Genomic DNA, 53,564 nt, shown 5'->3' on the forward strand with positions numbered 1-53,564 from the left:
AGCGGTTTGCTTTTCTGAACATCTTTTTCAATGTGCTGTACGCATTATTCAGCACGCTGTCGTTCGTAGCACTCATTCCAATGTTGCAGGTTTTGTTCGATCAAACCAAACAACTCCGCGACAAACCCGTCTATACTAGTATTTACGAAATAAAGTCGTATTTGCAGGACAGTTTGAGTTACTATATTACGCATACGACCGACACGTACGGTGAAGAACGAACATTAGCCGTGATGATTGCAGGGATTATCAGCATTTTTTTGCTGAAAAACCTTTCAGACTATTTCGCAATGTTTTTCATCACCTTTTTGAGAAACGGACTTCTCCAGGATATTCGAAACGCCATGTATGAAAAAATCGTAGAGTTGCCACTCTCGTATTTCTCTGAAAAGCGAAAAGGAGATGTTATTGCGCGTATCTCGAACGATGTCAACGAAGTCCAAAATTCGTATCTGATTATATTAGAAATGGCTGTAAAAGAACCTCTTACAATCATTTTCACTATCTTGATGATGTTTGGGATCAGTGTGAAATTAACGCTTTTTGTTTTCATCTTTATTCCCATTTCGGGTTATGTGATCAGCCTTATCGGAAAGCAACTTAAAAAGCAGTCGGGCCGCGCACAGGTCGAACAAGGCATCTTTCTGTCGACTATCGAGGAAACTTTAGGCGGATTGAAAGTAGTGAAGAGCTTTAATGCTGAAAAACGATTTATCAACACCTTTAAAAAATCGACCAGTAAATTTTTTCATTTATCTAACGCAATTTCGCACCGTCAGAATTTAGCATCTCCTGTTAGCGAGTTTATGGGAATTGTAACCATTGCGGTGTTATTGTGGTACGGCGGACACATGGTTTTGATTGAGCAATCGTTACAAGGCGCACAATTTATTGCCTATATGGGTTTGGCATATAATATTTTAACGCCTGCAAAAGCCATTTCTAAAGCGAGTTATGCGGTGAAACGCGGAAATGCCGCTGCCGATCGGATATTAGATATCTTGGAAACCGAAAATCCGATTGTCGATGAAAAAGACAGCGTAGTAAAAACGAGTTTTGAAACCTCGGTTCGATTAGAGAAAGTCACTTTTGCTTACGAAGATGATGCCGTTTTAAAGAACTTTTCACTCGAAATCCCGAAAGGAAAAACCGTTGCTTTAGTTGGACAAAGTGGTTCTGGAAAATCGACGATTGCCAATTTACTCACACGTTTTTACGACGTACAACAAGGTAGCATTGCCATAGACGGAGCACCAATAAAGAAAATGACTTTGGAGTCGTTGCGCAATTTGGTTGGTATGGTTACCCAAGACAGTATTTTGTTTAATGCCAGTATTCGCGAAAATTTGCTGTTGGGAAAACCCGACGCCACCGACGAAGAATTGCAAGCCGCTTTGGATATTGCAAATGCTACCGAATTCATACGACTTCTGCCCAACGGTATTGAAACAAATATTGGCGACAGTGGGAATAAGTTATCGGGTGGTCAGAAACAGCGTTTATCGATTGCACGAGCGGTTTTGAAAAATCCACCGATTATGATTTTGGATGAAGCGACCTCAGCTTTAGATACCGAAAGTGAAAAATTCGTGCAAGTGGCTTTGGAAAATATGATGCAAAACCGAACGTCGGTTGTCATTGCGCACCGTTTATCGACCATTCAAAATGCCGATTTGATTGTAGTTTTGAATCAAGGTGAAATTGTAGAACAAGGCACGCACGACAGTTTACTAGCGAAAAAAGGAACGTATTTTAAGTTAGTAAACATGCAATCGTTTGAACGATAAGACATAACTTTAGCAATCAATAAATGGTTTATACATGTTTGTTGAAAATGCTGAAATTGCGCTGACATCCGACCCAAATATGATTATTTGGAAATATCTCGATTTATCCAAATTCGTTGACTTGCTGCTGTACAGAAAGTTGTTTATGTCGCGGTCGGATAAATTCGAAGATCAATACGAAGGTACTTTCAGCGAACCGACCTACGAAGAGATTAAAAAACTAGCCGAATACAAACCCGGATTTCTCGATTACTACAAAGCGCAGCGCAAAAAAGTGGTGATTAGTAGTTGGCACATCAACGAATACGAATCGTTTGCCATGTGGCAAATTTTCACACAACGCAACGAAGGTTTGGCTATTCAAACTACATTAGGACGCTTACAACAGGCACTCGTTGCAAACGAAGAATATGTGCAACACATCGGAGAAGTTAATTACATCGACTACAAAAAGGAGCACATACCGTTTGAGAATCCGTATTTTCCCTTCTTATTTAAACGAAAGAGTTTTCAGTACGAGCGCGAAATCCGCGTGATTACTGATGTTTCGCCTTACGGTTTGGAAATCGACAACGGCTTGAAGATAGAAATCGACATTGATACTTTGATCGACTGCATTTACATTCATCCCAAGTCCGAAAATTGGTATAAGAATTTGGTTATAGAGCTGGTACGTCGCTTGGGATTTGATTTCCGTATTGAAAAATCAGATTTGGAGAGTGATATTTTGATTTAGATTTTTTTAACTTTTTTAAAAAATCGAGTACATTCACGGACGAACTTACGAGTCTAAATCTCAAACAAATTAACTATGGAAGCTGTGCTAACTTGCAAGAATTGTGAAAGCGAAACCTCAGGAAAATACTGCTCGAACTGCGGACAAAAAACCGCAACTGTTAGACTAGATCGACAATACCTAATAGACGAGAGTAAATACACGTTTCTACACCTTAACAAAGGACTCAGCTTTACCATAAAAGAATTATTTACTCGACCCGGACATACCGTTAGAGAGTTTTTGGAAGGAAAACGAATAAACCACTACAAACCTGTTTTATTGGTTTTCGTTTTGGGAGGTATTGCGGGTTTAACCATGCATTATTTTGATTACGTAGAGCAAAATTTAACAATAGTTGGCGGCTCCAAAAAACAAGTAAACAGTGTAAAATCGGCTATTCAATGGATGATCGATCATTACGCCATTTTCAATATTTTACTGATTCCGATTTTTGCCTTTTGTTCTTGGCTTTCCTTCAAAAAATACGGATATAATTACATTGAAAATATCGTAATTAATTGCTTTATTGGCGCTCAAATACTCGTTTACACCATCGTATTAACACCAGTTAAATACGCATTAATTATCAATGGCGTATCGCCCTTACTCGCTACGCTACTTGATTTCCCATCCTATTTTTTACCAGCTTGGTTATATATTCAATTGTACAATAAACAGAAGCTTAGCTTTGTAATTTTAAGAATGCTATTATTACTGTTCTTGTTCTTTGTGTTTTTTGTGATTTTAACCTTGGCCATCTCCCTAATCGGCTATTTTAGCGGTTTTATCACGGCGAAGTAACTACTGTATTTTGTAGTTTTTAACGTCGGCAGCTTTTCCTGGAAGTTTCAGCGAATTGTAATGAATTTTGTCTTCAACATCAAACTTGCCGTTTTTGTTAGAATCTTCAGCAGTTCTGAAATAGATCGTATTTGTTTCTTCGATGAGTTTCCAATCGATTAATTCGTGAAATGGAGCGGTGAGTTTCTCGAAATTAGAACCATCAGAATTACTGATATACAACGCCTTGATGTCTTTTTCATTCAACTGACCGTCGCGATTGGTATCTTCATCTTCCAAGGTGTAAACCAAAAATTGCTGCTTGGCTTTGTCGGCAACCGATTTTAAAAAAGTTGCCGTCTGTATGTAAACAGGCTTTTCACTCAGTGCATAAATACTGTCTTGACCTACTTTTTGAAACTTCAAATTGCTGAGCATACCCGTAATTTCAAAATCTCTGTAATTAGAGATGTTGCTCGGAGCGTTAGATCCAACTTCTCCAGAATACATATTGGAAGATTTATAGTCGCTGCGCAAACTCAATTTCCCAACCGGATGAATCAAGTACTGCGTACCCGGTATGTGTACAGGTAAGTCGGCAACTTCAATAGAAACAGTGTCAATTTTGGGAACTTCTGAACCTTTTTGTGTACTCGCATCGTAAATAACCTTAGGCGTTTCTTCCTCTTTTTTACAAGAAATTGCTACAGTCGCTACAAGAGCAAATAAAATAAATGCTTTAAGTTTCATACAAAGGCTTTTATCAAAAATACGAGATTATTTCGATGTCTGCCTAAATACGAGCTGTAAATTTCAAGTTAAAAACGCGTGTTGTCAGGTAGTTCGGCACCCCAAACTGTCGGCTGGTAAAAGTATCTCTCACCCAAGTATTGGTGATCGAGTTTTGGTTGTTGAACAAATTAAAAATCTCTAAGCCCGCAGATAAATCTTTAAATCGTTTCAACCAATGACCATCCGGACGATTTTGATTTCCTTCTGTGAAAACGTACGAAAATCCAACATCGGCACGACGATAATCGTTAAGTCGGTTTTGAAACACGTAAGGATCAGCGTACGACGGACTTCCACCTGGCAATCCTGTACTGTAAACCAAATTGATGTAAACTTTTACGTTGGGAATCTTTTCCATATAATCCTGAAACAGAATTCCAAACTTCAATCGTTGATCGGTCGGACGCGCAATAAATCCGCGATTATCAATATTTTCTTCCGTTTTCAAATAGCCAAAAGTAAACCAGCTTTCGGTGCCGGGAACAAATTCGCCATTCAAACGCATATCGAAGCCTTTGGCATACGCCTCAGCATTATTATTTGCGGCGTAGCGAATACGAACATTATCAACAGTAAACGTATTGACATCCGAAATCCATTTGTAAAACACTTCCGATGTTAGTCGAAACGGTCGTTGCCACATTTTAAAGCTATAATCGTGACTGGCCACTAAATGGATGGATTCTTGCGCCTTTACGTCGGGATTTACCTGACCGTTTGGTGCACGCATTTCGCGATAAAAAGGCGGTTGGTGGTAAAAACCTCCTGAAAGTCGAAACAACATATCGCGTTTCCAAGCGGGTTTAAAGGAAAACTGGGCACGTGGACTAACCGTTTGCTGTGTTGACGAATTGATGTTCTCTCCAGAAACGCTCCACTGATGAAAGCGTGCTCCTGTATTAAACGTAACGTCGGTACTTCCCCACTTCATGCGATTACCGTATTGAAGATACCCCGAATACCGATCTACTTGAACGAAATTGGTAGCTCGTACGCTTTGAAACGGAACTAGAGGTCCTTCAAAACTGGTGTACGGCTGGTCGTTGCGAATAATATCTAAATTCGGCGGCGCCATCGAAAAACCTGCGGAATCAATCACCTCGTATTCCACTAAACGATCTCGAAAATCTTCTCGTGTGTATTTAATCCCAAAATCAAAAAGGTGCTTATTTCCTTTACCTTCCTTGTCGAGAATTCGATAAGTCGCTTTTGTTTCGAAGTTAACAATCAAACCATCTAAATCGTTGCGCGCATGTGTTAATTGGTTTCCGATACGCGTTACATATTCTACTTCGCCTAAGTTGTTGCTTCCGATATTCGTGTTTACATCGCCGTAACCGTATCCTGCCAAAATATCGAAATACTCTTGTTCTACAGCATGATACGCCGAAGCAATGAAGCGGAAATTCAAATTTTCTGTTGGCTTGAAAATCGATTTAAAAGCGCCAAACGTGGTGTTGTACTGCACATTTTCATTTCCTTCATAGTCGATCACGAGAGCAATGGGATCATCGATGGTTCCAAAGTTGGTTTGCCTAAAAATCGGTTCGTTTCGGTATTGGTTTTGCGCAATATTTCCGAGAAAGCTGTGTTCCCATTTTGAAGACGGGCGAAAAACAACATACGTTTGAACATCTGCAAATGTCGGACGGAAATTGGTTTCAGTTTCCTGGGAATTCACGAACAAACTGTTGTCGCGATACCGAACTCCTGTTAAAAACGACCATTTTTGATTCGGAGAAACAGCTTCAACTGAAGCACTTCCACCTAGAAAACTACCTTCTGCGGAAGCGCCAAATTTCGTTGGTGTACGATAGGTAATATCCAACACCGACGACATTTTATCACCGTATTTGCTTTGAAAACCTCCTGCATAAAACTCGACATTTTGTACCATGTCGCTGTTTGTAAACGACAAACCTTCTTGCTGGCCCGATCTCACAAGGAACGGTCGATACACCTCGATTTCATTTACATAAACCAAATTCTCGTCGTAACTACCACCACGCACCGAATATTGCGTACTTAATTCGTTATTCGAAGAAACGCTACCAAACGATTTTATAATGTTTTCGACACCGGCATTTGCACCCGGAATTTTTCGAATAACCACCGGATCAATAGCAATAGCACCTTCGAGTCGTTTTCGAGATCTCGAATTAAGAATTACTTCCGAAAGCTGCTCTTCGTCGGATTTTAAAACCGGATTAAACTCAAAAACCTCATTGGGACTTAACTTTACTTTTATCTGATATACTTTTTTGGTAATGTGCGTAAATCGGACTGTAATTTCCTGATTCGCGGGTATTTTCAACAAATAATAGCCGTTGGAATTTGAACTTGTTTTGTCGGTATCGGCAACAACGGTCACTCCTTCTATCGGCTCATTATTGTCATTAAGAATAATACCTTGAATACGTGCTGTTTGTGAAAAAACTTGTGCCGTAAAACACAATAAAAAGGCAATGGTTAATCGTGAAAAAGTTATCAATGGTACCCGTTTAATTTAATTTCCTGTGGAAGAATGTTTCAAATATAGCAGAATTTCCGAGCTCATCGGTAACAATTACGCGCAAGTCGTTCTTACCGTCAACTAATTGGGAGTCGTCAATGAAGTAAGTAAGCGACTTGTCTTTGGGTTCATACTCAAACAAGACCCACTTTCCATTGATATATCCTTCGTATTTTGAAATTCCGCTTCCGTTATCTGAAACGATAAAAATGATGGTTTGTTGTTTAGAAATCCATTTTCCTTCTTTGATGTTGAAAGCTTTGATGCTTGGAGCGATGGTATCCAAACCAATTCGGAACTGTCCTAAATTTCGCGTGTAAGCAATTAACTTATTGTTTTGCTTTTTGGTGGGAATGAATTTTAAGCGATTCCCGTCGACGGAACCAATAAAACTCTTTTCAAAAATTTCGGGAGTCAAATGATCGGCTTCGTATGAAATGGTAACGTTTTGATGTGCCGGAATGTCATCTGCTGCGAATTCGAGTTCGTTTTCAGTAGCTTTAAAAAGTATTGGAAAGTTTGCATAAAATGTGAGTGGCTTTACCGAAACTGCAAAACGACCTTCTTCATACAAATTTTCGATGTCGTATTTTAAGATTGGAAGTTCACTTTTAGGCTTTGCTGCTGTTATCACTTCTTTAGGATCGTAGGTAATTGGAATATCAACTGCTGTTTTGTTTCCGGCGTAGTCGGCAACTTCGATGCGATAAGTGGCAGCAAGATTTGTCTGTACATCAACTATTCCAGCCTGAATATCGGTTTGAAGATTGCGCAAAGGATACGGCGGATTCATAAACAATCTTTGATAGCGCACGCCTGTTTTTTTGAGTCGCGAATAATCAACGTAAGCATTAATGTATCTCACTTCATCGAAAGAGAACTTATCAGCGGTGAACATAAAGTTCCGATTGCCGTTTACGCACGTTTCAATAGTGTACGGACCGTTTTTACCGTAAGCGTAGTCGAAAGCATCGGTAGCCGCGATTGAGAAACCAATTTTTCCTTTCGCTTTTATGGGATCGGCGATGTAATTTCCGTTTTCTTGCAAACTCAAATTCACGCTAATCGCCTCGCGTGTTCCATTAACACAAGCGTTTTCACTCACGGGATGCACCAAAATACTTGAAATAGCCGGACGCTTCGTATCGGCAATAAGTTTATCAAATCCGAAAAAAAGTGGATTCACGCTCAATTCGGAAACCGTTTCACGAATTTCGAAATGCAAATGCGGACCCGACGAACTTCCCGAATTACCCGAAAAAGCAATTTGTTGACCTCGCGAAACGGGTAATTCATTAGGTTTTGGGAATAACTCAATTTCAAATAATTGCGCTTGATACTGCGCTTGTTTCACATAGGCTGCAATGGCAGAGTCGAACTTTTGAAGATGTGCGTAAACCGTAGTGTAACCGTTGGGATGATCAACGTAAATGGTTTTGCCGTTTCCAGTCGTAGAAACTTTTATTCGAGACACGTATCCTTCTGCGCAAGCGAAAATGGGTAAACCTTCCTTTTGCTGTGTTCGAAAATCGATTCCGGTATGAAAATGATTGCTGCGAAGTTCGCCGAAAGAACCCGAAAGTTGAAGAGGAATTCCGAGTGGCGATTGAAAATAATCCTTTGGATATGCGGATTGTGCAACTATTTGTAAAGAAAAAAAGAGGCAGAGAAATGCTAATATTTTACTCATAACTGGCGTATAGGTACAAAGTTGCATAAACAGATTGAATTGCTGTTACGGAAAAACCGTAAAAATAACGTTATTCAAAAGTCAACAAATATATTGCCACAACGAAAACTAATTTTAACTTTGTGAAATAAGTAAGGAACGGAGCATTTATGAGTGAAATAGCTGCCATAGTAACGACGCTTGAGAATCGGATAAACGCGTTATTGGCTCGTTTGCAGCAAGTTGAGCTACATAACAGTCAGTTAACAACGGCGTTAACCGACTCAAAAGCACGAGAAGAGCAGTTAAATTTGAAGATTCAAGAACTTGCGCAGGCGCTAGAAGCTCAGAAAATGGCCAATTCTTTACTTGGCAGTGACGAATATAAAAGAGATACGAAGCTTAAAATAAATTCATTAATTCGAGAAATTGACTATTGCATAGCGCAATTAGCAGACTAGATGGACGACAAATTAAAGATCAAAATATCAATTGCAGACCGAGTGTATCCGCTCACTGTAGATTTTTCGCAAGAGGAAGCGTTACGACTTGCCTCTAAGAAAATTGATGCCATGATCAAGCAATTTGAAGAAAACTATGCCGTTAGAGATAAGCAAGATGTTTTGGCCATGTGCGCCTTACAGTTTGCCTCTCAGTTGGAGCAACAGCAAATTGATAAACAAAATATTGATGTGCAAACGCTCGAAAAGCTCAAGAATATGAATGCTATTTTAGGACAAGTGCTCGAAAAATAACGTTCTTAACATACATCGATACTGCCTGCATTAATTCATTATTGGTAAACTCAACACTAACAATTTAGAATGAGCAAATCGGTATTACTACAGCATGCTGCCTTTGTCGCAGATCCTGGAACAATACGCTAGCTCAAAACTTGTCTTTACGAGTTTATTCACAGATTAATGCAGGCTTTTTTTTAAACTTAACCCAAAATATGAACACAATTGCAATTATTGCAGCGATTATCGGAATTGTAGGCGGATTTCTAATCGCTAAATTCTTGGAAAAGAAAAACGTCTCAAACCTGATAAAGAACGCAAAAAAGGAAGCCGCATCGATCTTAAAAGATGCAGCCTTAGAAGCTGAAAACATAAAAAAAGACAAGATTCTTCAAGCTAAAGAGAAGTTTCTTGAAATGAAAGCCGAGCACGAGCAAGTCATCTTATCGCGCGATAAGAAAGTTGCCGAAGTAGAAAAACGCATTCGCGACAAAGAATCGCAAGTTTCAGGTGAACTCGCTAAGGCCAAGAAAATTAACGACGACTACGAGGCCAAAACCAAAGAATTGTCGGCTAAAATCGAAGTACTCGAACGCAAACAACAGGAAGTTGATCGCATGCACAAGAGTCAGTTAGAGCAACTCGAAGTGATTTCAGGATTATCAACCGAGGAAGCTAAAAATCAGCTTATCGAAGGATTGAAAGCAGAAGCGCGCTCTAACGCCATGGCGTACATTCAGGAAACGGTTGAAGAAGCGAAACTTACCGCACATCAAGAAGCGAAAAAGATCATCATCAATACCATTCAACGTGTGGGAACTGAAGAAGCCGTTGAAAACTGCGTTTCGGTATTCAACATTGAGTCGGATGATGTTAAAGGTCGAATTATCGGTCGAGAAGGTAGAAACATCCGTGCGATCGAAGCCGCAACTGGTGTTGAAATTATTGTAGACGACACGCCGGAAGCCATTATTTTATCGTGCTTCGACCCTGTACGTCGCGAAATTGCACGACTTGCTTTACACAAATTAGTAACCGACGGACGTATTCACCCGGCTCGTATCGAAGAAGTTGTTGCCAAAACAACCAAACAAATTGAGGAAGAAATTGTTGAAGTAGGTAAACGTACCGTTATTGATTTAGGAATTCACGGATTACATCCGGAGCTGATTAAGGTGGTTGGGCGTATGAAATACCGCTCGTCGTACGGACAAAACTTGCTGCAGCACAGTAGAGAAGTATCAAAGTTGTGTGGTTTGATGGCTGCCGAATTAGGTCTTAACGTAAAACTTGCTAAACGCGCCGGATTACTCCACGATATTGGTAAAGTTCCGGAAACAGAAAGCGATTTACCACACGCCTTACTTGGTATGCAATGGGCCGAGAAATACGGCGAAAAAGAAGAAGTTTGTAACGCTATTGGCGCACACCACGACGAAATTGAAATGAAATCGCTGTTGTCGCCAATTGTTCAAGTTTGCGATGCTATTTCAGGTGCGCGACCAGGTGCACGCCGACAAGTGCTCGATTCGTATATTCAGCGTTTGAAAGACTTGGAAGACATTGCTTACGGCTTTAACGGTGTGAAAAATGCGTATGCAATTCAAGCGGGCCGCGAATTACGTGTAATCGTTGAAAGTGAAAAAGTTAGCGATGATCACGCTGCGAGTTTAAGTTTTGATATTTCGCAAAAAATTCAAACGGAAATGACGTATCCGGGTCAGGTAAAAATTACGGTTATTCGTGAAACACGTGCGGTAAATATCGCGAAGTAGCGAAAAGAACTGTTCGATAAGGTAACGAGATTCCGACTTTGGTTGGCATCTCGTTTTTTTTTGACTTGTATTTAAGGAGAAAACGATTTTCGAGGACGTATTTTCGAGCACAGATTTCGCAGCAGCGATAGGAGCGGCATCCTGCTGCGAGCGGCGTTTGCCGAGCAGCAGATACAGCGGATAGCGCGGTGCCGGCTGGAACTCTAACGTTGATGAAAACGTATTTTGCCGGCAGCTGCCCAAATAAAAACGCTACCTACAATTGCAAAATCTCCTGCTTTGAAGTCGAATTCTATAAAGATTTGCTTTTTTTGGGCGGCATTTCGCGCTTTTCACTACAAGTACGCAGCAAAATTCGCACATCCCTACGGCATTTTTGCGCTTCCGTTGGTCGCACAAAACTACCAAGGGCTCTTGCTCATTTGCTTTGCGTGCTTTCCGTTTCAATCGCGGCCGCGGGCAATCGTTTCCAATGAAAATGTGTCCGCCGAAATAACTACTTTTGAACCATGGAAAAAGTGAAGCTCATTTGGGATTTTCGCGGCGCAGCAGCAGCGCAAACCGCGGTACATCACGCAAAGCATTTAACGGAATTTGCCGCCGCCGAGCACGCAAATTTCTACGAGATTGGCTCAGAAAACGTTTCGGAATTTCATTCGCTAGCCTTTGTAATCGTGCAGCGCGATGAAATTTTAAAATACCGAGATATTTTAAAACCGCATCGCGCTGTGTTGGCTGATTAACTTAGTTTGCTACTTCGCTGATAAATTTGATGCGCATCAATCGCAATTCATCAATATCGTATTCGCCGTCGAATTCCTTTAATGCATCTTCAATTCGATCGGTTTCCGACTCCATAAAGTAATCGTGAATTTCTTCTTGCTGATCTTCGTCGAGAATATCGTCGATCCAATATTTGATATTTAGTTTGGTTCCGGCGTACACAATTTGCTCCATTTCTTTCAGCAAGGCATCCATCGTTAAGCCTTTTGCCGATGCGATATCGTCGAGTGACAGCTTGCGATCGATGTTTTGAATGATGTACAATTTATTAGCCGAATTTGCCCCGGTTGACTTCACCACCAAATCGTCCGGACGAATGATATCGTTCTCTTCCACGTAACGATTAATCATTTCCACGAATTCCTTGCCGTATTTTTTGGCTTTACCCTCACCTACTCCATGCACATTGCTCAATTCTTCGAGCGTTGTTGGATACTTGAGTGCCATATCTTCGAGCGATGGATCTTGAAAAACCACAAACGGCGGAACGCCCGCTTTCTTGGCAACTTTTTTGCGTAAATCGCGGAGAATAGCCATCAACGCTTCGTCGGCTGTTCCCGAAGATTTACTTGCCGTTACGATCGAATCGTCTTCATTTTCATCGTATTCATGGTCTTCCGACATCATAAACGAAGTCGGATTGTCGATGTAATCCAAACCTTTTTCGGTAACTTTTAAAATTCCGTAGGTTTCTATGTCTTTTGTCAGCAAACCTTCCACCAACACTTGTCGGATGAGCGCCATCCAATAACGCTCGTCGTGTTTTTCGCCCGAACCAAAAAACGTCTGCGAATCGGTTCTGTGCGCTTTGATCACCGCATTTACTTTTCCAATCAAGGTATAAATCACTTCTTTGGCTTTGTACAAATGCTTGGTGTCGCGAACTACTTTCAGCAATTTTACGACTTGATCTTGCGCTTCTACCTTTGATTTTGGGTTGCGAACGTTGTCGTCCATATCGGCGCCTTCTCCGTTTTCGCTATCGAACTCTTCTCCAAAATAATGAAGCAGGAATTTTCGTCGCGACATCGAAGTTTCTGCGTAAGCAACGACTTCCTGCAGGAGCGCGAATCCGATTTCTTGTTCGGCAACGGGTTTCCCCGACATGAATTTTTCGAGTTTCTCGACATCTTTATAGGAGTAGTAAGCCAAGCAATAGCCTTCGCCACCGTCGCGACCGGCACGACCCGTTTCTTGATAATAACTTTCTAAACTTTTAGGAATGTCGTGATGAATTACAAAACGTACGTCTGGCTTATCGATTCCCATACCAAAGGCAATGGTAGCCACAACAACATCAACATCTTCCATCAGGAACATATCTTGATGTTTGGCACGTGTTTTTGCATCGAGGCCGGCGTGATACGGCACAGCGCTGATGCCGTTAACTTGTAAAACTTGGGCGATGGCTTCTACTTTCTTGCGACTTAAGCAGTAAATAATTCCCGACTTTCCTTTGTATTGACGGATAAATCGGATGATATCCGCCTCGACATTTTTAGTTTTCGGACGTACATCGTAGAATAAATTCGGACGATTAAACGACGCTTTAAAAGTTTTTGCATCGGTCATATCCAAATTTTTCAAGATATCTTCTTGAACTTTTGGCGTTGCAGTTGCGGTTAACCCGATTACGGGAACTTCGCCCAACTGTTTGATGATATGTCGCAAATTGCGGTATTCCGGACGGAAGTCGTGACCCCATTCCGAAATACAGTGCGCTTCGTCTATAGCAACAAAAGAAATGGGCACAGATCGTAGAAACTGAACATATTCCTCTTTTGTTAGCGATTCGGGCGCAACATATAGGAGTTTGGTGACACCATTTGTGATGTCTTTTTTAACCTGATTGATTTCCGTTTTATTCAGCGAAGAGTTTAAAACATGAGCAACTCCTTCTTTGTCGGAAAGGCTTCGAATGGCATCGACCTGATTTTTCATCAGGGCAATTAGCGGCGAAACAACGATAGCTGTTCCTTCTAAAACAAGCGCTGGAAGCTGGTAGCAGAGCGACTTACCGCCCCCGGTTGGCATTATAACAAAAGTATTTTGATTGGCGAGAATACTCCGAATTACTTGTTCTTGAAGCCCTTTAAAGCTGTCAAAACCAAAGTGTTTCTTGAGCTCATTATGAATGTCGATTTCCTTATTATTCATGCGATAAAAAAGGGGATTTTACTTAATTTTGCAATACTAAAAGTACAACATTCCTCTGAATCTACAAATACTTCTCAAGTACACTTTTCATGACGCAAATAAACATCCTTGATACCGCCAAACGAACGATTTTATCTGAAAGTAAGGCGATTGAAAAGTTGGCAGACTTATTAACTCCCGATTTTGTTTCGGCGGTGGAAGCGATACTTTCGATGAAAGGTCGTTTAGTGGTTACCGGAATTGGAAAAAGTGCCATCATTGCACAAAAAATTGTAGCTACTTTAAACAGTACTGGAACGCCTTCTTTATTTCTTCATGCTTCCGAAGCCATTCACGGCGATTTAGGTATGGTGCAAGCGGGCGATGTTGTTATTTGCATCAGCAAAAGCGGCAACAGTCCGGAAATTAAAGTACTTGCGCCGATTATTAAACGCTTTGGCAATATTTTAATTGGAATGACGGGCAACACGCATTCGTTTTTAGCACAGCAATCCGATTTAGTTCTCGACACAACCGTAACCGAAGAGGCTTGTCCGCTTAATTTAGCACCAACTTCCTCGACGACAGCTCAGCTGGTTATGGGCGATGCTTTGGCGGTGACTTTAATGGAAATGAAACAGTTTACTGCCGAAGATTTTGCCAAGTATCATCCGGGCGGCGCATTGGGCAAGAAATTGCTGCTTCGCGTAAAAGATATGCTCGCCAATACGCTTAAACCGCAAGTGAGTCCAGACACTTCAATAAAAGCAACTATTTTCGAAATTTCTGAAAAGCGTTTAGGCGTGGCTGCTGTGGTCGATCAAGGTAAGGTAGTTGGTATCATTACCGACGGCGATATTCGTAGAATGCTTAATAAGACAGACAGTATTAGTGGTTTAATGGCTAAAGATATCATGACGGTGAATCCGAAAACCATCACGTCGAATACAATGGTTGTTGATGCTTTGAATATTTTGGAAGATTTTTCGATTACACAGCTGGTTGTAGTTGATAACGACGAATATAAAGGTGTACTTCATTTACACGATATTTTAAAAGAAGGAATAGTATAATGGCTGAAAAAAGCATGAAAGAGATGACTTTTTTAGATCATCTTGAAGCACTTCGCTGGATGTTGATTCGCAGCACTGTTGCCATTTTAATATGTGCTGTGGTGGCGTATTTCTTCATTGATTTTATCTTTTCGGATATCATTTTTGCCGCAACACGACCCGATTTTATTACATACGAGTTCTTTTGTGAAACCACCAAATATTTAGGTCTCGACGACGAATCGACGTGTGTAAAAGATTTTAGTTTCATCATACAAAATACGAATGTAGGCGGGCAGTTTTCCATTTTCATTTGGACGTGCATTGCCGCAGGTTTTATCCTCGGATTTCCTTACATCCTTTTTGAAATTTGGAAATTCATCAAGCCGGCATTATACGAGAAGGAACGAAAAATGGCAATCGCATTTGTATTCGTTACTTCTTTACTTTTTTTCCTCGGCGTCTTGTTCGGATTTTACTTGGTCGTACCGTTATCGGTAAATTTCTTCGCCACTTTTGTAGTGAGCGATACGATAGTGAACCAATTTAACGTTGATTCGTACATATCGATGGTAAAAACTTCGCTTATTGCCTCTGGCTTGGTTTTTGAATTGCCGGTAATTATATATTTCTTAGCCAAACTTGGTCTGGTAACGGCCGAATTTCTAAGAAAATATCGAAGATTTGCGATCGTAATTATATTGATTATCGCAGCAATTGTTACGCCACCCGATGTAACCTCGCAATTGTTGGTAAGTATTCCGATACTGGTGCTGTATGAATGCAGTATTTTTATCGCTAAAGTAGTAGTAAATAATCGTTTGAAAAATGAGCAATCTAGTAACCGAATTTAACGAATACCGTTCTAAAATGAATGAAAAACTGCTTTCCGACCCGAACAAGGTTGTGAAACGCATTTTCAATCTAGATACCAATGCCTATCAAGAAGGTGCACTCGACGTGAAAACAAAAGAGCTTTTGGGCTTAGTAGCGTCGACTGTTTTGCGTTGCGACGATTGCGTTAAATACCACTTAGAAACCAGCTACAAACACGGTGTTACCAAAGAAGAAATGATGGAAGCCATGGGAATTGCTACGCTAGTTGGCGGAACCATAGTTATTCCGCATTTGCGTCGGGCATACGAGTTTTGGGAAGCTTTAGAAGAACAATCAAACCAATAAAAATGATTTTACGCGCAGATAATTTAGTTAAAACCTATAAAGGAAGAAGTGTCGTAAAAGGCGTTTCGGTGGAAGTAAATCAGGGTGAAATCGTAGGATTGCTCGGCCCGAATGGTGCTGGGAAAACAACTTCATTTTACATGATTGTTGGTTTGGTGAAGCCTAACGCAGGCAAAATCTATCTCGACGATTTAGAAATTACCGACTACCCGATGTACAAACGGGCGCAGCAAGGTATTGGCTATTTAGCGCAGGAAGCATCGGTTTTTCGCAAACTGAGTATTGAGGACAATATTTTAAGCGTTTTGCAACTTACGAATCTCACTAAAGAACAGCAAGTTGCGAAAATGGAGTCGCTTTTAGACGAATTTTCACTCCAACACATACGTACCAATCGCGGCGATTTACTCTCCGGAGGTGAACGTCGACGTACTGAAATTGCGCGTTGTTTGGCTACCGATCCGAAGTTTATTCTTCTAGACGAACCTTTCGCAGGTGTCGATCCCGTTGCTGTGGAAGATATTCAACGAATCGTAGCGCAACTCAAAAACAAAAACATCGGAATTTTAATTACCGATCACAATGTTCAGGAAACGCTTGCCATTACCGATAAAACCTATCTGATGTTTGAAGGCGGCATCTTAAAAGCAGGTGTTCCCGAAGAATTGGTTCAAGACGAAGTTGTTCGTCGCGTATATCTCGGTCAGAATTTCGAATTGCGTAAAAAGAAATTAGACTTTACCGCCCAATAGTTAATCGGTTTAACGCCTCGCTATTTCCTCGGTAAATATTCAAATCTACCGATCCGCGAATGCCCGGAATTGATCCAGATTCAGAAAACTGCCAAAAAAGTTGCTGCGCAGGAAACTCCCTTTGTGTTACAGTATACGCCGCAATCCAAAAACGATATCCAGAAAATTCTTCTTCTAAAAACGCTTCTTTAAATTTCTTTCCCGAATAAATAATTGGTTTAACGCCGTAATGCGCTTCCACAAGGCTCAGCCAATTGCGCAAACCTTTACGTAAATTATGCAAGCTTTGTACTGAAGAAACGCGCTCGATATCTAATATTGGAGGTAAATCGCCGGGCTTTAACTGCACTGTTTTTATGAAGTTTTCCGCTTGCGCAGAAGAATTCTCGTCCGGACGAAAATAATGATATGCACCTCGAATAACCGCTAATCTACGAATGGCTTTCCAGTTGCTTTTAAATTGTTTATCGACATAATTCGTTCCAGCTGTGGCGCGCAATACCACAAACTCAATCGGCTTTCCGTATGCAGAGTCAACTTCCTGCCAACGAATCCGACCTTGATATTCGGAGACATCGATACCGAATGTACTCTTCGGAAAACTCGTAAAAACTTCTTTGGTTCGCTGGTTGGTGTTCGTTGTGTTGCTGGCTCGTTGTTCGTAACGATCTGTTACAAAGCCTAAATACCGCAACAAAGTGGCTTTATTCAATACTATTAAAAGCGCAACAGTTCCACACAAGAGTAGTATGAGAAAAATTCGATTGCGAAGCTGATTTTTCGAATTCGATTTCCGCCTAGGCGCTCGTTTTCTGGGATTTACGTTCCGTGGCATTTTTTAGCATTGACAAAACTACGTACAGAAAAATAATCAGAGGTACAGCCGCAATTTGAAGAACGACCAAACTTACTACCGAAAATAACACTAAAACCAGTTGGAACTTCATTTTAGACAAACGAAACGACTTAAATTTCAGTGAAAACAAAGGAATTGGTGCATTCAATAAAAACGCACTCAAGGCAGCAAGCACAATTAAAAAAATGTGATTTGTAAGTAGCTCAACAGCAATCAGGCTTGTAGTTGAAGCTAAAACTACAGGTAAACTAACGATAAAAAGCGCATTGCCCGGCGTTGGCATTCCTATAAAAGAATCGGTTTGACGCGTATCAATGTTAAAGTTTGCCAAGCGGTAACAAGAGCCTAAAGTGGGAAGAAATCCGAGGTAAGGAATCAAGGAGTCGGCTGGCATTCCGCTTGAATTTTGTAGCATAAAAAACAATGTCAAGCCCGGAGTTACTCCACTGGTTACCATATCGGCTAAACTGTCGAGTTGTAAGCCAAGCGGACTAGCCGCGTTGAATATTCTTGCCGCCATACCGTCGAAAAAATCGAAGAAAATACCGAGCGCTACAAAGAAAAAGGCCCAATCGTAATGTTTTTCGAACAGTTGTATTACGGCTACGCAACCGCAAAACAAGTTCAGTATCGTAATAGTATTCGGAATGTGCTTTGTCATGCTATAAAATGTAAGCAAGCAAATGTAAGGCAATAAGCTGAACCGAAATTCGTTTTGTTGAAGAAGATTTCGGCGATTTCGGCGCATTTTAATTGCGAAATAGTCCGATGCTTTACTGTGAAATCTATACTTTTGCGAGCTGATTGCCGAAAAAAATTATGAATCAAAAAAAATATAACTTCGTTCTGTTAAGCCTTGTTTTCTCGCTATTTGCTAGCGCTCAGGCAGTGCGTAAATATTCAAACGAATTTATGAACATTGGTGTCGACTCACGTGCGCTCGGTATGTCGAATGCCGTGACCGCACATGTTTCCGACGTTACAGCAGGCTATTGGAATCCGGCTGGACTACTTGGCGTTGAACGCGATCAGGTTGCTTTAATGCACGCTAGTTATTTTGCGAATATTGCGCAATACGACTACATTGGCTATGCAAAAAACATTGACGATCGAAGTGCTTTCGGATTTTCGTTAATTCGATTTGGTGTCGACGACATCTTGAACACCACTCAACTTATTGATTCCGAAGGAAATATCGATTATAACCGTATTTCTCTATTCTCTACCGCCGATTACGGACTTACCTTTTCCTACGCTCGAAGTTTGCAAGTGCCTGGATTTCAATACGGTATTTCAGCAAAGATCATCCGTCGGGTAATTGGCGATTTTGCCTCATCGTGGGGCGTTGGTTTAGATTTAGGATTTCAGTTCGAGCGTTCCGGATGGAAATTAGGTGTGATGGCGCGAGACATTACCACAACGTACAACATTTGGACAATTGATGAAGAGGCATTTAAAACAATTTCGGATGCTGTTCCGGGACAAAATGCCGAATTACCCGAAAGTACCGAGATTACTTTGCCGAAACTGCAAATTGGTTTAGCAAAACTGTTTGAATTTCACAACGAAACCAGTCTTTTAGCTAGTACCAATCTAAACATGCGTTTTGAACAAACGAACGATTTAATTTCGGGCAGCGGCTACTCCATTGATCCGGCACTTGGTTTTGAATACGGCTACACCGATTTAATTTTTGTTCGAGCAGGCGTTGGAAATTTTCAGGACATTGAAGAAATTGACGGTTCTAAACGACTGGGTTTTCAGCCCAATATCGGACTAGGGTTCAAATACCGCGGTATTCAAATCGACTATGCATTAACCGATTTAGGCGACCAAAGTGCCGCCTTGTACAGCAATGTTTTCTCTGTAAAAGTTGATCTTGATATATTTAGACGATGATTCGTTATCTACTTATTGTTTTTTCGTTTTGCTTCTTTTCGGCGAAAGCCCAAATTCCTACAGCGTCTGCGAATACCAAATGCAGTTTATTAACCGTTAGTGCCGGAAGCCAATTGTATTCGTTGTACGGCCACACCGGACTCCGATTTTACGACGAGCAGCAAGGATTTGATTTTGTAGTGAATTTTGGATACTTCGATTTTTCGACACCAAATTTCTATTTAAAATTTGTGAAAGGCGATTTGAAATACTTTGTTGGAATCGATCGTTACGAAGATTTTTACGCCAATTACGTTTTTGAACAACGAGGGATTAAAGAGCAGGTTTTAAATTTAAAATCACATGAAATACAGGCGATTATAAATGATTTAGCCGCTATCGTAAATTCAGACGGGAAATTTTACACATACAAATTTTTCCATCGAAATTGCACAACGATGGTTGCCGATCTAATCGCAAAACACAGTTTAATCAAGCCAGCAGTTATAAACGAGATTAAAGAAAAGAGCTTTCGAGAAATTGTTAGCGAATACCAGTCGCCATTATACTTCGAGAATTTGGGAATCAACATCATGTTTGGCTACTACACCGACAACAAGGCAGATGCTGTATTCTTACCGGAACAGCTTTTTAACGCATATGAGATTCAAGATCAGGCAGTTGTTTCCAAAACCAATATATTAAACAAAGCTTCATTAGCGCTTGAAGTGCCTTGGTGGAACTCCGTTTTCACCTTATTTGCGATCTTATTGTTATTGGTTTTCGTACATGAATATACGCGCCGATTCTTATTTGTAGTTTTGGGTTTTCTCGGAATTTTTCTTGCGGCAGCAGGTTTGTATAGCGACCATGTTGAAGTGCTGTGGAACTATAACATTTTATTATTCAATCCTTTATTTCTGTATTTCGCTTTCGCGGAAAAGAAATCCGTTCGCAGAAAAACGCTTCAAGTATTGGCAGTAGTTTCTGTTTTGGTTCACCTGATTTATGTGCTAAACAAACCTCAGCTCTTGCTTTTTGCGCCTATCTATACAGCCGTACTTTTGTTACTTTTATTTGATTCTAACCTATTGACCGCGATAAAACAAAATCGTGCTAAAGGTCTTAATCACAATATTTAAATCGAGGAAGATACTTCGGTGTTTAATGTAGTACAAATCGTACTGCAATTTAATTAAGCTGTCTTCAAAGCTTTGTCCGTAGGAGTAATTTACTTGTGCCCAGCCCGTTAATCCCGGTTTTATTATATGTCTTGTTTCGTAGAAAGGCATAATCTCGGATAATTCTTGCACAAACTCGGGGCGTTCGGGTCGCGGACCGATAAAACCCATATCGCCGATTAAAATATTGATAAACTGCGGAATTTCGTCCAGGCGGGTTTTTCGCAAAAATTTTCCGAAAGTGGTTACACGTACGTCATTAGAAGTTGCGAAAACAGCGGAACCTGCTTCAGCATTCTTCACCATGGTTCTAAATTTGTAGATTTTAAAAGGCTTTCCGAATTTGCCTACGCGAATTTGTTTGTAGAATAACGGTCCGCGATTTCCGAGTAGGTTTCCCAACAAAATCAGCGGTAAGATTACACATCCAGCTAGCAAGCCTGCAATAGCGAGAATAATCTCCACAGCTCGAACAAAAATCAGATACAATTTGTTTTGATTGCTTCGACTGAAGGGAAAGTATCGATAAAAATCGCGATCTAAGTAATGAATAGGAATACGCTGTGTGAGCGTTTCGTAAACTTGCGTATATTCTTTAATAGGGAATCCAAACTCCAGCAATCGCAATAATTCGTTGTATAGCGGTACGGTAATGATATCAGCTTTTGCGCCCGCAATAACGAGTTCAGAAACCGTTTGTTCCTGAATAAACTGTACTAAGTTTTCCGTCTGAACGGCATCTACACCACCGTAATTAAAAACATAACTTTCTGATTTTCCTGTATCGATGTAACCAATAACGCGGTAATGCGGATCGGCCGCTTGTAAATCGCCAACCAACTCTACAATTTCTTCTTTATCGCAAATCAATACTGCTTTTTTCTCGAATCTGTGAGAAGCCAGAAAAGCCTGATAAAAGACACGCCAGATTAACAACCCTGAGAAAATCGCGACAAAAAAGTAGATGATTTGAAGTCGGTTACTCGGTAAAAAAGGTGTCAAAAAAGGTGTAAGTAAGTAGAATAAAACTGTAGTGGAAGCGGTAAGCAGTATACTTCGAACTACCTGAAATTGGTTACTAGCGACCTGTAAATTGTACATTTCGAAAATAGTTCCGATGACATTTACGTATAAACCTAAGATCACAATCCACCAAACATTGTCTAGCGAAACATCGATATATTGGAAATCAACAAAGCTATCCAACAGAAATAGCGCCAAAATTACAAATACCGTGTCGAATAAGCGAAGCAAAATCTTGCGTTCACTTACTTCAAAGTGTATTCGGGTGTCAATTTTCATTCTGTTGTCTAAGGGTTGTCGAAATTACAAAACAACAGTTAAACTTTGGGTTAATGTAGTTTTTTTACGACACGTTTTTCTTCCTAATAAAGGGAATCTCGACATGCAGTAGTGCAAGAGAATAAACAAAAGCGGGCGCGGCGATACGCATAGCCGCGTGATTAATAGTTAGGGCCCAAAACAAGAGCAGCGGAACCATGAAAAAATTCTGCCTATTTCCCAGATGAAGTACAATCGGAGTTACGGCTAGCAGAATAAGAATGAGAATACCAAGGGAACCATGTTCTGCCAATAAGCGTGTTATCTCGTTGTGCGATGCTGCGTCGTTACCGGTTTCTTCCTTTCGAATTTCGATAGATTTCCCTACACCAACGCCTAATATAGGATTTTCATAAAATGCTTTTAACTCCGATTGCGCCAATTCTTCACGTCCGGTGAATTTACTTTCTTTAACTCGACCAAGAGCATCTTTGTTGGCGTAGCGATTTCCGATTAACCCCTTTGTTTGCAGTAACGAATAGCCCCAAATCCCAATACTTCCAATAATCATCCAAAACAATAGCCTGCTTATCTTTACTCGTGCATTAACATTCAAACGTATAAATAGGATAAGCATTACTGCTAAGATCATGGCAATGGCAGTAAAAACTCCTCCTCGCGAAAATGTTACGATGGCTCTAAAAATGACAATTGCTGCTAGACCAATATTCACCAGCATTACTTGTAAACTCGGTGATTTCAACAGCGCGCGATTAATGAGAATAAAAGTTCCTAAACCAAATACGGTAGAAACTTGATTGGGTCCGAAACCTCCGCTAAGTCGGCCATCGGAGTCGGTTCCTGAAACAATCTCGCGCACACTCGGATTGAACAGAATAACGTATGTTGTTAAGCTAATAATAGGCAGTAACAATGCGAGTAGAATATCTTGAAACTGATCGTAACTTACTTTGCGCTGGTAGGTATACAATCCACATAGACCTAAACAAATGGGACCACTAATTACAAAGGAAATGATTTTTCGTTGCTCCGTGTCTGGATTCAATACCACAAATGCGAGAATAAGTGAAGGAAGCAGCGCGAGCAGATAAATCCACATCGGAACTGCACTTTTGGAAAATCCGCGATAAAACATTCCGATAACGATTACTCCTATGACGCCGTATTTGCCGAACTCGTAGATGGGCACACCTTCTGTAGCACGCAAAAAAACCTCAATTCCAGTGATGTATGCAGCCGCGAGTAACGCTTCGTTGTTTCGATTCTGGTTTTTGATGACATAATACGCGCTTGCTAGCAATACCAAGATAGCCACCAACTTAGCCAACGGCAAAACCAACCAAATAGCAAACGCTAAGGCAATATGAATTCCGATTAGAGTATAGTACCTATTGTCTGTCATGCGTGTTTCCCAAAAGTCGTAAGTATGTCGATAAGACCGCTTCCGCAGAAAAGGTTCGATTTACTTCAACGTACAATCGTTCTCCAAAAATGGCTCTTTTATCTGGATTACGATACAAATATTCAATTTTATCCGCGAATTCCTTTGCGTTTCCATAGGGCACTACAAATCCGTTCACTTCCGACTGCACTATCGTTTCGCAAGCACCAACTTTGGTAACTACAACTGGTTTTGCCGCTAATCCATACTCAATTAATGCTAAAGGCAAGCCTTCAAATGAAGAGGTTAAGACCGCAATATCAGCTAGTTGTAATGCTAGTGATAGATCCGATTGATTTTCAAAAAAAACAACAGCTTCGGAGATATCTAGCTGTTTTACAGCGCTTCGTAATTGGCTATAATACTCAAGATCCGAAACTCGTCCGTACAACTGCCAGATAGCCTCTACTCCGCGTAATTTCAATTCTTTAGCAATCTGAAATAAAAATTCATGTCCTTTCTCTTTCCTAAAATTAGCTAGTACCAAAATTGTAAACTTAGAATCGGATCTCTGTAAGTTAAAAATCTCAGATTTAGGAACTACCGAAAAATTAGGTAAATAAAACGAGGGCAAATTTAAATTCTGGAAATTCCAAGCGGCAATTTGCTCATTAACCGCAATACAGAAATTTGCTTTAAAGGTTGCTAATCTATATTTCCATACTTTTCGTTGCTGTAACGAACCGAAATGGTCGTGAAAAATAAGCTGTACATCTGGAAACAGCACTTTTGCAAGACTACCAAAAAAAATAGATGTTCCGTGTGCATGAATGTGCGTAATGTGCTCATCTTTACAGATTCTGACTAAACGCTTTAATGCGCCAAAATCGAATACTCCTCGACGGTTTAAGAAATGATAACTCACATTGGTTGCAATGCTTTTCTTTAAGGCACCTTCCTTTCTTGTACTAACCAAAACCGATTTATCGATAAGCAGCGCTAATTCGTTGGCATATAAAACGGCCATTTTTTCCGCACCGCCAACATCTAAAGAATCAATTAATTGTAGTATTCGCATGGTGTATGACGGCTTTAATAGCATTTTCAAACGACTCTAAAGTATAGGAAATCGACCATTGTTGAGCTGCTTTGCTCATGGCAGCCATTTCACCTGATTGCAACAAAGTAATCAATTGCTCAGAATCTCGGATAACATCGCCAGTTAATAAAATTCCCCGCTTTCCGAAGTCGAGCATTTGTGGCACGCAAGAAACGGGAGTTATAACAGGAATACAACCCCAAAACATTGCCTCGGCAACTGCTTTTGGCCAACCCTCGCTCTGCGAAGGCAGAATCATAAAATGCGACTTTTGGTAAGCTGCTTTTAAATCCTCCTTTGAAACAGCACCAAAAAAATTACAAAACGAAAGTTTCTTTTCTAAAATTCGTTGTTTCAACGCATTTTCTAAATCTCCCGATCCGTAGAAATTCAATCGACAAGCGAGTCCTTGCTGCTGCAGGTTTTCGATTAATTCTAAAGCATAAAACGGATTTTTACCTGCCGTAATACCTCCCACAAACGAAAATTGTATCGGAAATTCTTCTCGGTTTGTGGTGGTTTCGAGCAGCTCTTGTTCACTGTATGTAGCTGTAAAAAATGGTTGAATATTGGTTGAATTGTCGGGCCAATCGCCATAAACCAAAACGCGCATATTTTTTGACCAAAATGTACTGTTTAAAATGGCGCGCTGGCATCGATAACTTTTGGGTTGATTGCTGTTTGGATCCCAATTACCGGCGTATTTTGCTGTTTTTTGCTTTCGCGGAAAGAAAACTTGTATGATACATGCTAGAAAGCCGATATTACCTGGGCAACGCAAATGAAAATGTGCTTTTTTTTGAAATTCGCGTGCAATGATGAACAAATTAAACGGCAGAAAAAAGAGTGCTGCTAACAAATTTGCCCATGAAGTAAAATCAAACGCTTTTAATTCTACGAAAGTGATTTTGGCGTGTTCGTATGGTGCATCGATAGCTGTAAAATGAGCCTTTGAAAGCGGAGCAACAACACGAATTTCATCGAAATACTTAAACCAAATATTCATTTCGGTTACGTACGGTCGATAGGCATATAGTTTATCGTTGTGTTTCACATGTGTCACATGCGTAAAAACCGTGAATCTCATGCGAGCTACTCTAACTTGGGTTTGTTCCCCAAAAGTACGTTAATCCAAGAAATTTTACGCCCTAAAAATTCAGTGAATGCTGCTTTGCGTTGTTTGGTATTGAGCACGTTTGTAAATCGGATATACATCAATAACAGTGTGATAACATGCCATTTGAACTTGTTTTTGAACGATGGATGCGGGTACTTGGTCCGCCAAACAAACCAGCCGTTTCGCACTACCATTTTGCCGTATTTATACTGATTTGGTCGACCTTGCACGTCGTGATGATGCTCTAACTGGGCTGCAGTATTCACAAACAGCTTTCCCAAATTTGATAATTGCAGGCAAAAATGTGCGTCTTCGTAAAGTCCGTAGCCTTCAAAATACTGTGAAAATTGCAGTTTTTTAAAAATCTCTTTTCGATATGAAGCTACACCTCCCATAAAAAAATTGACTTCATAAATTTTACCGTCGGGAGGTAAAAACGATATAGAACGCCCGTGACCATACTCGGGCATAAAGCCAGGCGGTAAATTGCTGTCGAGCCCTAGCCACTTTCTGGCTTTAAAGCGTAAACTTTCCAAACGTACATAACCGCCGTACTCAAAATAATTTGTTTTGGAATACGATTTATTTTCGGCAGGCCAACATGAGATTTCGTTGGTAATAAAACCGCCAACTCCCAATGCCTCAGGATACTGTGCGTATGTATTTAGAATTGCTTCGAAATAGGTCGGTGCTAAAACAGTATCGTCGTCTAAAAAGCATACAATTTCACTATTTGCCGCAACTCTTTCTATTCCAAAATTTCGCTGCTTAGTTAAACCTCGATTATTCTGGTCAACTAAAAAATAGCGCGTTTTAAGTGGAAAGTTATTGATCATCTCGGTCGTTTCTGTATTGGTAGATCCGTCTATGATCAATATTTCAGTAGGTAATCGCGTTTGTTTTTCTACAGACTGCAACAGCGTTTTCAAAGCCTTGCTTCGCATATAGGTGCAAACAATCAGGCTAAACGGAACCGAATCGCTTTCCTTTTGATTTTCTATTCCTATGAAAGGCTTAATGTGCTTCATTATTCGCAAGTCCTAAAAAAATAACAACTATAAAAATTGTCTTATAATATTCCAATTTCCGTAAATAGCTATAAGTACAATGAAAAGTACATTCGATAAAATAAGCACCGCAGCTTGTTTGTGGAATTGTTTTCGAAAAACCGACTCTATATGTAACGCAGCTAATAGCATCAGGGGCACCAGCCAACGCATTTCAACAAAACTGATAATTACAACAGCAAATGTTAGCACTCCTATAAAAACGGTTATTGAGAGTGCATTCGTCTGTAAATAACTGGATTTACGGAATGAAAAAATGGGCAGCACAAGTACCAGTAGCAATGTCAAACCGGTCTGACGCGTACCATCTTTCACGATATACAGAAAATCTTTACCCGCTTCGAGCAGCGTTAATTTAAAATCGAACGTTACCGCTTGAATCAAAGTTTTTGGTAATGAATTTTCTCCGTTTTCCGCTTTGTAGGCAGTTACATCTTCCCAACTAACATGAGTATAGTTCGGAATTTTACCTGAATTTACTGCTAACTGACTCAAGTACTGACGTTCAATCCAATTTACGCCCAATTTTGGATCAGGCTCTTTATTATCGTAAAGTACTTTCCCATTATTGAAAATACTAACAGCATTCAATGTCAAAAAAAGTAAAAGTAAACCTGTAGCTGCAAAAACGTCGTTCCTCGAAAATTTTAAGCGATTCCAAAAGAAAAAACCGAATAAAACTGTGAGTACAGGTAGGTACATGACAAAAAGTGGTCGAATACAAATTGCTGTCGCCAGTGCAGTTAAACCAAAACCCGAGAGTTTCTGTTTGCTATCGATGGCCATGTACAGCCGGTGTAATCCGATAAACAAGAAAAACTGAAATAGTAAGTCGTTGGTACCCACGTCGAGTGTTGCAGCTGTAAAGAAAGGGAGCAACCAAAAAACGCGGCTGTAAAACGATCGGCAATTTGCAAAAACATAGGCAATAAATACTACTGCTAATACGGCATTAAAAACGCGATTACCTTCAAAGGTTCCGAAAAGATAAGCGAAAGGTAAACTAAGAATATGATAAAAGACGCTAAATCCATTGTTTTGTGTTAGTGTAATTTCGCCGTTCAAAAGTTGTTCGGCATTCTGTGCGAAAAGTCCAGAATCTCCAGATTGTAGTGGCAGTTGACTGTAGTAATAGAGTCGAAATAACGCATAACTGGCAACTATAGCAGCAACTGTACATTTAAACCACTTGTTTTTTAGTATGTGCTCTGCTGAATTGACCATAGAAAGGAGTTTGAGGAGAAAATTATGAAAATGACTCAGTTTGTTTTTCTTTCTGCCAACCGGTTTGCATAGTACAACGACTCTTTAAACTGCAGGAATTTATATGGCAAATTTAATACCCGCAGGGGAAATTTAAGTTTGTTGCCAGAAATGAGATAATGTACCATATACTTGATCTTATATTCCCGCAATTCGGTAGCCGAAAATTGTTTGACGATACCGTACATTATTGTCGGACTGGGCACTGGTTTTATTCTGCCCACAGGTTTTCCTAATTCCCAAGGTTGAGCTTTTCGTGCTTTTCCAGATTTTTTTGCTTGCAATCCCCAATAGCGATAACCGCCTTGAGGGGGTTTTAAGTGTAGATTTACAGCAAACGGATTATGTAAAACCGAAATTCCCAACTTAGTTATCGAAAAACCAAAATCGCTGTCTTCGCCGTAACCGCCATCAAAGTTCACGTCGTTTCCACCCAATCGATTTACTACCGCTCGCAATACACATGAATTAGCGTTACTAAAACACGATGTTGCCCCAGCGCGCACTCCATTTTCTTGCTCGTACTTCTGTAATTTCTGCTCGAGATCATGTAAATCTTGCTGCTGATGATCGGCTCTGATATCTAAACCATTGCAGGCTTCGGCGCCATAAGTTTTAAGAAAGCTCAAATGAGATTCTATGAAAGTGTTCGGAATGCGAATATCATCGTCGCCAAAAATGATATACTCGCCGGTACACAAATCAATAGCTTCGTTGCGAGCCCTACAACTTCCTTTTGATTGCTGCTGTTTTGCAATCAGCTTAAACGGATAATTTTCTTGCGGATAAGCCACAGCCACATCTAGATTTGGGGTAGCATCAATCACGATCACTTCGGTTGGCAATACGCTTTGCTTGCTTAAATCGTCGAGTAAATTCCGTGTAAAATCTTGTCGCATCATCGTCGGAATGATATAACTAACCGATGGATACTCTTTAAGTTTTGCTAAAGGTCGCGCTGGAATTCCTTGCCTGATTGACTTGACTTTGAAGTTACGTGTTTTCCAAAAAGCATAAACCTCTTTTGGATTCCATAAACCGCAACGAAAGAGCATAAAAACACTGTGCGAAGTTTTAAAATTCTTTTTAAAAAATTGGTACCGATCGTAGGCTGAAAGGGTTGGTTGGAGGTACAAATTCGCAGGAAACAGATCGTCTATATGCTTAGGTATTCCGCCCAAATAGCGCAATAAACGATAGGAAAAATCGAATGCTGCAACCAACGGATTACCGTATTCAGAATCGAAGCCACCTAATTGTTCCCATACGGCTTTGCGCACGACAAATGCCTCGGGATTACAGCGCCAAGAAATGCAATCTGAAAGATTTTCAAAATCTTTGATATACCAAAACTGTACTGAGGATTGATAGATAACTTCTGGGAATGCGTTACGCAAACCTTGCTGAAGTCCGCTGTGCCATAAATCGCCTTCCGATTTGGATAAATCTTCCAAACGCGACAAATCGGGCTGTCCGCAATACAACAGCACTTCGCCGTTTACCGTGATATACTCATTTAGTTTTAGCTGCATATTTTTGAATAACAATCCGATAATGATCTAAATTTTGTTTGGCAATATCTTGAATGTCAAATTTTTTGAGAGCTGCTGCTCGTGCCGCGGTACCAAAACGCGTCCGAAGGTCTGGATTTTCAAGTAAATCACAAATTCGATTGGCAAATTCGGAGTGATTTTTTGGATGTACTAAATAACCTTCCACTCCATCAGTAATCATTTCAGTAGCCCAACCGATATTCGAGGCGACAATTGCTTTTTCTTGAAACATTGCTTCCATCCAAGCCATGGGAAGTGCTTCGGCAAAAGAAGGGAAAACGCAAACGCTCGACTGCGCAAGTGCCTCGGTAATTTCATTTGGATTTAAAGTTCCTCGAAAAACCACATTCGGAACGGCTTCCCGTTCAAAAACAGACTGGAGTATTGATTTGGTAGAAATTCCTTCAAAAACATCAATGCTATCGTTTCCTGCCAACCAAAGTTCGGCATTAGGTATCCGACTTTGAACCTGTTTAAAAATCTGTGGCAGCTCTAAAACTCCCTTTTTTCTAATCAGAGAACCGAAGTAAAAAACGACCGATCGCTGCGGATTGCTTCGACTAACTTGCAAAGGAACAGCGCCGTTGAAAATTCTGGTAAAAGAAAAAGAACAATCGAATACCTTTTGTGTGAATTCTCCACAAAATCGACTTACCGCTACGATACTGTTTGCCGAAAGCAGCGCTCTTTTTTCGCGGTAATTGTTGAACACTTTAGGTTTTCTTTTATCAAGTGCGCAAAAGTACGTATCAGAACCGTGAATTTTTACCACAACTGGACAGGAAACAGGTAAAAACGCCGACGGGCCTGTCCAATCTGGAGCTTCAATTATATTGATTTCATTTGAAGAAATTAATCGTTGAAGAACCCGTTGTAATTTTATTTGTCGGAAAAAATACGACAGTCCCGGCAGTCGTAAGTGCTTCACAACCACTAGTCGCATTCCTAAATAATCGCGCTCAGAATCTTCATACTGGCCGTAAATTACTACTGTAACTGCAATGCCTTGCTCTTTTAAAGCTATACCTAGGTTTTTAATACTGCTCCCTAAGCCGCCGCACTTTCCGAATTCTGGCAACGGAAATTCCGGAGTTAAAAACGCAACTTTTACTCGATTTTCTGCCATATCGCAGCTACATTTCGACCATTTAGACTCCCTTTAGCGGCCCATTCGTCTTCCATTGGAATTAAATCTGCCGGCAAATCATGTTTTAATACACCGTAAAAAGCATAGCTTCGATGTGTGATGAGTTGAAAGTTTGTTAACACGGTCTTCAATTCCTTCATAGAAATGCCACCATAACCACTCTCGGATATTTGTATGTCGGTAACCTTCCACAAATCATCGGCGGTTAGTCGCTTTCTAATTACCTTTTCTCTCAATAAATCATCGTTAATTCGATCAATGTATGTTTTTCTACCCAGCATTCTATTCAATTGGTTCCGCCATTTTTTGGGTAGAAAGTGTTTTATGGAACTTGAGTGAACCGCTTGTTGCTGCATTCGAGATTTGAGTAATAGCTCGCGCTCCATTCGCTCTGGGTCGCTGTCGCTATCTTTGTTTGGGTCTTGTAAGTGAATAAAAATACCTCCTGGTCGCAGCAGCGATTCAATATTCTTCAAAAAAGTATGAAGATTAGGAATATGGTGCAAAACGCTCGAAAGCATGACAGCATCAAACTTTCCGGTAAAATCGGGCAGTTGCTCGTGGATTATTTGAACTTGCTGCGACCAATTTTTACTTTTCGCTTTGGCTCTTTCCAGCATTTGCGCAGAAGTATCGAACAACGTAATTTTTTGGCAGTTTTGTGCTAGGCTAGTTTTTAAAAACATTTGCGTAGCCAGCGCAGTTCCGCAGCCAAAATCGAGCAGCGATACAATCTTATTGTCTCTCATTTTAAGCTCGGTATCGTTTGCTAAAAAATCAAATTGTTCTTGCAAACTCTCTAGCATATCTGCATGCAATTCATCATAATGAACTGCTTCGTGATCATGAAAAACAACATTAACTCTATTGTGGAATTCTTGTAAACTGAGAAGACTCTGTGCTTTCTTATAAATTGGTAAAATTGGATTAAGTTCATCCATATCGTTCACACATCTAAAAATCCTTAAATCTTGCTTATAAACTTCTGAACTGCTAAAGTAAAACTTTATGAAGGAGCAAATCCGATGAATTTGTGTTTTTTTCTATGGATTTGGTTCAGCCGAAGAATCTACTGCGGTGTTCATAAGTGTTGCAGCATTGTTACGTCTCTATCATCGAGGTAATTTTTATGGGAAATGTTAGTTGTTTAAAGTTCTAAAAAAGAAAAAGCATTTTTTCCGAATCGATCACAAAAATGAATGTGCAAGTCGATTATGAGACGAGCAATTAACATAGCCACAATAGACTTATTTACGCCGACCAAGCTCGCGACCACTTATTGCAGTAACTTCAAATAATTTTGAACCATATTTTCTAAAGAAAAATGCTTGCGAATCGTTTCGCTTACATTCGAATCTAAAACAATAGATCCGCGCCATAACTTCTCCAAAGCAATTACCCAAGCATTAACGTTCTTCGCGGGAAGAATTAATCCGTTTTTTCCGTGATGTACCGCTTCTTTATTACCTCCAACCGGCGTTGTAATAACGGGAACATTAGCGGCTAAACTTTCTAATATACTCAAGCTAAAACACTCCATATGAGTAGGTTGTAGTAAGTAATCGTAATTTGCTAATTGTTGCTTGACGGTTGGAGAATTACCTCGAAAATTGAAATTTTGTCTTACTTCAAATCGATCGCAAAGTTGAAACAGCACTTCTTCGTACGGTCCGGATCCAAAAACATCAATTTGAAGTTCTTTCTTGATGTTGTCATCTAAAAGTGAGACGGCTGCAATAAGATCTTGAATGCCCTTTGTTTCACGCAAGTGCGAAACCACAACAAATTTAGGTTTTACGGTATTTCGCTCTGATCTAACTTGAATATCTGCTGCGATGATTCCATTATAAATACAGGTTGTACGATCTCGTATCACACAGCCAAAATCGGCAATGAGCTCTTTTACTGTGTAGTTAGAAACTCCAACGAATCGATCGATATAACAACCATATAACAAGCCTTTTACACGCTTTTCAATTCGCTTTTTAAACGGGTAACCTCCAAGCGGTCTCGGATTGTGATCTACCGCTATGAAGTTCTTTCTAACAAGCGGTCGAGCCATCTTATAAAAAGGGGTACATAACTCGAGAAAGTGTGTAAAAACGTAATCAAACTGTTGGTTGTAGCTCAAAAAGCTGTCTTCAACCGATAAACCTTCGCTCGAAACAATATGCAAGTTGCTGTATTGTCCGTGCTCGCTGTTGTTCGGAAAGAACCACACCGGATTCCAACCTAATTTCTTCGCTTCATAGTCGAACTTCCAAAAAAAATAGTCCATCCCACCCACCCGATCGGGGAGCAAACGATACGCACATAGGATCGCTAATTTTTTCATTTTAGTAGGTAAAGGGTAGTTCCGTTCAGCAAAATTGCCGACTCCGGTTTAATTCTAACTGCAAGATACGACGGTAATTCGTGGGGCTGACAGTCGGTAAATAAAAATCTAAAAGGAAAAGCCTTAAGAAAACGCTCTTCAATATTTTCAGAATGATTCATTTGGTGTTGTTTTCTCCAAATTGAAATAGCACTGTTCTTCGAAGAAAAATCGAAAACAGAAAGTTCCAGCGCTCGTATATTAACAACATCTAATCTAGCATTAGCGTACAATAAAATGTCCGCTCCGCGCTGATTGAAATTTTCATTGTAATTGTCGAATGTTTGTTTGTAATACGTCACGCCAATGGGAAAATCGACTTCGGAAATTTGTTTTTTAAATCTATTCACAGTAGATTCATCTGTGTTCCAAATAGATTGACAGTTATAAAAACCCACTGAAAACTGCTGTTGAATAAATCCAACCAGCGCGATAGCTATGAATGCGTATTGAAACAGTTGCTGATGTCGTTCGCTAACAACTAAAAGAAGAATTAATACTGCTGCGAAAACAGGACCCAACAGATTTAAATAGAATTGATAGGAATTTGGAGTCGGAAAAACTAGGATTCCCAATAACATTCCCGAAATTAGGATCATTAAAGGCCAAACAAAAATCGCCAAACGCATTTTTCTTCGAAGAAATAGGAGCACTAACACGAGATAGCTTCCTATAACTAAGCCTCCATTTCTTCCGACATCAATCAAAACTTCTTGCAATGCCTTATAAATTTCACTAGCTGAATTTAAAATAACCGTTGGTGCAGTTGTATAAAACGCTGTTTGATCGTCTTGATAGCAGTAATAAAACAATCCGAAATACAAAATCGATAAAAATACGGCAGTAGTGAGCCAATAATTTTTCAAATAGAACTTATAATCGAATATCATCCATAAAAAAACTACCCCATAAACAGGAAACGTAGTTTGCATAAGTAAGGGAAGCAGAGCTAAATAAACAACCGAAGTGTTTTCTTTCCAACCGTGCTTGTAAATAGAACAGAATAAACGCAAAAAGACGATGTAGTAAATCCATAGTTTATGGTAGCTTGAAACTGAAATGAGCGCTAATTTCTCATCGCGTAACAACCACGAAGTAAAGTAATCTGCCAAAAAGAAATTGACGAGAATCGCTGATACAAACAACAAAATTTGGGAAGAGTACTGCGACTTAAACAATTTAAAAAAAGTAAACGAAACCGCAGTGAAAATTAAAGGTCTGTAAACTAGCTGTACTGACTCTAAATCGGCAATCGGCAAAAACTTATTTAAAACAGCTAAAATCCATGTGTCGACGCTGCGATACGGAACAGCGAAACTCGTATTTTCAAGGATGAAGTGCTTGGCATTCAAATAATTCTCTACACCAAATTCGTTAAAGTATGATGCAATTTTAGCGTAAAAATGATAATCCGGATGAGGCATATCAACACCTAACGAATGCCAATCAAAAACAGCTAAAAAATTAAGACAAAAAATAGCTGCAAATAGCTTGCAAAAAAGAAGTAATTCGCCAGCTGTCTGCGCTTTTGAATCCTTAAAGAAAAAATAAACCAACAGCGGAAGTAAACCCAAAGCAATCGTTTTTCCTGTCGTAACGACAGTGGCGAACACCATTAAAAAAAACAGCGCGTAGAATTCGAGAGGTCTCGATTTTGCTAAGATTACAACTGATTTCATAACAAACCTTTTTCCTACTCTTTTGACTTTAATGAAGCGTCCTTTTGCGCTAGAGCATACAATTCTTCCGTTATCCGAGAGTTTACCTGCTCCAGCGGAAAACCTATTTGCAAATCAACAAACGATTTCCGCAGCGCCGACTTGTCGTCTCCATGCAACAACAACCGATTAATTGCTTCTAAGTACTGCTTTTCATCGGTGACAATATGACTCGCTTTCAACTCGACCAATGGAATCAAATGTCGAAACTTCAAATATTTTTGATCGTCCCAATAGCCGTTGTTTCCATTCCCAAAAACCGGATTTATAACCGGCTTGTCAAACAAAAAGGAGTCAATAGTAATCGTTGATAACACATTTATGGTGAACGCTGCGTGGGTTAAAATCGATTTTAAATCACACAAATCTTGAAAACTTGGCACGCGCTGCGACCAACTTTCAGTGAAAGGCGTTTTTGTCACTTTCCAGTCGGGATAGTTCCACTTAAAGAACGGATATTTTTCGGCAACTGCTGCAAAACGTCCCGGAACTTCTGCCGGAGAAGTACGCACCAAAACATTCACTGCTCGAACAAGCTTAGCTGCTTCAATAAACGAACCCAAAAAATCAAGGTAAACCGGATCGTTTTTGATGGTCGAGTCGTTACAGGTATACACAATTAGTGGTAAATCCGGATTTAAATTGAACTTTCGAAATAACGCCTCTCGCTCGCTCGTAAATCGACTATCTATAAAAGGAACAAATTGCGGCGTTCCTACAATGGAAATTTGCTGCTCGGTAATTCGAGGATAAAATTCCAGTAATTCGGCTTTCATCAACGAACTCCAAACCAGATAATGCGAGAACGACCCAGCCATCCTGCCTTTTGACGCCAAATTATCCCACGAAAAAACAAAAGTTGCAGTGGGCAAATCAAGCGATTTCGCAACTTTTAATAATGGCGCAATGATCGGCGGTCGCTGATGCGTAAAAAATAAAACATCCGGGCGGGTGCGCAGTAAAATCTCGCGATATTCCTCCAAGATAGGCTGCCCAATAAAACTATTGTACTGCAAATGCTCGGCACCCAACACAACTCCTTCACTATGAAAAATTTTAGAAATCAAATAAATACAGCGATTAACGATTCCTTTCGGACTCCAAGCCGTTGATCGTGTGCGCTGCAAACTGTTGCGAATACCAAAATTGTGTTTGGCGTGCCGCTGCATGTGCGCTACTTCCTTAAACTTGCGAAACATCCACGTTAAAAACCGCTCGTCTGAGGAGCGCAAAGGAACAATTTCAACTCGATCCGGGACTGTGGGATAAACCTCGAGGGGCAAAAAACTTAAAATCACAACGCGGTCAAATACCAGTAATGCTTCGGAGACAAAATCATTAATAATGAAATTGCGGAAGCCTACGCCATCAGTAATTACCAATCCAAGAGTGCGTTTGTAGTAGTTTTGCATCAAAACGAATATACGTTCATTTTCGTTGTAAATGCAAACGATTTGAACTTATTCGAATTCGTACAAAGTCTTTACAATCGTTTTATTAACAGCGCTTAACGGTACGGTTATCTGTAAGTCTACAAAAGACTTTCGCGCTGCCGCCTTATCATCGCCGCCAGAAAGTAAAAAATTGATAGCCGTTAAGTATTGGTCGGCATCTTTAACAATCAAACTCGCATTTGCACGCTCGAGAATTTCTAAATGTCTGAATTTTAAAAACTTCTGATCATTCCACAAACCATTGCTTCCCATTCCAAAAACCGGGTTTATCACGGGCTTATCAAAAATAAACGAATCGATGGTGATGGTCGAAAGTACATTGATCGTAAATGCCGCATACTGCAACATCGACTTCAAATCGGATATATCTTCGTGCGTGGGTGTGCGCTGTGCCCAGGTTTCAGTGCCCGAATTTGAAGCCAGTATCCATTTCGGATCGTTCCATTTTAAAAACGGATATTTTTCCCGTATCGCCGCAAAACGCAACGGATCTTCAGCCGGCGAGGTGCGAACTAAAACCGAAACTTCTTGCGTTAATTGCTTATTCTCAATAAACTGCGCCAAAACATCCAAGTAATGCGGATCGTTGCGGCTACTCGAATCATTACAGGTAAAAACGACCAAAGGCAAATCCGGATTCAAATCGAATTTCTTGAAAAAATCTGCCCGTTCCTGACCAAACGATTCGGTCACAAAAGGAACAAACTGCGGCGTTCCAACCACGTGCACATGCGCATTTGAAACCGAATCGTAAAATTCCAACAAATCGGATTTCATCAAATTACTCCAAACTAAATACCGATCAAAACTACCCGCCATTCGACCCTTAGACGCCAAATTATCCCACGAAAAAATAAACGTTGATGTTATGATGTTCAGATCTTTAGCACATTTTATTATCGGAGCAATAAACGGCGGACGCTGGTGTGTAAAAAACAATACATCAACCGGATTGTCTAGCAACAACTTGCGGTAAAACGCCATAGCCGACTGCCCGTAAAAAGTAGCGTATTGCAAACGCTCGGCCAGTAGAATAATCCGCTCGCTATGCAAAAAACGCGTGAGATGATAAATCAGCGGATTTAGCAAGCCTTGCACATTCCACTCCAAAGCGCGCATCAGTTGTAAATTGTCGTTTATACCAAAGTTTCCCGCTGCAAATTTCTGCATATGAGCCACTTCCTTAAATTTTCTAAAAAACCAGGAAATGGTGCGCTCGGGCATGGTATCTAGAGGAACAACACGAACATTAGCAGGAAATTTCGGATACACCTCAGCAGGGAGGAAACTAAAAATCACAATTTCTTTAAAAGAGGTAACAGCTTCCGAAATAAAATCGTTAATGATGAAATTTCGAAAGCCAACACCGTCGGTAATCACAATCCCAAGTCGCTCGCGCATCGTAAAGTGTTTTCACCGCAAAGAAAATGCAAAATCTGCCGCGCTGTATGCCTCGGCTCGAAAATTAAACGAATTTAAATCGATAAAAATGCTGATTAGTTTTTGGGCGTTCCGGTGCCAAACAATCGTTCTTCAATGAAAAATCTTCCAGGCACCGTCAGGCCATCCGCTATATATTTTGCCTACGTACCTCCGGCAAAAGGATGTCGCTGCTGTCCTTAACGCAAAAAATCGTTACCCAAAAAGTCGTCTCAAAATCGAAGCTTTTTTCATATGAAACTTCCATTTGAACAAACGAAACTTCATAGCTGCATTCCACTCAGACTGCAAAACATAAACGTTATCGGTATCTAAAGTAAATACTTTCAGATAATTAAGTTCTTTCAAAAACTCCAAAACCCGATTATCTTGGTAGTTGTTCTCAATCACTAAAACACTGATATGCTGTTTCTCAAAAGCAATTCCTTTTAGTACTTCAAGTTCGTTTCCTTCCGTATCAATGCTCATAAAATCGACAGTTTTATGACTGTCTACTAAACTAGAAAGTGGCTTTACTGCAATTTCTAGTTCGATGACCGACCCGCCGCGTTTCTCTAATTCGCGCGCAATTCGTTCTTTGTGCTCTGCCACATAAAAATCGGTGAAACCACTTAACATTTCTGCATAACCCGATATGGAGGTAAAACGCAAAACACCCTCGACAGCACCTAAACCGCAATTTTCGCAGCGAACTTGTCGTGCCGTCTTCAACTTGTCGAACACCTGCGGATTCGGTTCCACGCAAATACCGTCCCAACTCCTGTAAAACTCAAAAAAAGCGCTATTGCTGTAGGTTAAACCGTCGTGAGCTCCTACATCAACGAAAAAACCGCCTTTCTGTTTGGCAAAAACAACCTCATCTAAAAACCAATCTTGCTCAAATTGAGAATGATAGGTCATAACTTCCTACTTTTAGTTATTGCATACCATTTGTACTGCAAGCGTACCCAAATTTTCTGCAACCTGATGCTTAGCGGAATATTGTCGAAATACGCCGAGCCGCCGGGAATTTCTACACGCTGCGGAACATTCGGCTGCTTTTCCGACGCCAAAATAGCTTCCATTTTATCTACTAAAAACGGAAATAGTTGGTGCTTGTTTAAAACATCAGTGCGCGCCTCGATGATGTAAGGCAATCGCTTTTCCCAAGTTTGATCATCAACAATCGATTGCAAATCCGACAATAAAGTTTTCGATCGCGGATTCAAACGCACATACGATAACGGATGAAAATAGGCATCTATATCAGTTGCGCCAAAGTAAATGGGTAAACAATAACTCAAAAAAGCATCAGCGATTTTCTCGGTCCAGTAGCCGCTGTGTGCGTAATTTTCAAAAGCAATCACGTATTTAGCTGATTTAAACACCGTGTACTTATCGTCTATAGGTTGAATTCCCCTTCCGTAAATCTTCACAAAACTGTTTTGCAATTGCGCCACGACTTTCATGCGCAAATAATGCCCACTCGACAAATTTAAACTACTCGTTACCCAAACCACCTCGTTTGTCTTGTGCAAATCTTCGGGTTTAGTTTGCTGTAAGGTATCATAATTGACATCAATGTGCCAAGGCAAAGCACCGTGCGAAAACGTAATTTGCGGATGCTTAATTTGTCCGAACCTATGCGCAACTTTTTTGTTTCCGAATTGTCGATATCCGGCTATTTCATTTGGTGGTTCCTGAGATATATGAATTATCCGATTGGGCGGCACATCGGTGCTAATAGGTGCCTTAGGCTGATCGAGAATTACTAAAAAATCGCAGGGGTTTGCGTCGTCTTCTGTAAAGATAAACCTGCCCCAACAAAATGCTTCATTGGGCGTTTGTCTCTTAATGTCTGGGTAGGTGAAATATCTCGAAATCCGAACCAACATTTTTAAGAAGCTTTAGTAAGTACAATAAGCTGACTTCTCGCAAACGTATCATTTAAGTACTTTGGTAAATACCGTTCTAAGCGAAATGCGAAACGTCTGAATTTTCGATCAAACGAACCCGAAGGTAAGAGCCTGTGAAATTTCTGAATGGCTCCAATACAATAAATATCGACTTTTGAAAAGTATTGCAAACCTGAATTCCGATAATGTTCCGAGGAGTTTGGACGCTCAGGATGCGGATCGGCTTCCTCCCATGCTTTAAAGGCTTTTCGCTGTAAACTCGACGGCCGTCCGGAAACAGGTATCATAAAACGTAACTTATCGAGCCACAAACTATTAATGGCCGGCTCGAAAAAGCGCGCTTGTCCACCTGGTTTTAACAACCGAGCCGTTTTTTCAAGAAATTGTCGTTCTAAATCTAATGTCAGATGGTGCAAAAACGCCTTTCCAACTACAAAATCAAACGAAGCTTCTTCTTTAGTGTCGTATTGTAAAAAATCGCCAAAAACGTAAGTTATAGGTTTTGGAAGCACTCCCGATGCATTGAGTTCGGCAATAATGCGCCCCGGTTCATCGGAAATATCGTTTGCAACCACTTCAGCGCCAAGCATGGTCATAATTGCGGCGTTTAAACAATCGCCACAACCCATTTCAAGCACGCGTTTTCCTTTCAATTGTTTTCTAAAATCGTTGAGATAAAAACCTTTCCAACTCGTGTCGGTTTGGGTAGTATCGTCTAAAAATGCTTCAAATCGCTGAAGTACTTTTACCATTTTTGCGCCCGATGTACTGCTGTACAGCGCATCGTATTGCGATTTATTTTTCTCTAGCGTTTTCTCGCTGTTGGTCGAATCTTCCGATTTCATAAAATAAGCTGCTGGTTGTAGGCAATGGTTAACTCGCCGTCGCTGAAATATCCGAAATTGTATTGATCTAAAACATCGAGAATAGTTTGTTTTTCGATCACATCTTCATGTATTTCGATAGCGAGTACTTTAGTTTTTGCAAGAAAGGTGAGATCTGATTTCTGTGTATTAAACACCTCTGCTTCTGCACCTTCAATATCAATTTTAAGGATATCGATTATTGGCCACTTCAATCGGTTTTGAAGATCCGAAATGCTAATACCATGCAAACCTGTATCGGTGGTAGTTTCCTGAACACTCTTAGCCCAATGATTTCCATCGCCGTAAGAACTATTTACCTCTAAAAAAGTATCGCTACTCCAAATGCCGCTCTTAAACAAATGTGCGTCGGTCAGATTATTCTCGCTAAAGTTCTGTTCAATAAACTTAAAATTTTCAGTATCCGGCTCAACGATACAGATTTTTATATTGGGAACAGCCGCCTTAAAAAAAATCGATGTTAATCCAATATTTCCCCCGCAATCTAGGAAGCATTCCGGCTCTTGATTGAAATTCTTACGAAAAGCCTCTAACGTCGACTTATATTGCTCGTCTTTAAATACTTGAGTGAAAACTTTATAATCGCTCGACGGAAAATGTCGTAAGCTAACAACGGCGTTCTTCGATTGAAATTGAATGGTAATTGCTTCAGAATCATATCTTAAAACCTTACCCGAATAGCGTTCTAAATCACAGAATAACGTATAAAGCTGCTTCTGACTTTTAGCTATCTCTGCACCAAAAAGTCGTCGAACGAAATACTTACAAATCTCAAACTGGAATGTAAACGGGAGAAAAATAAAATTTGAAAATCTCTTCATTAGGGGAATAACAATTCTGCCGAGCTAATATACTGCCAAATATGAAAACTACTTTGATTTTGACCTTTGAAAAAAAGTTCGAGCTCGGTTTCAAGCGCTTTGGATTCAAAAAAATCATGCTTTTTCAAAACCGAAGTTTTATCCAAAACCCACGATTTCAATTCTCGGCTAAGCCATTCGCGCTGTGGCGTTTGTAACGGTCTTTTTGGCGCAGAAACGATCTCGCTATTCAAGTATTTTGTAGCAATTTGTCGGAGTAACCACTTTTGTGTTCCGTCTTTAATTTTAAAATTATCGGGTTGCGCAAACACATATTCAACGAGTCGGTAATCCAAAAAAGGTTCACGCAGTTCAGTGCCGTATAACATCGAAACTCGGTCGTTGAATCGCAGCGCGCGTGGCAATTTTGTCGAAAACAGATCGCGATACTGCACGTTTTTTAGTCGCGATTCAAATTTCAACTCCAGCTCGGGTTCAATTCCTAACGTACTAAACTCGGCATTTAAAACTTGCTTTTTAAACGGATTGACTGTTGTTCCCTGTACCACCGAATTCTCCGACTTTAAGTAATAATCATATCCCGCCCAAGCTTCGTCGGCTCCTTGCCCATCAAGCAGTACTTTCACATCAATTGAACGGGCGTAATCGAAAATTTTGGCGTAAGCTAAGGTTGGCAATCCGCCAAAAGGCTCTAACTGATGTGCGGAGATCTTCTCAAATAAATCCGGAACTTCTTGATGCGTAATCGGGACGACATGCAGTGGAAAATCGGTTTTTGCCAACATAGCCCTAACCCACTGCAACTCATCGTAACGTGTATCGTTGCAGATAAACGTAAAAGCATTAATCTGACTCTGGTTAAAATCCTGTGCTTTGATTAAGCTGAGTAATGTGCTCGAATCAACGCCTCCGCTTAAATTAAAACCAACAGCCACATCGGCTCGAAATCGCAAACGCGTGGCATCTAGTAAAAGTTGTTCTACAATTTCGCTGACCTCAGCTTCAGCCTTAAGTTTTATCTCTGAAATTCGCGCAGTAAAATCATACCAGCGCGTAACTTCTAGCTTCTGATTTTGGTATAGTAACCTACTGCCAGCCGGTAATTGCCTGATATCCGCCCAAAAAGTTTCGTCGGGCGCACCGTAAGAGCCGTACATCAAGTAAGCACTCCAAACGGAATTGTTGGCTTGTTTTGGAACACCCGCTTCAAAAATCGGTTTTATTTCCGAAGCAAAAAGGAACAAATCAGCAGCCAAATAATAATAAAATGGTTTTACTCCGAATCGATCGCGTGCGGCAAAAAGACTTTTCGTTTCTCCATCGTAAATAGCAAAAGCGAACATGCCATTGAGGTGTTCGGTTACTTCAGCGCCAAATTTTTGGTAAGCGGCCAGCAGCACTTCGGTATCGCTCTGCGTTCGGAACGAAAACTCGTGCGCCAATTGCTGTTTAAGCTCAACATAGTTGTAAATCTCTCCGTTAAAAACGATCGTATATCGACCGCACGAACTTTCAAACGGCTGATTGGCTGCATCGGACAAATCGAGAATGCTCAGCCGATTGTGACCGAGAAATCCGTTTTCAGCAACCTGCTTTACGGCGGTAAAATCTGGTCCGCGGTGTTTTTGTGCTTCCAACATCCGTTTTAAGGTAGGTTGTTGCGCCGCCGATCCGAATATGCCAGCTATTCCGCACATTTAAAGCGATTTAAGTAGTTGTTCGGCCAGTTCCCAATCGGCAGGAGTATCGAGATTTATATGCGGTAAACCATCGGTCGCTACGAGTTCAATCGTATCGCCGTAAAAAGTACCCGATTTTAAAACTGCGGTTTTGGTAAGATATATCGCTCCATCGCGGTGAAACGCCGGACGAAGTAGCTGTCTTTGTTTCGGAAATTCGGAAATTCCAGTGGCTATTTTTGCACCGTTTTCGGTTGGAAACAAAACCCAATCGGGATGAAATTCGTGTGGTACACTTCTTACAGAAAGTAGCGTGTCACAACCAACTTCTTTAAATTTCGCGACTGCGGCTTGAATCAAGGCAACGGAGCGCAACGGAGCTGTGGGCTGCAGCAAACACACGGCGTCAAAAAAACGATTTTGTTCGGCGTAAGCTTCCAGCACATGTTGCACAACGGCTATCGAACTCGCCGAATCTGTTGCGTATGCAGCCGGACGTAAAAATGGAATCTGTGCGCCGTATTTCTTTGCAACTTCGGCAATCGATTCGTCTTCCGTACTTACCATAACTTCTGCGAAGCAATTGGCTTGTAAGGCTGCTTCGATGCTGTAGGCTATTAATGGCTTGCCTTGAAGCAACTTTACGTTCTTGCGTGGAATTCCTTTCGAACCACCGCGTGCCGGTATTAGTGCAAGGATTTCCATTAATAGGTTATTGTTTTATGGAAACGCAAATCTACTGTTCGCAGCAAATTCGCAATTTGTACACCCGCATTTCCCTCGCCGTATAAATGCGATGACCCGAGCGACTTATTTGCTATTTGTTGATTGATGGCTCGAACGATTTCTTCTTCTTGGTAATCGATATCGACAACGTTTGCTGCGCGATCACGACGGTTCTGACGTGTTCCAATATTTACCACGGGCACACCTAAAAACGAAGCTTCGCGAATACCGACGCTCGAATTTCCGATGAGTACTTGTGCATTGGCGAGCAAGCGGAGGAAGTCGGTTCCGTCCATATTCTTAAAAAAGTGCACGTTTTCGAGTGTATGATGTTCCCGGAATGCACGAATACCAGTCGACGTACCGTCGGCACCAGCATCTATATTTGGCCAAAACCACAGCGTTGGCTTATTGATTTGTTTAATTGCCAACAAGGTTTGTTCTACGTGCCGGCGCGACTCTTTATATTCGGTTGTTACGGGATGTTGCATAACCACCAAATAGCCGTTTGACAAATCGGGTTTAGCTCCTACTCCACCGTATTTTTGATATGGATCAAAATCGAGTTGTGGATTCTCCAAGACTTTAGCGGCAATATCGATCGACGGACAGCCCGTATTAAATACAAAATCCGGATTTTCGCCCAATTTGATGACACGTTCCTTCGCGCCTTCCGACGCAACAAAATGATAATCAGCTAATTTAGTGATTGCATGACGCACTTTCTCGTCGATGTTTCCTGTAACTTCGCCTCCTTGTATATGCGCCAAAGGAATATTCATATAGGAAGCAGAAATAGCTGTAGCGATTGTCTCGAAACGATCGGCGATCGAGACAACGATATCGGGTTTCAGATTATCAAAAACTGTACTTAATTCTAAAATTCCGATTCCTGTAGTTTTTGCTGCTGCAGTAAGATTTTCGCCTTCCAACACATTAAAAACACGCGCTGTAACTTCAAAACCATCGGCTTCGATACGTTCAACGGCATTTCCGTAGCGATCGAGTAAAGCCGATGCAGCTACGATAAGCTGTAACTCGACATCCGGTGCGTTTTTAAGAGCCGTAAGTACGGTTTTTACGCGACTATAGGATGGCCGTGCGGTGATAACAACAGCTATTTTACGTTTCATGCAATATCATTCTCAGTTAAAAAATCCCATTGTTTTAACGGGCGAAGCAGTTTTTTACCAATAACCTGTTTATAATCGGCGGCGGGAATACCGCAATTTGCTGGCTTTTTACTTTCTAAATCGGATTCTTGTAGAACAGCTCCTTGTTCTAAATCGCGATTTACCGCCAAACTTTTGCCAAAGAGTGTTTTTAAACTATTGAAATCAGCCGTATGGTTCTTGACAACCGGATTTTGCAAAGCTTCGTACACATCATTCGCGCCAGCGATTAGCTGCTTTACTTCTGGAAAAGTTAACGAAGCTCTTGCATCTGGTCCGAAAAGTTCTTTGTCGAAAACCACATGAAATTCGAGTATTTCGGCACCAAGAGCAACGGCAGCGATACCAGTACTCGATTTTGCAGAATGATCGGAAAAGCCAATTGGTATTTGGTATCGCGACTTCATTTCGGCAAGCACATTAAAACCGTATTCGGTTGGTTTCGTCGGATACGCTGTTGTACATTGCAGCAAAGCCAGCGGTGTATTGCGACTTTTAAACAACGAAACTGCGGTGTCGAGCTCGGTAAAATCACTCATCCCAGAAGATAGAATTACGGGCGTTCCGGTTTTTGCAATCGCTTCGAGCATCAACAAATTGCTCAATTCTCCGGAACCAATTTTATAGGCTTTAAGTCCTAGTTTTTCGAGCATTTTTACAGCGGCGACACTAAAAGGCGACACGATAAAATCGAGTCCGGCGGCCTCCACATGAGCTTTAATGCCTTGCCATTGTTCGAAAGTAAACTCCATGCGTTTCCAGTAATCAAAACGCGTGGCATCTTCGTAGGAGAACTTCGTGCGAAAAGTTTCGGCTTCGCTACTTTCAGCTTCAGCGATATGCAGCTGAAATTTGATGGCATGCGCGCCCGTTTTTGCAACGGCATCGATATAGGAATGTAAAATCCCGAGGCTGCCTTCGTGCGCTTGCGCAATCTCGGCGATATAGTAAGGAAATTGTCTCAAAAACATCTGCATAAAAGTAGCGTAAATTTAAAATACCTCACAAAAACTAGCAGTAATTTGAGGGTAATTCCATGTAATTCTGCACAAATTTAAATCACTGGAATTTTATGTCGCATAAATGGCACTTATTTACAGTCGTTCTCGGGCTACATACTAGGGGGGAATGAGCAAGATTTCGTAACGTGAGCTTTGCTAACAATTATAGTTCGCTTTCTAGTTTGTTTTATTTGGGCAGCATTTCCGGCTTTCGGCTGTATATTTTTATTCCGCGAAGCTCCATAAAAAGGATGTCGCCTCTATCCGGGCTGCGAAAATCGTTACCTTTAAAATGAGTGCAGATTTTTAGGAATTTATTACTTCACGTAGCGTTTTATTTGAGACACTAGAAGCTAGACATGAGTCCCGATAGCTATCGGGATCGCGACGTTCACCATTTTACGTATCATGTTCCCACCCTAACCCGCAGTTCGTCGGTAGGTGCCTGAGCTTGTCGAAGGCGTAAATTTGATGCGTTCACCACTTGACGTGTCTTTTTCGGGAAGCTAGAAGCTAGACACGAGTCCCGATAGCTATCGGGATAGACTTTGTGACGTTCACCCTTTTACGTATAATCTTCCCAACTTAACCCACAATTCCTCGGTCGGTGCCTGAGCTTGTCGAAGGCAGCTTGTCGAAGGCGGCGTTGCGTACATCGTGAAAAACTTCGTGAAACATTGTGCTCCATTTTCCCTTTTTTCTATTTCTTCCGCTTTTTCTATTCTTTTTATTTCTTCCATTTTTTCGCTTCTTTCGCTTCCGATAGCTATCGGAATTCGCTTGCGTCGCTTTTCCGCGCGAACGGGTGCAGCGGCATACTTTTTGCCCTACGGAATTTCGAAGATGGTTTGGGCAAAAAGATACAGCGGAACACGTGACGGCGTGAACAACTTTTGCGCAGCGACGACTCGTTTGCCGGCGCGCCCAAAAAAATGAATTCGATTAAACTAAATAATTAGGAATTAGGCGTCCAGTAGATTTTTGCGCTCGGTAAACGTTGAAACTCGACGAACTCTTGCTTTGTGAGTGGTTTTCGATTTTTCAACAAACGTGGAATTGCCAGCAAGAAATCGGAAATAGCGAGCAGCATAGGCTTGATTGCCTGCGGTTCTGACTTAAAAATGCGATTTTTGAACTGCGCGGAAACCGAGTACAAAAAGCTTCGAAAAAAGGCCGATAGCGGATAAAACAACAACATTAAGAACCAACCTGCACGCCAAGCTCTGCGAAGTCGCTGTTGATAATCGCTATTGTTTTTACGAGATTTCACATCCACACGATGTTGCACAAATACATCGGGCTCGTACTGCACGTAAATATTTCGCTTAAACAACTGATACGCTGCAAAATCTTCTTCACCATAAAATTTCCACCACGCCGGGTAATTTTCAATCTGACGCCAAACCGATAAACGCCACGCATGCCCACAACCTACAAAGCTCTGTACGCGTTCAGACGATTGCGCATGCGTTGTATTTTCCGGTAGTTGTTTACCCCAAAAGATGCGAAATGCCAAAACGCCAACTTGCTCGTTTTCAAACGATTTTTGAATGTATCTAAAGACACTCTTGTCGACAAAATGTGCATCGTCGTCTAAGGAAATAGCAAACTCCGCGCGACAGTTGTTGAGCATGTAATTTCGGCAGTGAATGAGTCCGCGCGACTTTTCATTGCGAAGGCGCTCGACTTCGGGAAAATGCATTTCTAACAAATTTGAGGTATTGTCGGTAGAACCGTCGTCGAAAACTACTACTCTTATACGCTCATAACCTTCTTGCAAGCGCAGTTGCGTAAGGGTAAACTGCAATTCTTGCCAGCGATTTTTGGTTGTAATGTGTATTTCTAGTTGCGATTCAGACATTTTTCAACGATTAGCTGTTTGAGATGAGTCGCTTCGAAATAAGTTTTGAGCTCTGCCACGGGATAGTCGGCTTTCAAGGTTTGCTCCTGATGGCGCTCGAACAGCTGTGCAAAAATCTTAGCTATGGTTTTGGAATCGGAAATTGTAGCGTGCCATGGATAATCTGCTCCGAGAAGACGCATGGTTTCTGAACGAGCTGGTCCCAGATGTAAGATTGGCTTCTCTGCCGCGGTGCAATTCACCATTTTAGCGGGAAGAAACGGGCTGTCGGGCGCATCGGCTTCCAGAATGATGTTTACCGCTGCGTTGTTTTGAATACCCATTACGGTATAATACGGCTCGCCTTTAGGTAAGAATACGATCTGAGGAACGTTTGCGATTGCGGCTTCGATTGCTTTTTGATGGTAGGATGCAGGTCCGATTAGATACAAGCGAGCGTTGTTTTGTGCCTGCGGATTTTCGTTTAAAAAATCTTTAAATCCCTGAATTAAACCTGCGGGATCGCGTTGTTTCATCAAATTACCGGCGTGTACCAGGTTGAATAAGCGCGCATCGAAATACTCGGGAACGTCGGTTAACGAATTTTGTGCGCTTTCGTTTTGATGTGGAATAACAACCGATTTTTCTTTGACTTCAGGAAAAAATGCAGACATATGTTCGAGCAGCATTTGCGACGGAAAACCAACAAATGTTGCTTTATGGATGATACGCCTCATAAAAGCTTCCTTTAATAAGTGGCCGCTTTCGGTCCAGGTGTAAGGTTCGGGATACAAATGCGAAGGATAGGGATCGTGTATGTACGCCAACCACTTAGCATGCCAAACTTGACTGTGTAAAACGGCTCCGTGTGGACGAAAACTACCGCCTTTACTGAGCGTAATAATCAAATCGAATTTCGCTGGATCATAGTTTTTCAGTTCATTTCTAAATCGATTTACATCGTTGAAAAAAGTGAACGAAAAACCAAATCGCCCTTCTTGATATCGGTGTAAAGGCAAGTTAGACCACCGTTGTGCTACACGCTGCGCTCGACTGAGCCAATAGTTTATATCCGATTTTAGTTCTCCGATATTTCGGGTTTCGACGCCGGGGATTTCGATTTCTCGGTAACTGCTATGAATCACGGTAAGCTGAAATCCGGTATCTCGTAAATTTTGAATGATGGCCACATTGGCTCGCGATCCGCTGCTGTCGTTAACGTTGATAGAATCTACAGCGATAAGAATTCTCGGCGCACTCATTTTCTTCTGCGTAGGCGTTTAACACTTTTTGCGATTGCTTTTCCGACGGCTAAAACCTTGGGCTTATCGAAGAAGTTTAGTTCGCGAAGCCTTTTAAAATCGGCAATTAGGTGTGGCAACCACATTTGTTCGATGCGTTCGTGCTCCTCGCCCCAGGTTGCTTGTTGCGAAACGCCGTCGAGTTCAAAAATGGCTATTATTTGGTTTACGCCTTGAAAAAGCACATGTGGATTTATGCCTATTCGAATCCAGAATTCGTAATCGCCTGCAATTCGAAAAGATTCGTCGTAACTGCCGTATTTTTCGAATAAACTTCGCCTAATAAACGTGCTTTGGTGTTTGAGTCCGCTCATCCATAACTGAAACAAACTCGGACTTGCTGCATGTGTTCGAATACCTTGCAAACTTCCGTTTTTTCTTAACTGGCACGAAAACGATACAACGTCTTGTTGCAGGTATGGTAGGCATTTTTCGAGAATGAATGGATCGTCGATTAGTTCGTCTCCACTATTCATAAACAAGAGATAATCGCCCGTAGCCTGTGCAATTCCTTTGTTCATTGCGTTGTAAATTCCGCGGTCTTTTTCAGAACAGGCATAATGAAAGCGACTGGCATTTTCGGCAATGAAATCGGCACTACCGTCGGTTGAACCTCCGTCTATTACAATATACTCTAAGCGAATATTTCTCTGATTTACAACAGATTGCACGGTTTTTTTCAAACCCGACAGATTGTTGTAATTGATTGTAATGACCGAGAGGAGCTTCATAGGAATTTAGATTGATACACGTTTCGAATTCCTTCTTCTAGCTCAATTTTAGGAAACCAACCTAAACCATTCAATTTTGAGGTATCGGTAAGTTTTCGCGGAGTTCCGTCGGGTTTAGAAGCGTCGAAAATGAGTTCGCCGGAATATCCAACAATCTTTTTTACGAGTTCGGCGAGTTCTTTGATAGAAATTTCGCTGCCGGTTCCGATGTTTACAAATCCGCCTTCGTTGTAATTTTCCATTAGGAATACGCAGGCATCGGCCATATCGGTTGCGTGCATAAACTCTCGAAGCGGCGTTCCTGTGCCCCAAATTTCGACACTTGCGGCTTGATTTTGCTTTGCTTCGTGCATTTTTCGCAATAGCGCTGGCAATACATGCGAGTTTTGCAGGTCGTAATTATCGTTTAGGCCGTACAAATTGGTGGGCATGGCCGAGATAAAGTTCCTACCGTATTGCGCGCGATAGGCGTCGCACATTTTAATTCCGGCGATTTTTGCGATGGCATAGGGTTCGTTTGTAGGCTCTAAAGTGCCTGTTAACAAGGCATCTTCGACCAGCGGTTGTGGTGCGAATTTGGGATAGATGCACGTTGAACCTAAAAACAACAGTTTTTTCACTCCATGTAAATGACTTTGATGAATGACGTTGTTTTGAATCATTAGGTTTTCGTAAAGGAAATCGGCGCGATACGTATTATTCGCAACGATACCTCCTACTTTAGCTGCAGCCAGAAAAACATATTCCGGTTTTTCGGTTTCAAAAAAGTGTGCCACCGCCAACTGATCACGCAAATCGAGTTCTGAAGAGGTTCGCAGCACAAAATTGGCATAAGCTTTATGCCGCAAATTTTCCAAAATGGCACTTCCCACCATTCCGCGATGGCCTGCTACAAATATTTTGGCGTCTTTATTCATTTATCCAGTTGATTCATTTGCGCTTGCTTTCGCATTAATTCCAAATCAGCCGTCATCATTTCGTCGATTAATGCGTCTAGATCGTATTTGGGTTTCCAGCCAAGTAGCGTTCTTGCTTTGGTAGCGTCGCCTATGAGTAAGTCGACTTCCGTAGGGCGGAAATACTCCGGATCGATACGAACCACCACGGATCCTTCTTGCAGTTTCGGACTCGTTCCGTTGTACTGACTAACGATTCCGATTTCATCGACTCCGCTTCCCTTCCACGTAAGTGTAACACCTACTTTTTGGAAACATTTTTCGACAAAGGTTCTAATTCGAGTGGTTACGCCGGTTGCGATTACAAAATCGGTTGGTTCGTCGTGTTGCAACATGAGCCACATAGCTTCGACGTAGTCTTTTGCGTGTCCCCAATCGCGTTGTGCATCGAGGTTTCCTAAATACAAACACGATTCTAAGTTATGTGCCATTTGCGACACGGCTCGTGTAATTTTTCGAGTGACGAAGGTTTCGCCGCGAAGTGGACTTTCGTGGTTGAACAATATACCGTTGCAGGCAAACATATTGTAGGCCTCGCGGTAATTTACGGTAATCCAATAGCCGTATAATTTGGCTACTCCGTAGGGCGATCTTGGATAGAAAGGCGTTTTTTCGGATTGTGGAACTTCTTGCACCAAGCCGTAGAGTTCGGATGTAGACGCTTGATAAACCTTGGTTTTGTGCGTTAGATTAAGTAAACGAACGGCCTCGAGCAGTCGAAGTGATCCTAAAGCATCGGTATTTGCGGTATATTCAGGTATATCGAAACTCACGCGTACGTGACTCATGGCGCCGAGGTTGTAAATCTCATCGGGTTGCACTTGCTGAATAATTCGAATGAGATTGGTGGCGTCGGTTAAATCGCCGTAATGAAGAATAAAGTTTTGATTTTCAATATGTGGATCTTCGTAGATGTGATCTATACGTTGGGTATTGAACAGAGATGATCGTCGTTTCAAGCCATGAACTTTGTAGCCTTTCGCTAACAAAAATTCGGCTAAGTAGGCGCCATCTTGACCTGTAATTCCAGTAATTAGGGCTGTTTTCATTTTGTGTTTACAGATTGTTTTTAAGTTGCTTAACCTGCTCGACCAGTGTATCGGCAACGGTTTGCCAATTTAAAACATTTTCATAACGATTACGCGCTTCCTGCGCCATCATTTGGTATTCTTTTTTATCGGAAAACAAACTTAAAATGGCTTCTGCAAACGTTTCTGCTTCGGTTTTAAGCGAAAATAACAGACCCGTTCGATTGTGGAGAACCGTTGTAGCAATTCCGCCAACGTCGAAGGCAACGACAGGCAAACCAAAAGCTGCTGCCTCGCAAAAAACAATTGGCGAACAATCGGCATACGACGGTAGCAACAAAAAATGTGATTCCAGAAACAGCCGCTGTAATTTATTTGTTTCCATTGGGTCCGACTTTCGAAGAAAACCGTGACAGGTTGTAAAGCTATTTGGGGGCAGGTTAGGAGTTACGCCTACTACATCAAACTGTACATCAACACCTTTGTAGTGCAAGTATTGAGCAATCTCGAATGCCAACTGTCCGCCTTTTCGTATCCAATCGACACCAACCCATAAAAATCGCAATAACTTTTTCGGGCGTGCTTGAATCTCCGCATAAACATCGAGGTTTGCTGTTGCGGAAAAATTAGCGCCAAACGGAACTACTTTAATTTTTTGCTCGGGAATTCCGTAAAAACGCATTGCCCCATTTTTTGCCCATTCCGACGAAAAGCACACAAGAGATGCATTTTCTAAACTCTTCCTTTCAATAAAATTAGCATCGTTTCTAGTTCTTTTCGACAGATTACGGAAAGAGGCATAAAAATTTACCATAGCTGCAAAAACTGCGTCGGTATACACTATAATGGGCGAAGTAGTTTTGATATACGCAACGGGTATGGTTGATGGGCATAAAATAAAATCGTAAGTATCGAGCTGCCTAGTTTCCAGCTCTTTGGCGATAGCCTTATTAAACGACTTTGTTCTATTTACTGAAAAAGACTTTTTTAGTACTTTATTGTAGAATTTGTTCAGGAATTTTGTCTGTAAATCAGCTTTGTATGAAAATTGGTTGATGATCGTTACCTCATGTCCTTTCTCTTCTAATGATCTGATTAGAAAATGCATAGTGCCCGACCAAGAGGCAATTGTTAGCGGATTAACAACAGTAAGAAAGGCGATTTTCATACGCAACTTATTTTAAAGATCGTTGATATTTCCAGGTTTTCCAATACACATTAAACATATACCAACTTCTAAAAAGAGATAAGAAAATTCCTGCAAAACCATCTTTAAAGCCTCTTGATTTTACATATGAATTGAAGAATTGTTGAAAAAAAATCGTAAAAAAATCACTTGGCTTCACGCGTAAACCTTTTTGATAGCGTGACTCTCCCTCGTTTTTCAAATAGCGTAAATGCTTTTCAAATAACTGTTTTACGCCCAATATCCAAAAATGATGAACGTGGTTTTTCCCAGAATACGCAAGGTACATCATATTGTTTCCTCGATTTACAATACCTCCATTATGTACGATGCCAGTCATGGTATAGCGATCACGATGATACATTGCTAGCCGATATTTCAATCCACCCCAAGGCGTACCTTTCAGCATTTTATTTTTATAGTAATACCTTATAGGTACCATAACGCCAGCAGTTGCTGTTTGCTCGTAATTTTCAAAAGATTTTTGTAACTCCTCGGCTAATTCTTCCGAGTACACTTCGTCGGGATCGATCGTAAAAATCCAGTGATTCTTAAGGGAAAATGAATATTTTTTGAGAATTTCTTCAACGTAAGGAATGGGCTGCTCTTCGATAATGCTTGTAGCGAATTTGCTGGCTACTTCGCGTGTTTGATCACTTGATTGCAGATTAACCACGACAATTTCATCGCAAAACTGTATCGATTTTAAGCAATTTTCCAGAAGATGTCCTTCGTTTCGTGAGGCAATAATTGCAGAAATAGGCAGTTTCTTCACA

At 40.9% G+C, this 53,564-nt stretch carries 47 protein-coding genes and 1 other RNA gene; 14 read left to right on the top strand and 34 right to left on the bottom strand.

Annotated features, from left to right (window positions below; translation table 11 throughout):
* From ACOVQQ_RS10365 to ACOVQQ_RS10375, 3 genes are all read left to right on the top strand, one after another.
* A partial coding sequence (locus ACOVQQ_RS10365; protein ID WP_421818131.1) for an ABC transporter ATP-binding protein occupies positions 1-1,787 on the top strand: 1,787 nt, incomplete at its 5' end.
* Positions 1,788-1,821: 34 nt separating this feature from the next.
* Complete coding sequence (locus tag ACOVQQ_RS10370) at positions 1,822-2,523, top strand: hypothetical protein (RefSeq protein ID WP_421818132.1); 702 nt, start codon at positions 1,822-1,824, stop codon at positions 2,521-2,523.
* A gap of 75 nt (positions 2,524-2,598) precedes the next feature.
* The gene (locus ACOVQQ_RS10375; RefSeq protein ID WP_421818133.1) at positions 2,599-3,366 is read left to right on the top strand and encodes a DUF3667 domain-containing protein; all 768 of its coding nucleotides are present in this window, start codon (positions 2,599-2,601) and stop codon (positions 3,364-3,366) included.
* Here the strand turns inward: ACOVQQ_RS10375 and ACOVQQ_RS10380 are convergent, their stop codons facing one another.
* Genes ACOVQQ_RS10380 through ACOVQQ_RS10390 form a run of 3 tightly spaced genes read right to left on the bottom strand, consistent with a single transcriptional unit; the run spans position 3,367 to position 8,339 of the window.
* A complete protein-coding gene (locus ACOVQQ_RS10380) occupies positions 3,367-4,095 on the bottom strand; it encodes a hypothetical protein (RefSeq protein ID WP_421818134.1) in 729 nt (242 codons plus the stop codon).
* 43 nt (positions 4,096-4,138) lie between these two features.
* Positions 4,139-6,625: a TonB-dependent receptor gene (locus tag ACOVQQ_RS10385; RefSeq protein WP_421818171.1), complete on the bottom strand. Its 2,487-nt coding sequence runs from the start codon at positions 6,623-6,625 to the stop codon at positions 4,139-4,141.
* A gap of 13 nt (positions 6,626-6,638) precedes the next feature.
* Positions 6,639-8,339, bottom strand: coding sequence for a M23 family metallopeptidase (locus tag ACOVQQ_RS10390; protein ID WP_421818135.1), 1,701 nt, complete (start codon positions 8,337-8,339; stop codon positions 6,639-6,641).
* Positions 8,340-8,488: 149 nt separating this feature from the next.
* Here ACOVQQ_RS10390 and ACOVQQ_RS10395 point away from each other — a divergent pair, with 149 nt between their 5' ends.
* From ACOVQQ_RS10395 to ACOVQQ_RS10415, 5 genes are all read left to right on the top strand, one after another.
* Complete coding sequence (locus tag ACOVQQ_RS10395) at positions 8,489-8,779, top strand: hypothetical protein (protein WP_421818136.1); 291 nt, start codon at positions 8,489-8,491, stop codon at positions 8,777-8,779.
* The gene (locus ACOVQQ_RS10400) at positions 8,780-9,073 is read left to right on the top strand and encodes a cell division protein ZapA (protein ID WP_094486232.1); all 294 of its coding nucleotides are present in this window, start codon (positions 8,780-8,782) and stop codon (positions 9,071-9,073) included. It abuts the gene before it with no gap.
* A gap of 48 nt (positions 9,074-9,121) precedes the next feature.
* A non-coding RNA gene (gene ssrS / locus ACOVQQ_RS10405) (6S RNA) lies at positions 9,122-9,229 on the top strand.
* Positions 9,230-9,273: 44 nt separating this feature from the next.
* Positions 9,274-10,833: a ribonuclease Y gene (rny, locus tag ACOVQQ_RS10410; protein ID WP_298147934.1), complete on the top strand. Its 1,560-nt coding sequence runs from the start codon at positions 9,274-9,276 to the stop codon at positions 10,831-10,833.
* A 509-nt stretch (positions 10,834-11,342) separates the two neighbouring features.
* Entirely contained in the window at positions 11,343-11,576 is a 234-nt protein-coding gene (locus ACOVQQ_RS10415) for a hypothetical protein (protein WP_421818137.1), read from the top strand.
* A gap of 1 nt (position 11,577) precedes the next feature.
* On the opposite strand, the gene recQ is transcribed toward ACOVQQ_RS10415, so the two are convergent.
* A complete protein-coding gene (gene recQ, locus ACOVQQ_RS10420) occupies positions 11,578-13,773 on the bottom strand; it encodes a DNA helicase RecQ (protein WP_298147940.1) in 2,196 nt (731 codons plus the stop codon).
* Between the two features lie 89 nt (positions 13,774-13,862).
* Here recQ and ACOVQQ_RS10425 point away from each other — a divergent pair, with 89 nt between their 5' ends.
* Genes ACOVQQ_RS10425 through lptB form a run of 4 tightly spaced genes read left to right on the top strand, consistent with a single transcriptional unit; the run spans position 13,863 to position 16,738 of the window.
* On the top strand, positions 13,863-14,825 hold the full coding sequence (locus ACOVQQ_RS10425) for a KpsF/GutQ family sugar-phosphate isomerase (RefSeq protein ID WP_421818138.1): 963 nt from the start codon (positions 13,863-13,865) through the stop codon (positions 14,823-14,825).
* On the top strand, positions 14,825-15,658 hold the full coding sequence (gene tatC, locus ACOVQQ_RS10430) for a twin-arginine translocase subunit TatC (RefSeq protein ID WP_298147946.1): 834 nt from the start codon (positions 14,825-14,827) through the stop codon (positions 15,656-15,658). The genes ACOVQQ_RS10425 and tatC overlap by 1 nt, the downstream gene beginning before the upstream one ends.
* The gene (locus tag ACOVQQ_RS10435) at positions 15,633-15,986 is read left to right on the top strand and encodes a carboxymuconolactone decarboxylase family protein (protein ID WP_094486238.1); all 354 of its coding nucleotides are present in this window, start codon (positions 15,633-15,635) and stop codon (positions 15,984-15,986) included. The genes tatC and ACOVQQ_RS10435 overlap by 26 nt, the downstream gene beginning before the upstream one ends.
* Positions 15,987-15,988: 2 nt before the next feature.
* A complete protein-coding gene (gene lptB / locus ACOVQQ_RS10440; RefSeq protein ID WP_421818139.1) occupies positions 15,989-16,738 on the top strand; it encodes an LPS export ABC transporter ATP-binding protein in 750 nt (249 codons plus the stop codon).
* Here the strand turns inward: lptB and ACOVQQ_RS10445 are convergent.
* Together ACOVQQ_RS10445 and ACOVQQ_RS10450 are read right to left on the bottom strand one after the other, a co-directional pair.
* Positions 16,725-17,450: a glycoside hydrolase family 25 protein gene (locus ACOVQQ_RS10445; RefSeq protein WP_421818140.1), complete on the bottom strand. Its 726-nt coding sequence runs from the start codon at positions 17,448-17,450 to the stop codon at positions 16,725-16,727. The two genes, lptB and ACOVQQ_RS10445, sit on opposite strands and share 14 nt — an antisense overlap.
* An 85-nt stretch (positions 17,451-17,535) precedes the next feature.
* Positions 17,536-18,255: a CDP-alcohol phosphatidyltransferase family protein gene (locus ACOVQQ_RS10450; protein ID WP_421818141.1), complete on the bottom strand. Its 720-nt coding sequence runs from the start codon at positions 18,253-18,255 to the stop codon at positions 17,536-17,538.
* Between the two features lie 251 nt (positions 18,256-18,506).
* On the opposite strand from ACOVQQ_RS10450, the gene ACOVQQ_RS10455 reads away from it, so the two are divergent.
* Together ACOVQQ_RS10455 and ACOVQQ_RS10460 are read left to right on the top strand one after the other, a co-directional pair.
* Positions 18,507-19,493, top strand: coding sequence for a PorV/PorQ family protein (locus tag ACOVQQ_RS10455; RefSeq protein ID WP_421818172.1), 987 nt, complete (start codon positions 18,507-18,509; stop codon positions 19,491-19,493).
* Complete coding sequence (locus tag ACOVQQ_RS10460; RefSeq protein WP_421818142.1) at positions 19,490-20,614, top strand: DUF4105 domain-containing protein; 1,125 nt, start codon at positions 19,490-19,492, stop codon at positions 20,612-20,614. Before ACOVQQ_RS10455 ends, ACOVQQ_RS10460 begins: the two co-directional genes overlap by 4 nt.
* On the opposite strand, the gene ACOVQQ_RS10465 is transcribed toward ACOVQQ_RS10460, so the two are convergent.
* The 28 genes from ACOVQQ_RS10465 to ACOVQQ_RS10600 all read right to left on the bottom strand — a co-directional run.
* Entirely contained in the window at positions 20,561-21,955 is a 1,395-nt protein-coding gene (locus ACOVQQ_RS10465) for an exopolysaccharide biosynthesis polyprenyl glycosylphosphotransferase (RefSeq protein WP_421818143.1), read from the bottom strand. The two genes, ACOVQQ_RS10460 and ACOVQQ_RS10465, sit on opposite strands and share 54 nt — an antisense overlap.
* A gap of 64 nt (positions 21,956-22,019) precedes the next feature.
* Positions 22,020-23,357, bottom strand: coding sequence for an O-antigen ligase family protein (locus tag ACOVQQ_RS10470; RefSeq protein ID WP_421818144.1), 1,338 nt, complete (start codon positions 23,355-23,357; stop codon positions 22,020-22,022).
* A complete protein-coding gene (locus ACOVQQ_RS10475; RefSeq protein WP_421818145.1) occupies positions 23,344-24,414 on the bottom strand; it encodes a glycosyltransferase in 1,071 nt (356 codons plus the stop codon). The genes ACOVQQ_RS10470 and ACOVQQ_RS10475 overlap by 14 nt, the downstream gene beginning before the upstream one ends.
* Positions 24,392-25,522 carry a glycosyltransferase family 4 protein gene (locus tag ACOVQQ_RS10480; RefSeq protein ID WP_421818146.1) on the bottom strand — a complete coding sequence of 377 codons (1,131 nt, stop codon included), beginning with the start codon at positions 25,520-25,522 and terminating at the stop codon, positions 24,392-24,394. Before ACOVQQ_RS10480 ends, ACOVQQ_RS10475 begins: the two co-directional genes overlap by 23 nt.
* A 5-nt stretch (positions 25,523-25,527) precedes the next feature.
* On the bottom strand, positions 25,528-26,580 hold the full coding sequence (locus ACOVQQ_RS10485; protein ID WP_421818147.1) for a glycosyltransferase family A protein: 1,053 nt from the start codon (positions 26,578-26,580) through the stop codon (positions 25,528-25,530).
* Positions 26,581-26,607: 27 nt separating this feature from the next.
* Positions 26,608-27,843: a hypothetical protein gene (locus ACOVQQ_RS10490; protein ID WP_421818148.1), complete on the bottom strand. Its 1,236-nt coding sequence runs from the start codon at positions 27,841-27,843 to the stop codon at positions 26,608-26,610.
* 35 nt (positions 27,844-27,878) lie between these two features.
* Positions 27,879-29,414 (bottom strand): glycosyltransferase family 2 protein, encoded by a 1,536-nt coding sequence (locus ACOVQQ_RS10495; protein ID WP_421818149.1) that lies wholly within the window; start codon positions 29,412-29,414, stop codon positions 27,879-27,881.
* Positions 29,395-30,561: a glycosyltransferase family 4 protein gene (locus ACOVQQ_RS10500; RefSeq protein WP_421818150.1), complete on the bottom strand. Its 1,167-nt coding sequence runs from the start codon at positions 30,559-30,561 to the stop codon at positions 29,395-29,397. Before ACOVQQ_RS10500 ends, ACOVQQ_RS10495 begins: the two co-directional genes overlap by 20 nt.
* A complete protein-coding gene (locus ACOVQQ_RS10505; RefSeq protein WP_421818151.1) occupies positions 30,543-31,523 on the bottom strand; it encodes a class I SAM-dependent methyltransferase in 981 nt (326 codons plus the stop codon). Before ACOVQQ_RS10505 ends, ACOVQQ_RS10500 begins: the two co-directional genes overlap by 19 nt.
* Before the next feature lie 335 nt (positions 31,524-31,858).
* Positions 31,859-32,917 (bottom strand): glycosyltransferase family 4 protein, encoded by a 1,059-nt coding sequence (locus tag ACOVQQ_RS10510; protein ID WP_421818152.1) that lies wholly within the window; start codon positions 32,915-32,917, stop codon positions 31,859-31,861.
* On the bottom strand, positions 32,914-34,635 hold the full coding sequence (locus ACOVQQ_RS10515) for a hypothetical protein (protein ID WP_421818153.1): 1,722 nt from the start codon (positions 34,633-34,635) through the stop codon (positions 32,914-32,916). Before ACOVQQ_RS10515 ends, ACOVQQ_RS10510 begins: the two co-directional genes overlap by 4 nt.
* Before the next feature lie 14 nt (positions 34,636-34,649).
* Positions 34,650-36,086, bottom strand: coding sequence for a hypothetical protein (locus tag ACOVQQ_RS10520; RefSeq protein WP_421818154.1), 1,437 nt, complete (start codon positions 36,084-36,086; stop codon positions 34,650-34,652).
* Positions 36,087-36,134: 48 nt separating this feature from the next.
* A complete protein-coding gene (locus tag ACOVQQ_RS10525; RefSeq protein WP_421818155.1) occupies positions 36,135-37,529 on the bottom strand; it encodes a hypothetical protein in 1,395 nt (464 codons plus the stop codon).
* 234 nt (positions 37,530-37,763) lie between these two features.
* A complete protein-coding gene (locus ACOVQQ_RS10530; protein ID WP_421818156.1) occupies positions 37,764-38,468 on the bottom strand; it encodes an FkbM family methyltransferase in 705 nt (234 codons plus the stop codon).
* The gene (locus ACOVQQ_RS10535; RefSeq protein WP_421818157.1) at positions 38,465-39,442 is read right to left on the bottom strand and encodes a glycosyltransferase family 10 domain-containing protein; all 978 of its coding nucleotides are present in this window, start codon (positions 39,440-39,442) and stop codon (positions 38,465-38,467) included. The genes ACOVQQ_RS10530 and ACOVQQ_RS10535 overlap by 4 nt, the downstream gene beginning before the upstream one ends.
* Before the next feature lie 2 nt (positions 39,443-39,444).
* Positions 39,445-40,308 (bottom strand): class I SAM-dependent methyltransferase, encoded by an 864-nt coding sequence (locus ACOVQQ_RS10540; protein ID WP_421818158.1) that lies wholly within the window; start codon positions 40,306-40,308, stop codon positions 39,445-39,447.
* Complete coding sequence (locus ACOVQQ_RS10545) at positions 40,305-41,168, bottom strand: FkbM family methyltransferase (protein ID WP_421818159.1); 864 nt, start codon at positions 41,166-41,168, stop codon at positions 40,305-40,307. Before ACOVQQ_RS10545 ends, ACOVQQ_RS10540 begins: the two co-directional genes overlap by 4 nt.
* Positions 41,168-42,865: an asparagine synthase (glutamine-hydrolyzing) gene (gene asnB / locus ACOVQQ_RS10550; protein ID WP_421818160.1), complete on the bottom strand. Its 1,698-nt coding sequence runs from the start codon at positions 42,863-42,865 to the stop codon at positions 41,168-41,170. Before asnB ends, ACOVQQ_RS10545 begins: the two co-directional genes overlap by 1 nt.
* The gene (locus ACOVQQ_RS10555) at positions 42,866-43,552 is read right to left on the bottom strand and encodes a cytidylyltransferase domain-containing protein (protein ID WP_421818161.1); all 687 of its coding nucleotides are present in this window, start codon (positions 43,550-43,552) and stop codon (positions 42,866-42,868) included. It abuts the gene before it with no gap.
* Positions 43,552-44,706, bottom strand: coding sequence for a UDP-N-acetylglucosamine 2-epimerase (gene neuC, locus ACOVQQ_RS10560; RefSeq protein WP_421818162.1), 1,155 nt, complete (start codon positions 44,704-44,706; stop codon positions 43,552-43,554). Before neuC ends, ACOVQQ_RS10555 begins: the two co-directional genes overlap by 1 nt.
* On the bottom strand, positions 44,703-45,722 hold the full coding sequence (locus tag ACOVQQ_RS10565) for an N-acetylneuraminate synthase family protein (RefSeq protein WP_421818163.1): 1,020 nt from the start codon (positions 45,720-45,722) through the stop codon (positions 44,703-44,705). Before ACOVQQ_RS10565 ends, neuC begins: the two co-directional genes overlap by 4 nt.
* Before the next feature lie 979 nt (positions 45,723-46,701).
* Positions 46,702-47,607: a glycosyltransferase gene (locus tag ACOVQQ_RS10570; protein ID WP_421818164.1), complete on the bottom strand. Its 906-nt coding sequence runs from the start codon at positions 47,605-47,607 to the stop codon at positions 46,702-46,704.
* Positions 47,589-48,848 (bottom strand): UDP-glycosyltransferase, encoded by a 1,260-nt coding sequence (locus ACOVQQ_RS10575; RefSeq protein WP_421818165.1) that lies wholly within the window; start codon positions 48,846-48,848, stop codon positions 47,589-47,591. The genes ACOVQQ_RS10570 and ACOVQQ_RS10575 overlap by 19 nt, the downstream gene beginning before the upstream one ends.
* Complete coding sequence (locus tag ACOVQQ_RS10580; RefSeq protein WP_421818166.1) at positions 48,845-49,618, bottom strand: glycosyltransferase family 2 protein; 774 nt, start codon at positions 49,616-49,618, stop codon at positions 48,845-48,847. The genes ACOVQQ_RS10575 and ACOVQQ_RS10580 overlap by 4 nt, the downstream gene beginning before the upstream one ends.
* Positions 49,615-50,535, bottom strand: coding sequence for a GDP-L-fucose synthase family protein (locus ACOVQQ_RS10585; protein ID WP_421818167.1), 921 nt, complete (start codon positions 50,533-50,535; stop codon positions 49,615-49,617). Before ACOVQQ_RS10585 ends, ACOVQQ_RS10580 begins: the two co-directional genes overlap by 4 nt.
* Positions 50,532-51,623, bottom strand: a complete 1,092-nt coding sequence (gmd, locus tag ACOVQQ_RS10590; RefSeq protein ID WP_421818168.1) for a GDP-mannose 4,6-dehydratase — start codon at positions 51,621-51,623, stop codon at positions 50,532-50,534. The genes ACOVQQ_RS10585 and gmd overlap by 4 nt, the downstream gene beginning before the upstream one ends.
* A 7-nt stretch (positions 51,624-51,630) precedes the next feature.
* A complete protein-coding gene (locus tag ACOVQQ_RS10595; RefSeq protein WP_421818169.1) occupies positions 51,631-52,770 on the bottom strand; it encodes a glycosyltransferase family 4 protein in 1,140 nt (379 codons plus the stop codon).
* 7 nt (positions 52,771-52,777) lie between these two features.
* Positions 52,778-53,564, bottom strand: a 787-nt coding sequence (locus tag ACOVQQ_RS10600; RefSeq protein ID WP_421818170.1) for a glycosyltransferase, incomplete at its 5' end; no start/stop codon positions are given.

Origin of the sequence: Flavobacterium sp. (assembly GCF_049240005.1) — a bacterium.
In the GTDB taxonomy this organism is placed as follows: Bacteria; Bacteroidota; Bacteroidia; order Flavobacteriales; family Flavobacteriaceae; genus Flavobacterium.

Excerpts from the sequence above, each read along its gene's own strand:
- ACOVQQ_RS10370 (WP_421818132.1), top strand. The coding sequence starts at position 1,822 with ATGTTTGTTGAAAATGCTGAAATTGCGCTGACATCCGACCCAAATATG.
- ACOVQQ_RS10375 (WP_421818133.1), top strand. The coding sequence starts at position 2,599 with ATGGAAGCTGTGCTAACTTGCAAGAATTGTGAAAGCGAAACCTCAGGA.
- ACOVQQ_RS10380 (WP_421818134.1), bottom strand. The coding sequence starts at position 4,095 with ATGAAACTTAAAGCATTTATTTTATTTGCTCTTGTAGCGACTGTAGCA.
- ACOVQQ_RS10390 (WP_421818135.1), bottom strand. The coding sequence starts at position 8,339 with ATGAGTAAAATATTAGCATTTCTCTGCCTCTTTTTTTCTTTACAAATA.
- ACOVQQ_RS10395 (WP_421818136.1), top strand. The coding sequence starts at position 8,489 with ATGAGTGAAATAGCTGCCATAGTAACGACGCTTGAGAATCGGATAAAC.
- ACOVQQ_RS10400 (WP_094486232.1), top strand. The coding sequence starts at position 8,780 with ATGGACGACAAATTAAAGATCAAAATATCAATTGCAGACCGAGTGTAT.
- rny (WP_298147934.1), top strand. The coding sequence starts at position 9,274 with ATGAACACAATTGCAATTATTGCAGCGATTATCGGAATTGTAGGCGGA.
- ACOVQQ_RS10415 (WP_421818137.1), top strand. The coding sequence starts at position 11,343 with ATGGAAAAAGTGAAGCTCATTTGGGATTTTCGCGGCGCAGCAGCAGCG.
- recQ (WP_298147940.1), bottom strand. The coding sequence starts at position 13,773 with ATGAATAATAAGGAAATCGACATTCATAATGAGCTCAAGAAACACTTT.
- ACOVQQ_RS10425 (WP_421818138.1), top strand. The coding sequence starts at position 13,863 with ATGACGCAAATAAACATCCTTGATACCGCCAAACGAACGATTTTATCT.
- tatC (WP_298147946.1), top strand. The coding sequence starts at position 14,825 with ATGGCTGAAAAAAGCATGAAAGAGATGACTTTTTTAGATCATCTTGAA.
- ACOVQQ_RS10435 (WP_094486238.1), top strand. The coding sequence starts at position 15,633 with ATGAGCAATCTAGTAACCGAATTTAACGAATACCGTTCTAAAATGAAT.
- lptB (WP_421818139.1), top strand. The coding sequence starts at position 15,989 with ATGATTTTACGCGCAGATAATTTAGTTAAAACCTATAAAGGAAGAAGT.
- ACOVQQ_RS10450 (WP_421818141.1), bottom strand. The coding sequence starts at position 18,255 with ATGACAAAGCACATTCCGAATACTATTACGATACTGAACTTGTTTTGC.
- ACOVQQ_RS10455 (WP_421818172.1), top strand. The coding sequence starts at position 18,507 with ATGAACATTGGTGTCGACTCACGTGCGCTCGGTATGTCGAATGCCGTG.
- ACOVQQ_RS10460 (WP_421818142.1), top strand. The coding sequence starts at position 19,490 with ATGATTCGTTATCTACTTATTGTTTTTTCGTTTTGCTTCTTTTCGGCG.
- ACOVQQ_RS10465 (WP_421818143.1), bottom strand. The coding sequence starts at position 21,955 with ATGAAAATTGACACCCGAATACACTTTGAAGTAAGTGAACGCAAGATT.
- ACOVQQ_RS10470 (WP_421818144.1), bottom strand. The coding sequence starts at position 23,357 with ATGACAGACAATAGGTACTATACTCTAATCGGAATTCATATTGCCTTA.
- ACOVQQ_RS10475 (WP_421818145.1), bottom strand. The coding sequence starts at position 24,414 with ATGCGAATACTACAATTAATTGATTCTTTAGATGTTGGCGGTGCGGAA.
- ACOVQQ_RS10480 (WP_421818146.1), bottom strand. The coding sequence starts at position 25,522 with ATGAGATTCACGGTTTTTACGCATGTGACACATGTGAAACACAACGAT.
- ACOVQQ_RS10485 (WP_421818147.1), bottom strand. The coding sequence starts at position 26,580 with ATGAAGCACATTAAGCCTTTCATAGGAATAGAAAATCAAAAGGAAAGC.
- ACOVQQ_RS10490 (WP_421818148.1), bottom strand. The coding sequence starts at position 27,843 with ATGGTCAATTCAGCAGAGCACATACTAAAAAACAAGTGGTTTAAATGT.
- ACOVQQ_RS10495 (WP_421818149.1), bottom strand. The coding sequence starts at position 29,414 with ATGCAGCTAAAACTAAATGAGTATATCACGGTAAACGGCGAAGTGCTG.
- ACOVQQ_RS10500 (WP_421818150.1), bottom strand. The coding sequence starts at position 30,561 with ATGGCAGAAAATCGAGTAAAAGTTGCGTTTTTAACTCCGGAATTTCCG.
- ACOVQQ_RS10505 (WP_421818151.1), bottom strand. The coding sequence starts at position 31,523 with ATGGATGAACTTAATCCAATTTTACCAATTTATAAGAAAGCACAGAGT.
- ACOVQQ_RS10510 (WP_421818152.1), bottom strand. The coding sequence starts at position 32,917 with ATGAAAAAATTAGCGATCCTATGTGCGTATCGTTTGCTCCCCGATCGG.
- ACOVQQ_RS10515 (WP_421818153.1), bottom strand. The coding sequence starts at position 34,635 with ATGAAATCAGTTGTAATCTTAGCAAAATCGAGACCTCTCGAATTCTAC.
- ACOVQQ_RS10520 (WP_421818154.1), bottom strand. The coding sequence starts at position 36,086 with ATGCAAAACTACTACAAACGCACTCTTGGATTGGTAATTACTGATGGC.
- ACOVQQ_RS10525 (WP_421818155.1), bottom strand. The coding sequence starts at position 37,529 with ATGCGCGAGCGACTTGGGATTGTGATTACCGACGGTGTTGGCTTTCGA.
- ACOVQQ_RS10530 (WP_421818156.1), bottom strand. The coding sequence starts at position 38,468 with ATGACCTATCATTCTCAATTTGAGCAAGATTGGTTTTTAGATGAGGTT.
- ACOVQQ_RS10535 (WP_421818157.1), bottom strand. The coding sequence starts at position 39,442 with ATGTTGGTTCGGATTTCGAGATATTTCACCTACCCAGACATTAAGAGA.
- ACOVQQ_RS10540 (WP_421818158.1), bottom strand. The coding sequence starts at position 40,308 with ATGAAATCGGAAGATTCGACCAACAGCGAGAAAACGCTAGAGAAAAAT.
- ACOVQQ_RS10545 (WP_421818159.1), bottom strand. The coding sequence starts at position 41,168 with ATGAAGAGATTTTCAAATTTTATTTTTCTCCCGTTTACATTCCAGTTT.
- asnB (WP_421818160.1), bottom strand. The coding sequence starts at position 42,865 with ATGTGCGGAATAGCTGGCATATTCGGATCGGCGGCGCAACAACCTACC.
- ACOVQQ_RS10555 (WP_421818161.1), bottom strand. The coding sequence starts at position 43,552 with ATGGAAATCCTTGCACTAATACCGGCACGCGGTGGTTCGAAAGGAATT.
- neuC (WP_421818162.1), bottom strand. The coding sequence starts at position 44,706 with ATGAAACGTAAAATAGCTGTTGTTATCACCGCACGGCCATCCTATAGT.
- ACOVQQ_RS10565 (WP_421818163.1), bottom strand. The coding sequence starts at position 45,722 with ATGCAGATGTTTTTGAGACAATTTCCTTACTATATCGCCGAGATTGCG.
- ACOVQQ_RS10570 (WP_421818164.1), bottom strand. The coding sequence starts at position 47,607 with ATGTCTGAATCGCAACTAGAAATACACATTACAACCAAAAATCGCTGG.
- ACOVQQ_RS10575 (WP_421818165.1), bottom strand. The coding sequence starts at position 48,848 with ATGAGTGCGCCGAGAATTCTTATCGCTGTAGATTCTATCAACGTTAAC.
- ACOVQQ_RS10580 (WP_421818166.1), bottom strand. The coding sequence starts at position 49,618 with ATGAAGCTCCTCTCGGTCATTACAATCAATTACAACAATCTGTCGGGT.
- ACOVQQ_RS10585 (WP_421818167.1), bottom strand. The coding sequence starts at position 50,535 with ATGAATAAAGACGCCAAAATATTTGTAGCAGGCCATCGCGGAATGGTG.
- gmd (WP_421818168.1), bottom strand. The coding sequence starts at position 51,623 with ATGAAAACAGCCCTAATTACTGGAATTACAGGTCAAGATGGCGCCTAC.
- ACOVQQ_RS10595 (WP_421818169.1), bottom strand. The coding sequence starts at position 52,770 with ATGAAAATCGCCTTTCTTACTGTTGTTAATCCGCTAACAATTGCCTCT.